This is a genomic window from Exiguobacterium sp. 17-1 (genome assembly GCF_023096305.1).
In the GTDB taxonomy this organism is placed as follows: Bacteria; Bacillota; Bacilli; order Exiguobacteriales; family Exiguobacteriaceae; genus Exiguobacterium_A; species Exiguobacterium_A sibiricum_A.
The window spans coordinates 1-41,907 of record NZ_JALIGJ010000008.1 but is presented as its reverse complement, the minus strand read 5'-3'; the positions used below and the strand labels follow the sequence as shown (position 1 = coordinate 41,907).

Below are 41,907 nucleotides of genomic sequence, written 5' to 3'. Positions count from 1 at the left end.
ATAGCCAAGTGGTCACACCCGTTCCCATGCCGAACACGGAAGTTAAGCACTTGAACGCCGAAAGTAGTTGGGGGCTTCCCCCTGTGAGGATAGGACGTTGCCAGGCAAGTGAAGGACCGATCTGCATCTGCAGGTCGGTCTTTTTGTAGTTTAGATTTAGAAAGGACTGTAGGGTATGGAAGGTCGTATGCCGATTATTGAAGCACTTTGTGCTCATGTAGAAAGAAAAGCTACTTCCTGGCATGTTCCAGGACATAAGAATGGAACGTTATTCGATGGATTACCTTCTTTTTTTGAATGGGATAAAACGGAGTTGCGTGGTCTAGATGATTTTCATCATCCGGAAGAAGCAATTTACGAAGCAAAACTTTTATTGCGCCGAATCTATGAAGCATCAGACAGTCATTTTTTGGTCAACGGATCGACGGTCGGCAATTGGGCGATGTTAGCCGCTGTCTCACAACGGGGAGATCGGATATACGTTCAGCGTAATTCACATAAATCTGTTTTCAATGCGATGGAATGGTTAGGATTATCACCGATTTTACTGGAACCCGAAAGTGATCCAACAACAGGTATTAGCGGAAATGTTTCACGTGAAACATTAGAGGAAGCTTTAGCGACTTTTCCGGGAGGAGCAGCCGTGTTTTTAACATCGCCGACTTACTATGGTGAAACCGCCCGAATCGAAGAGGTGGTTCGAGTCACAAAATCATCTGCTATACCGTTACTGATCGACGAAGCCCATGGCGCTCATTTCGGCGAAGCGTTTGGCGTCCGTTCGGCATTTGAACTGGGAGCAACTGCCGTGGTTCAATCAGCACACAAGACATTACCTGCTCTGACGATGGGCGCCTGGATTCATGAACGCTTTACGGATGACGAACGGAGACGGTTAATCCGGGCTCTTCAGGCATTTCAAACGTCTAGTCCGTCTTATCTTTTGATGGCTTCACTGGACTTTGCCCGTGATTACCGCGAACATTGGACTGTTTCAAGCATGATATCTGTTCGAACTAGTCATGAACTCCTTCATCAGCAAATCAATCAATTAGCAGGCATCACGGCCTTTACTTTTGATGATTGGTCGCGGATGGTTCTTTCCTGTGAAACGTATTCCGGAAGTCAGTTGTTGGATGCATTAGCAGATCAAGGACTTGATGCCGAGTTTGCTCTTGGAGCACATGTAGTTTGTATCTTACCGTTACGAATCATCGAACCATTTGAACGGGATACTTGGGTCAATCAGATCCAAGTAGCAATCGAGATCCTGAAAGCAGAAGGAATTCCAGATAAAAGGTATATGGAACAACCGATTATGGGTAAAATAAAGGTATCGTCCCTGGCTTACCCACTTGATCAATTGGAATACGTCCAGGCAGTCGAGCAGACTTTTGAAAAAGCAGTCGGATTAGTTTCACTTGAAACAATCATTCCCTATCCACCGGGCATACCATTACTGTTAAGGGGAGAACGGATAACTGCAGAACATATTACAAGGATTGAACATTATACAAACACCTCTATTCATCTGCAAGGCGGTGAGTTTCTCCATCAGGGGAAATTGCGTGTGATACAGGAAGGAATTATAGAATGACAGGAACATTTATTACGGTCGAAGGACCAGATGGTGCTGGGAAAACGACCCAGTTGCAATTGCTTGCAGATCGTTTAACGGCTGAAGGATATGATATCGTGATGACACGTGAGCCCGGTGGCACACGAATCGGAAATAAGATTCGATCACTGATCTTAAATCCCGACTTTCAAGAGATGGATGAGATGACGGAAATTCTTCTGTATGCGGCGTCTCGGGCACAACATGTCAATGAATTGATTCGTCCGGCCCTTGCTGCCGGAAAAGTTGTTTTATGCGATCGATTCATCGATGCATCGATTGCTTATCAAGGATATGGACTTGGATATTCACTTGAACAGGTCCGTTCCATCAATCAGCAGGCCACCAACCATTTAACACCGGATCGAACGTATCTGTTTAACCTGTCGGTCTCGGATTCGAAGCAACGGATGATGGACCGAGGGGCACTGGATCGAATCGAGCAACGCGATGACGTATTCCGTCAACGGGTGTATGAAGGGTTCCTGAAGTTAGCAGAACAGGAATCGGAACGAATTCAGCTGGTCGATGCAAATCAATCGATTGAAGCATTACAAACGACATTATGTCAGGACGTTCTGACGTATTTAAAAAAAAGGGAGAGATTATCATGAAAATGGTCATTACGATTGTTCAAGATAAAGATAGCCTACGTTTAGCAGAAGCATTGGTCGAAAACGATTTTCGGGCAACAAAGCTTGCGACGACAGGCGGTTTTCTCAAAGAAGGAAATACGACGTTCATGATTGGTGTCCAAAGCGAACGATTGGATGATTTAATGCGTTTGATTAAAAAGAACTGTTCGAGCCGGGAACAAATGGTCTCACCGATCTCGCCGATGGGCGGTCATGCCGATTCATACATCCCTTACCCAGTCGAAGTACAGGTTGGGGGAGCGACAGTGTTCGTCTTACCAATCGAAGGGTTTCATCAATTCTAATGCAGACATTTCATGAACTAGAACAAACCCAATCGGTCATCGCGACGATTTTGCGTAACTCGTTACAGACGAATCGCATTAACCATGCTTATATCTTTACAGGGGACTATGAGCCGCTTCTTTTAGAGGCGGCTCAGTTGTTCGCCAAAAGTCTGTTTTGTGAACGACGAGATCAAATCGAACCATGTCAAATATGCCGGAGTTGCCGTCGCATGGACAGCGGAAACTTGGTCGACTACTACCAAATCGAACCAGATGGGGCTACCATTAAAAAAGAACAGATTCAGCAGTTGATGCATGATTTATCGTTACGGGGTCTTGAAGGCGACCGTCAAATCTATGTCGTGACACAGTCACATAAAATGACACCCCAGGCAGCAAACAGTCTGTTGAAGTTCTTTGAAGAACCAGGTGCAGGAAAAGTAGCAATTTTAATTACGAATCAGCCACAGTTATTGTTGCCGACGATTCGTTCGCGGGGACAATTACTAAGTTTTCGTCCGGCAGATCGTTTGTTAATCGGACAAGTCTTATCCGAAAAAACGGGACGGGATAACGAATTAACGCAACTTGCTGCCCGGGTCTATCCGAAAATCGAGGATGCAGAACAGGCATTAGTCGAAGACTGGTTTGTAAATGCGCGAGTGTCAGTGGTACAATTGATGGAGGAATTAGCGAATCGTCCGGCGGATTTACCGTTGTTTGTCCAGGAAAAATGGATGAGTCAATTTAAAAATCGGCAAGATGCACGAATTGGTCTGGAACTTGTGACATGTTTCTTTGAAGATGTTCTTCATCTTAAACTGAATCCGTCATGGGAAACGATCACATATGCAAACAGCCGACCATTACTGGAACAAATGGGTGGAAAAAGTCAGACGACGATCACTCGGTGGTTGCAGGCAGTACTCGCAGCCGTTAAGCGGATCGAAGCAAATGTTAATCCTCAATTAACAGTTGAGCGTCTCATGTTTGACTTACAGAAAGGGTAGAGCGATATGCTAGAAGTAGTAGGCGTTCGCTTTAAAGAAGCGGGCAAAATTTATTATTTTGCACCTGGACAAGAGTCATTATCACGAGGACAATCCGTCATCGTTGAGACAGTGCGGGGCATTGAATATGGTGAAGTGGTAATTGCCGATAAACAAATGGACGAAGATGATGTGGTCTTGCCGCTGAAATCGATTCTTCGCGTCGCGGATGATAAAGACGCGATGATCGTCCGTGAAAATAAAATGGCGGCGTTTGATGCGCACGCTGTCTGCGTCGAAAAAATTCGTGAGCACAAGCTCGATATGAAATTAGTCGACGTCGAATATACATTTGATCGAAATAAAGTCATTTTTTACTTCACGGCAGAAGGTCGTGTCGATTTCCGGGAACTCGTCAAAGATTTGGCTGCTGTTTTCCGGACACGCATTGAGTTACGACAAATCGGCGTCCGTGATGAAGCGAAGTTACTGGGAGGAATCGGTCCGTGTGGTCGTGTTCTCTGCTGCTCTTCATTTTTAGGTGAATTTGAACCGGTTTCGATCAAGATGGCGAAAGATCAAAATCTATCCTTGAACCCGACGAAGATTTCTGGTGTCTGTGGTCGTTTAATGTGTTGCTTAAAATATGAAAATGACACATACGAAGAAATGCGACGGGATTTGCCGGATTACGGAAAACGATTGACTGTTCCGGAAGGTGAAGGACGGGTTGTGGGTCTGAACATTCTCGATCAAATCGTCCAAATTGAGTTGAAAGACCGTTCGCGGGTCCTGACATACTCGATGGAGGAACTACTGTCTGTCGGTGCCGTAAAACAAAAACGACCAAAAGAATGACGGGGTGCATACGCGTGGAGAGAGTCGATAAAAAAGAAATCATTACGCGTGTTGATGCGATCGAGCAACAGATTCACTTGCTGACTGAGCATCTGAGCGTTTTGAAGGATCAGCTTGCTTACATGATGGAAGAGAACCAACATCTGTATCTTGAGAATCATCACCTCCGTGAGAAGGTAGAGCGCGATGAGCAACAACCGATTACAGAAGAAGCGCAGGCGGAAGCCGGTACAGGTGCTGGCTATGATAATCTAGGACGACTGTATCAAGAAGGATTCCATATTTGTAACCTGCATTATGGTCAAGTCCGTAAAGACGGAGATTGTCTGTTCTGCTTGTCCATGTTAACGAAACATTGAGAGGCTGACTTCCTAGGAGTCAGTCTTTTTTTCAGAAAGGAAGAACGATATGCCTGAACTATTATCAGATGAGCGACTGGATCATCTGCTTGGAAAAGAAGGACGAATCATTCAAAGTCCCACCGTATTTTCCTACTCTTTGGACGCCGCATTGTTGGCGCAGTTCGCCTGGGTGCCGATCCAACAAGGGAAGTTGGTCGATTTATGTGCCGGTAACGGAGCCATTCCGTTATTTTTGTCTTACCGGACGAAAGGAACGATCACAGGGCTTGAAATTCAACCCCGTCTCGTTGATATGGCCGAGCGTAGTATTCAAATGAATGAAAAACAAGATCAATTGCAAATGATCGAAGGTGACGTCAAGGAAGCCGGGAAACGATTGGGTTATGGTCTGTACGATGCCGTCACATGTAATCCGCCTTACTTCTTGGCAAATGACTCGTCGAACCGAAACATAAGTGAACATTATACGATTGCCCGGCATGAAGTATTATGTACACTTGAGGATTGTATCCGATCGGCCGCAGATCTTTTGAAACAAGGTGGGAAAACAGCATTCGTCCATCGACCGGAGCGCCTTCTCGATATCGTCACCTTGATGCGTCAGTACCGGCTTGAACCGAAGCGGATGCAGCTTATCTACCCGAAAGAAGGGAAAGAGGCCAACATGTTGTTGATTGAGGGGATCAAAGATGCCAAGCCGGGTCTAAAGGTATTGCCTCCCTTCATCGTCTACGAACAAGACGATACGTACACGTTGCAGATGCGGACTCAGTTTGATGTCTGAACATGCCATCTACATCGTCCGTTGCCGGGACGGCAGTCTCTACACGGGATACGCGATTGATGTCGAAAAACGGTTGGCGACACACAATGCCGGACAAGGTGCAAAGTATACCCGTGCCAGACTGCCGGTCGTGCTCGAATATACAGAAACGTTCGCAACAAAGTCGGAAGCCTTAAAACGTGAGTATGCCATTAAACAATTGACGCGTCTTAAAAAAGAACAACTTATTCAAGGAGGGAGGTCATCTCATGAAAGCAACAAGCAGTTTTAAAGGACAAACAACCGGTTTGTACATCGTGCCGACACCGATCGGTAATCTCGAAGACATGACCTATCGGGCTGTCCGCATCTTGCAAGAGTCCGATCTCGTCGCGGCGGAAGATACACGGCAAACGATGAAATTATTTAATCATTTTAAAATCGACACGAAACTTGTCAGCTATCACGAACATAATAAACAAGTCAGCGGGGCACGGCTATTGGCCGACCTGCATGCGGGGAAACAGGTCGCCCTGGTCTCGGATGCCGGGATGCCGGGAATCTCAGATCCAGGCAGTGATTTGATTCGAGAAGCGATTGCCGAGGATATTCCGGTCGTCGTCTTACCGGGAGCAAACGCCGCATTAACGGCGCTCGTCGCCTCGGGTCTTGCGACAGAACGATTTTTATACTATGGTTTTTTACCGCGTAAGAAAAAAGAACGTCGTGAGGCGCTTGAGACCGTCCGTTATGAAAAAGGCAGCCTCATCTTCTATGAAGCACCGCATCGTCTTAAAGAGATGTTAGGCGCCTTACGGGATGTACTCGGAGAGCGTCAACTGACGTTAGCCCGCGAACTGACCAAACGGTATGAAGAGTATATTCGGGGTTCTGTGACAGAAGCTCTCGAATGGGCCGGAGAAGAAGTCCGGGGGGAGTTTGTCGTCATCGTCGAAGGGTCGACCGAGGAGCGACCGGCGGAAGAGGAACAGGAAGCGGATCCGTTGCAACAAATTGAACGGTATATCGAACAAGGTGAAAAACCGAATGCTGCCCTGAAACGAGTTGCCAAAGAGCGGGGACTCGATCGTCAGGAATTGTATTTGCGTTATCATGAATCCTAAAAAAAGAAGCGACTCCGTTTGGAATCGCTTCTTTTTACTTATTCGTTTCCTGCGTAATGACGGTCGAGGAAATCTTTTAACTCAACGAGGACACGTTGTGCGCCGTCTGGAGAGAGAATCAATTTACCGTCTGCTAATTTGAAGTTATCTTCCGATACTTCACCTGTTACTTGGCAAGTCATGTTTGGTTTGTATTTTTTAAGGATGATCTGCTCGTTGTCGACATAAATCTCAAGCGCATCCTTCTCTGCGATTTGAAGTGTCCGACGGAGTTCGATTGGAATAACGACCCGGCCGAGCTCATCTACTTTACGTACAATACCTGTTGATTTCATTTTGTTGTTCCTCCTCTGATGTCTAGGTTCTCTTTTTTTTTGGAAAATCGTCAAAATTCGACATCACTTCTATAGAATGTAGAATACTAAACTTTCCAAAAGTAGTCAACCAATCTGAATAGCTTGAAATCAAAATGTCATTTATTTCTCAAAAAAACCATATCTGAAACGATTTATTAATAGTTTTTCCCTTTTTAAAGGAAAACAAACTATTGAGTGTGTTTTTTTGGTATTCGATGTCTGATGTCAAAAAATGTTTGGATTCGACAAAAAACGAGTTTCGACACAGACGACAGAACAGCGTATAATAATGAAATGAAATACAGAACGGAGGAATATCATGGCAAAAACATTTTATATCACTACACCGATTTACTATCCTAGCGCCAAGCTACATATCGGTCACGCCTATACGACAGTCGCAGGGGACGCGATGGCGCGTTACAAACGCCTTCAGGGATTTGATGTTCGTTACTTAACCGGAACGGATGAACACGGGCAAAAAATTCAAGAAAAAGCGAAGGAAGCCGGCGTTTCCGAGCAGGAGTTCGTCGATGGTGTCGTCGAACAAATCAAAGTCTTATGGGACCGTCTTGATATTTCCTATGATGATTATATCCGGACGACAGAACCACGTCATAAAGAAGTCGTTGAACGCGTTTTCGAGACATTACTCGAAAAAGGTGATATTTATCTCGGCGAATATGAAGGATGGTATTCCGTTCCGGACGAAACGTATTATACGGAATCACAGCTGGTCGACGGTAAAAGTCCGGACAGCGGTCATCCCGTCGAACTCGTCCGGGAAGAGTGTTACTTCTTCCGGATCAGTCAATACGCAGATCGCCTAGTGGAATATTATGAAGCAAACCCATCGTTCATTTTACCAGAATCACGGAAACATGAAATGATCAACAACTTCATCAAACCCGGTTTACAAGACCTTGCCGTCTCACGGACGACATTCGACTGGGGTGTCAAAGTTCCGTCGAATCCGAAACACGTCGTCTACGTGTGGGTTGATGCGTTAACGAACTACATCTCGTCACTTGGATACGGAACAGACGACCAAGGAAACTTTGATAAGTACTGGCCAGCAGATGTACACCTTGTCGGAAAAGAAATCGTTCGTTTCCACACGATCGTCTGGCCGGCCTTGCTGATGGCACTCGACCTGCCGCTTCCGAAGCAAGTGTTCGCACACGGCTGGTTGCTGATGAAAGACGGCAAGATGTCGAAATCAAAAGGAAACGTCGTTGATCCGGTTCCGATGATTGATCGGTACGGACTTGATGCGTTACGTTATTACCTGCTTCGGGAAGTACCGTTCGGTTCAGACGGGATGTTCACACCGGAAGCATTTGTCGAACGGATGAACTTTGATCTGGCGAATGACCTGGGGAACTTACTCAACCGGACGATTGCGATGATCACGAAGTATTTCGACGGCGTCATTCCGACGTATGCCGGAAACGTCACACCGTTTGACGAAACGTTGTCGACACTGGCCAAAGAAACGGTCGAGAAGGTCGAAGCTTCGATGGAACACATGGAGTTCTCGGTTGCTTTATCGCACATCTGGCAATTGATCAGCCGTGCCAATAAATACATCGATGAGACACAACCGTGGGTACTTGCAAAAGATGAAACGAAAACAAAAGAACTCGCTTCATCGATGGTCCACCTGGTTGGTGCGTTACGCCACGTCGCGATCATGTTGCAACCGTTCATGACACGTTCGCCAAAAGAAATCTTCCGTCAACTCGGTCTTGAAGGACAACCGATGGACTGGGCAGCACTTGAACAGTTCGCGGCTGTTGAAGAGGGAACGAAGGTCGGTACGGCAGAACCAATCTTCCCACGCCGTGATATGAAAGAAGAGGTCGAAGCCATCGTTGAGATGATGAAACAAGCTTCTGCTGCACGCGTCGAAGAAGAGACGGAAGTCGAAGAGGTAGATACCGATGTTCGTCCGGAAACGACGATTGATGTGTTTGACCAAATCGAGTTACGTGTCGGAGAAATCGTCACAGCTGAAAAAATCAAAAAAGCAAAAAAATTGCTGAAGCTGACGGTCGACATGGGGAAAGAAACACGACAAATCGTTTCAGGAATCGCTGAATGGTATGAGCCGGAAGATTTAGTCGGCCGGAAAGTCATCGTCGTCGCCAATTTAAAACCTGTCACATTGCGGGGAGAATTGTCGCAAGGGATGGTGCTCGCTGCCGAGAAATCAGGTAAACTTGAATTAGCTACCGTACCATCAACGATGGCGAACGGGGCAAGTGTAAAATAATCCAGATGCCTGTGGACTTGATGTCACAGGCATTTTTTTGAAAGAAGGAGTCGAATAGTATGTTGATTGATACACACACACATTTAAACTCGGATCAGTTTGACGGAGATGTCGATGAGACGATTGAGCGGGCACGTGCAAACGGCGTATCTCCGATGATCGTCGTTGGCTTTGATCATAAAACGATTGACCGGGCAATGGAACTGGTTGAACAGTATGATGATCTGTATGCCGTCATCGGATGGCATCCGGTCGATTCGATTGATTTCGACGACGCTGCCTATGAAAAGGTAGAACGTTTGATGGACCATCCGAAAGTCGTTGCCCTTGGAGAAATCGGACTGGATTACCACTGGGATACTTCTCCGAAGGACGTTCAGGACGCAGCTTTTCGAAAGCAGATTCGTTTGGCGAAACAAAAAAATAAACCGATCGTCATCCATAACCGGGAGGCGACGGAAGATACGCTCCGCATTTTGGAAGAAGAAGACGCAAAAGAAGTCGGCGGGATTTTGCACAGCTACAGCATGAGTGCAGAACTCTTACCGCGCTGTCTGGCCATGAACTTCTACATTTCACTGGGAGGACCGGTGACGTTCAAAAATGCGAAGATGCCTAAACGTGTGGCACAAGAAGTGCCGCTCGATCGGTTATTAGTCGAGACGGACTGTCCGTATCTGACACCAACGCCTTATCGCGGAAAACGGAATGAGCCGGCTTATGTCCGATTCGTTGCGGAAGAAATCGCACAGTTGCGTGGAATGATGTACGCTGATGTCGAACAGGCTACGACTGAGAACGCAAAACGCGTCTTCCGCCTTCCATGATTCGATCGATCACGTATATGACAATCGGCTGTATCCTATTGTTGGTTGCGAGCCTGCTTTATGTAATGATGGACCATCCGCGTGACGTCACGATCATGGTGGATGGTCGGCAAACAAAAATCGAGACGCTTGAGACATCAGTTTTTGGGGTCTTGCAGGAAGCCGGTATTTCGGTTCGATCACAAGATGTCATCGAACCGGCACTGAGTGCTGATCTTCCGAAAAATGATTTGATCGTCATTCAACCGGCTAAAGAAATTACATTAATCATGGGATATGGTGAAGCACGGACGATCCGGACGCAAGCCCGCCGTGTCGACGATCTATTAAAAGAACAGGGAATCAGTCAAATGTTAGAGACGGATGACGTGTATCCTTCAAAAGAAGCCGTGTTGACGAGCGGAATGACGGTCCGGTACCGGGAAGCATTCCCGATCGAGCTGATTGTCGAAGGAAAAGCCCGCGAAGTCTATACGTACCAGACGACGGTGCGGGAGCTGTTGTCGATGCAGGGGGTTAAGCTCCAGACGGAAGACAAGGTCATGCCTGGTCTGGATACAGTCGTCGCAAAGGATATGCTTGTCACGGTCAATACGACGCGACGTGCCGTACTGACGGAACAACAACTGTTACCGTTTGAAGTCGAGACCGTCGAAGACGACACATTGCCGGCGGGCGAACAGTTGGTGACAAAGTCCGGCCGGCCGGGCATCCGTACACAAAAATATCAATTGACCCTTGCAGACGGTTTGAGTAAGGAAAAGAAGTTGATTGCTAATGAAGTCACGAGTGAACCGGTCAAACAAGTAGTCAAGGTCGGAACGAAACCTGTCGAACCGGTTGAGGCGGCGATGACACCGACACCGACATTCGATACGGAAAAAGCGACGGTACCGTTAGCAGAAGTTCCGAAAGCGGCAACCGATTTGGATTTCAGCAAAGCAAAAACCCTGATGGTCGAAGCAACGGCCTATACGAATGATCCGGCTTCCAATGGAAGTCAGCTGTATGATGGACGGGCTTTGACGGCAACCGGTTATGACGTGACGGATACGATCACGTATCAAGGACTGCCGATTATCGCCGTTGATCCGAAAGTCATTCCACTTGGAACCAAGGTATACGTCGAAGGGGTCGGACTGGCGATTGCCCTCGACACAGGTGGTGCCATCAAAGGCAATAAAATCGATGTGCTCGTTGAAGGGGAGTCGACCGCCAAACAGTTTGGCCGGAAGACGATCCAAGTCTGGGTCATCCCGAACGACACGACGGAAGCGGGCACTTGACGCTTCCTTGTTTTTTTTGTGGAAACAGGTACAATTACGGAAGTGTTTGAAAAAGGTGGAGAAGATATGATGCGGAAACGCTTAAAAGAAGTCATCGTCGTTGAAGGACGCGATGATACGACACGCTTACAGGAAGTATTCGATGTCGATACAATTGAAACAAACGGTTCTGCCGTTAACGAGCAGACATTACAACGCATTGCGAAAGCACTTGAACGCCGAGGTGTCATCGTGTTTACCGATCCTGACTTCCCGGGTGACCGGATCCGGGCACGGATCAATGAACGGGTACCGGGATGTAAACAGGCCTACCTGCCACGGGCAGACGCAAAAGATAAACGTGGGAAAATCGGTGTCGAACATGCGTCACCGGAAGCGATTGAACGTGCACTCGGTGCAGTATATGAGACGGAAGAGCAGCATGATGCGGAAGTGACACGGGATATGATTCTCGCCGCCGATCTGATCGGGGGACCAGCAGCCTCGAAACGTCGGAAACGGTTGGGACAGGTGCTCGCCATTGGTGAACCGAATGCCAAACAACTCGTCAAACGTGTCGCGTCGATCCGAATTACGAAACAGGAATGGGAAGACGCTTTGAAACAGATAGAGGAGGAACAGGGTTGAAAGACATCGCTACATTGCACCGGACGAAGGAAATCTTGGCCAAACACGGATTTTCATTTAAAAAGTCCTTGGGACAAAACTTTTTAATCGATTTAAATGTACTCGGAAACATCGTTGGTGCCGCTAATTTGACACCGGAAAGCGGTGTGCTTGAGATTGGTCCCGGTATCGGCTCATTAACGGAACAATCAGCAAAACAGGCGAAAAAAGTCGTAGCTCTCGAAATCGATCAGCGACTTTTACCGATTCTTGAAGATTCACTTGCTCCGTACCCTCACGTGAAAGTCATTCATGGGGATGCGCTCGAACTGGATCTCGAAACCATCGTCGACGAAGAGTTTACGCAGCAAGGAATCACGGATCTCGCTGTCGTCGCGAACCTTCCCTACTATGTGACGACACCGATCATCATGCGAATTCTCGAAGCCCGGACCCCGTTCCGGACCCTTATCATGATGATTCAAAAAGAAGTGGCGGAACGAATCGGGGCAAAACCGGGAACGAAGGCGTACGGTTCATTGTCGATCGCCATTCAATACTACGCGGAGGCAGAAGTTTGTTTCACGGTACCGAAACACGTCTTCATTCCGGCACCGAACGTCGATTCGGCTGTGATCCGTTTAAACATTCGTAAGGAGCCGGCCGTCAAGACACTGGACGAGAAACTCTTCTTCGAAGTGACGCGTGCCAGTTTCGCACAACGCCGGAAAACGATTTTGAATAACTTGTCCAGCCATTTCGGTAAAGCAGAAAAAGAGGCGGTCGAAGCAGCCTTACATGAAGCAGGCATTGATCCACGCCGTCGGGGTGAGACGCTCAGCCTGCAGGAATTTGCACAGCTCGCCGATGCACTTTTGCCAATTAAAAAACGTTGACGGTAGACAAAAGAACGGATATAATATTTGCCCTTTCTAATATTTAATTCATATGCTATAATAAATATTAGTGAGGTGAAGCGTATGCCAAAGACGTTGAACGAAATCAGACATGTTTTCGAAACACATGTAGGTGAAAGACTGACGCTAAAAGCAAGCGGCGGTCGTAAAAAGGTCGTAACCCGAATCGGAACGCTCGTTGAGACGTATCCATCGGTGTTTGTAGTCAAGCTAGACGCAGAGCGCCACAATGTCGAGCGAGTTTCTTATAGCTACGCCGACGTGTTAACCGACTCCGTACAAATCGAATTCGCGAATTCGTAAACTTACCTTCCGAAGTGGACAGAAATGTTCGCTTCTTTTTTTGTGCAAAGGTTGATACAATTCGTACAGGAAACGTACTAGAGGAGGAACGGCACGATGACGATTATTGTAAAAGCTCCAGCAAAAATCAATTTAGTATTGGATGCGACGGCGAAACGTCCGGATGGGTATCACGATGTACATATGGTGATGACAACGGTGGATTTGGCAGATCGTCTCGAATTGACGGAACTAGCGTCCGGTGAGATTCGGATGAATGCCCAACATGCTTACGTACCAAATGATGAACGCAACTTAGCGTATAAAGCAGCAGCAGTCTTAAAGGAACGATTCGACGTCAAGAGCGGGGTTGAAATCTACTTAGAGAAACAAATTCCAGTCGCAGCAGGATTAGCGGGCGGCTCGAGTGACGCGGCAGCGACGCTGCGTGGGCTAAACGAATTATGGAAGCTCGACTTGACACTGGAACAGTTGGCGGAGATCGGGGCAGAAGTCGGATCGGATGTCCCGTTTTGTGTCATGGGAGGAACCGCGATTGCAACGGGACGCGGGGAGAAGCTTGAGAAATTAGTATCCCCTCCGCCTTGTTGGGTCGTACTGGCGAAACCGACGATTGGTGTCTCGACGGCAGATGTTTACGGAGCGCTTGATTTAGAAACAGCGGAACGTCCAGATGTCGAAGCGATGATTGATGCGGTCAAGAACCAAGATTTCACGGCAATTTGTGATGCCCTTGGCAATGTCCTTGAATCGGTGACGTTACCGATGCATCCGGAAGTCGAACAAATCAAAGCCTTCATGACGAGTTGCGGGGCAGAAGGTGTCTTGATGAGCGGTAGCGGACCGACTGTCTTCGCCTTGACGGAACATGAAAACCGGGCTCAACGTCTCTATAACGGATTACGAGGATTTTGTAATGAAGTCTACGTCGTTCGTCTTTTAGGGGAAAACCATTGATAGTTTCCGTATGAAAATGATATATTCACTATTGAATATTCGGAATTACGGAGAGGTGGAACGATTTAGATGAAAATTCGGAGAAGCGGTCGGTTGGTAGACATGACACGTTACCTGCTAGACCATCCGCATCATCTGGTCTCATTGACGATCTTCGCAGAACGGTATAGCTCTGCGAAATCTTCGATCAGTGAAGATTTAGATATTGTCAGCGAAATGTTGGAGCATGAAGGAACCGGTCGATTGGTAACCGTTCCGGGAGCCGCGGGAGGCGTCATGTTCATCCCGACATGGAGTAGCGCAAAGGCATTGCCATTTATCGATGAGTTATGTGAACGCGTCGCACGACCGGATCGTCTGTTACCGGGGGGCTACTTGTATTTGACGGACTTGCTCGGAGATCCGCGGATGGTGAAACAGATGGGACAAGTGTTTGCTTCTGTCTTCAGCCAGAAAAAAGTCGACGTCGTCATGACGATTGCGACAAAAGGAATCCCGCTTGCTTATGCCGTCGCTGAACAGTTGGGTGTACCGTTCGTCATCGTTCGCTCGGACAGCCGAGTGACGGAAGGTTCGACCGTCAGCATCAACTATGTCTCCGGCTCATCCAAAGCAATTCGGACGATGGCCCTTGCGAGACGCAGTTTACCACGCGGTGCCAACGTCTTGCTGATTGATGATTTCATGAAGGCTGGTGGAACGATCCGGGGGATGATGAGTCTGCTGAGTGAGTTTGAAGCGAACGTGGCAGGTGTCGGTGTGTTGATTGAAGCAGAAGGTGCCGAGAAGAAGATGGTTAATGAGTACGTCAGTCTGATGAAGCTTTCGGATGTTGATGTTGATCTGGGGCAGATTCAAGTGAAACGGGGAAATGTCGACCAGTATTTCACAGACGGAGAAAATACCTAAATTTGACACCCGTTTTTTTTGTAACTATACTGTAATTATCAAACTTTTGGAAATTATGCGTGAAATGATTGGCAAAAGCTAAACCTTTGAATGTTTTAAGCCGTAAGTAGAAGTAGACAACGAAGAGTTGTGACAACGGTTATTAAAAGGGGTGCGGACAAAATGAATGTCACCGACGTCAAGATTCGTCGCGTCGTAGCAGAGGGTCGAATGAAAGCACTGGCCTCGATTACGCTCGACCACGAATTTGTGGTACATGATTTACGCGTGATTGAAGGAAACAGCGGTCTTTTCGTCGCGATGCCAAGCAAGCGGACACAGGAAGGCATCTTTCGTGATGTCGCCCATCCAATCAATGCATTAATGCGAAAAAAAGTCGAAGATTCAGTATTAGAAGCATACGCAGTTCGTGAAGAAAACGGTGAGGCGTCAGAAGTTGAACTGACGGCGCTCGAAGTAACCGATCCTTCCTAACTCGATTGGCAGGTCTCCATCAATGGGAGAACCTGTCTTTTTTTGCGTGTTTGTTGATTTCGAGTCTGTCCTGTCATTGATTCGTTGCGCCATTTTCGTTATAGTGGGAACGAGTGGACTATTTCAGAACGAAATCAACACTAATTTACATGGAGGAGCGACAAGGATGAATCATTTCGCGGTAATTCTAGCAGCGGGTAAAGGCACTCGGATGAAATCAAAGCTATATAAAGTACTTCACCCAGTAGCTGGGAAACCTATGGTACAACATGTCGTTGATCAATTAACGACACTCGGTGTCACGCGTCAAGTCGTCATCGTCGGTCATGGTGCAGAGTCTGTTAAAGAAGTGCTCGGCACATCGGTGGAATATGCACTTCAAAGTGAGCAGCTTGGCACGGGTCATGCTGTTCAAATGGCAGAACCTGTTCTTGGACAGGAAAAAGGCTCGACACTCGTCGTCTGTGGAGACACACCCCTTTTGACAAGTGAAACGTTACAATCGCTCTTGCAACACCATGCAGAAGCGGGTGCGAAAGTGACTGTTTTGACAGCGCATGCTGATGATGCAACGGGTTATGGACGAATTGTTCGTGGTGAAGATGGAAACGTCGCGAAAATCGTCGAGCACAAAGACGCGAACGCAGAAGAACTGCTCATTAAAGAAATCAATACCGGAACGTACGTATTTGATAATGAGATGTTATTCGCGGCTTTAAAAGAAGTTAAAAATGATAATGTCCAAGGTGAGTACTATTTACCGGATGTCATCGAAATCGCAAAAGCAGACGGTGAAACGATTGCAGCCTATGCAGCGTCGACGTTTGAAGAAACGATTGGTGTTAATGACCGGGTAGCGCTTGCGCAAGCGGAAACATCAATGCGTAAGCGGACGAATGAACATTGGATGCGTCAAGGCGTTACGTTCATCGATCCAGCCTCTACGTATATCGGACCAGATGTCGTAATCGGTTCAGATACGGTCTTGTACCCAGGGACACAATTGCTTGGTAAAACAACGATTGGTTCGGAATGTATCATCGGACCGAATTCGGATATCCGTGACAGTGAAGTCGCTGATCAGGCCGTTGTTCGTCAATCAGTTGTAACAGACAGCCAAATTGGATCAGCTGCACAAGTCGGTCCATTTGCGCATTTACGTCAACAAGCGGTTCTCGGTGCCAACACACGAATCGGTAACTTCGTCGAAGTGAAGAAATCAACTTTTGGTGAAGGCAGCAAATCTGCCCACTTAAGTTACGTGGGTGACGCAACAATCGGCACAAACGTTAACTTAGGCTGCGGCTCGATCACAGTGAACTATGATGGAACAAATAAATTCCAAACTGTCATTGAAGATGATGCGTTCATCGGTTGTAACGTCAATTTGATCGCGCCGGTCACGGTCGGTAAAAATGCACTTGTCGCAGCGGGATCAACCGTTACGGATGATGTTCCGGAAAACGGTCTCGCGATCGCACGGGAACGTCAAACTACCAAACCAGATTACCGTTAATTTTATTCGTTCATTATTTGTCGCTCTACTCGTCTAAACCCAAACAAATGGAGGCCACCTAACCATGTCTACTGTCTTAGAACATGAAATTCGTATTTTCGCACTTAACTCGAACAAACCACTGGCAGAGGAAATCGCTAAAGTCATCGGAATTCCTGTCAGCGAAAGTTCAGTCAAACATTTCAGTGACGGCGAAATTTCAATGAACATCGAAGAAAGCGTCCGTGGGGATGATATCTACATCATTCAATCGACTAGCCAACCGGTCAACGAAAACTTGATGGAACTTCTCATCATGATCGACGCTTTAAAACGCGCTTCTGCACGGACGATTAATGTCGTTATTCCGTACTACGGATATGCACGTCAAGATCGCAAAGCCCGTTCACGCGAGCCGATCACAGCGAAGCTTGTGGCGAACCTGCTTGAAGTAGCCGGTGCGACACGCGTCGTGACGATGGATCTTCATGCCGCTCAAATCCAAGGATTCTTCGATATTCCAGTAGATCAATTAATGGGTGTTCCCTTGCTTGCTTCGTACTTCGAGAAGAAGAACATCGACCCGAACGAACTCGTCATCGTTTCTCCAGACCATGGCGGTGTGACGCGGGCACGTAAATTAGCAGAACAATTAAAAGCGCCAATCGCAATCATCGATAAGCGCCGTCCGAAACCGAACGTCGCAGAAGTCATGAACATCGTCGGCCAAGTTGATGGTAAGATTGCCATCATCATCGACGACATCATTGATACAGCGGGTACAATCACGCTTGCTGCCAACGCCTTGATTGAAAACGGAGCGAAGCAAGTGTACGCTTGCTGTACGCACCCGGTTCTCTCAGGTCCGGCGATGGAGCGAATTGAAAACTCGGCAATCGAAGAACTCGTCGTCTTGAACACGATTGATTTGACGAAACGTGAATGTGCAAGCAAAATCAAGCAAATCTCAGTTGCACGTTTGCTGGCAGAAGCCATCATCCGTGTCCACGAACAAAAATCAATCAGCCCGCTCTTCAGCTGATTACAAACAGATATGAACGCCAAGGTCCGGTTTTTAGAAATCGGACCCTTGTGCGTTCCATTTTTCGTCAGCGGGATGCGAATCGGAAAAGTAGAAAAGTAGAGGAGGTGACGATATGAAATGTATCGTCGGTTTAGGAAATCCAGGTACGAAATATACGAATACACGTCATAATATCGGTTTTTTGGCCATCGATGCCCTCGCCAAGGAGCATGGCATAAAATTAACGGAGTCGAAGTTTAAAGCCGTCTTCGGAACGGGAATGATTAAAGGGGAACGGGTGGTTCTTGTTAAACCATTGACGTATATGAATTTATCGGGAGAAGCTGTCCGTCCGTTGCTCGATTTCTACAAAATCGCGGTCGAGGATGTCCTCGTCATTTATGATGACCTTGATTTGCCGCTTGAGAAGATGCGCCTGCGTTCAAAAGGAAGTGCCGGTGGTCATAACGGAGTCAAATCGTTGATTCAACATTTAGGTACACAGGACATCAAACGATTGAAACTCGGAGTAGGTCGTCCGCCAGCACCGATTCAAGTCATCGACTGGGTCTTGATGCCATTCGCCAAATCAGAACAGACGACGTTGCAACATGTGTTGTCTGATTCCGTCGATATCGCAACCGATTTCATCGATACGCCGTTTTTAGCATTGATGAATCGTTATAACTGAACAAAACGCTTTGGGTGACCAAAGCGTTTTTGCTGTCGTCCTAGGAGGGAAAGAAAGTATGAAACAACTACAAAATCTGTTACTCGGCATTCCGGAGATTAAAACCGTCCGGGAACGGTTCCGCGACGGGGTAAATGCTCAACTGATCACGGGACTGATGAACAGCGGAAAAGCATTATTCATCGCCGGTATTTACCAAGAGACAAAAAAACGATTCGTCATCGTGACCCACAACATGTTCCAGGCTCAAAAATTATATGATGATTTAATTGAACTTGTACCCGAGCAGGACGTGATGTTGTATCCGGTCGACGAAACGCTTGCAGCGGAGCTGTCATACGGTGCAAGTCCGGAGTTGCGCGCGACCCGGATTGAAACGCGTCATCGTCTGCTGACGACGGACGACGGAATTCTCATCATTCCGCTTGTCGGGCTGAGACGTTATGTCCCAACGGCATCGGACTTTTTAGGGCATACGAAACGAATCAAACCGGGGGATGTCCTGTCGATTCCCGACTTTATTCAAGAATTGGTCGATGCCGGCTATGAACGGACGGCAACGGTGACGACACCTGGAGAATTCGCTGTTCGCGGAAGCATCATTGATTTATACCCGTTGACCGTCGAACGTCCTTATCGGCTCGATTTATTTGATGAGGAAGTCGATTCCATCTATACGTTTGATGCGGAGACCCAACGTTCGCTTGGTGTCATCGCCGAAGCATTAGTGCCTCCGGCAACGGAACATTTTGCAACACGCGACGGATTGAAGTCGGCCGGTGAACAATTGCGCCGTCTGTACGAAGCGACGAAGGAACGGGTCCAAAGTACGGAAGTGTTGGCTGCACTGGAAGAAGGAATTGCTTACGACGTCGAAGTCCTCGAAAGCGGTGATCGTCCGAAGCAACTTGCAAAATATGCACCACTTCTATATGAAACGACGTTACTCGACGATATCAAGGATGCTGTTTTGATTGTTGATGAGGTGGCACGGATTGAAGAAGCAGCCGAGGTCCAGGATACGGAAGAAGCCGAATGGATGGCCTCTTTGATTGAGCGTGGTCAAAGCATCAGCGACTATACGTTATCGGTTCCGATGTTGCAGGTGTTCAAGCAACGACAATTGCTGTATTTATCATTACTTCCGACACGGCGCAGCGGTGTTCCGGAAAGTGCAGCGATTCATTTCAGCATCAAGCCGATTGCACCTTTCCATGGACAGATGGAACGATTGAAACAGGAAGTCGACCGGTACGGCCGGGCCGATATGTGGATGGTCTTCCTGGCAAGTAACAGGGAACGGGCGGAACGGATGCGGCAGACGTTATCGGATTACGGAGTCGAAGCTTCCTTGCACACGACGGAAGATGAGATTCGCCGCGGGCACCCGTCGATTTTAATCGGTGGTATTCACGGCGGGTTCGAGATGACAAATGCCCGTCTCGTCGTCATCACGGAAGAAGAGGTCTTTAAACAGCCGGCACGACGCCGGAAGCAAACGACGAAACTGACAAATGCCGAACGGATCAAAAGTTATCAGGAATTGAAGACCGGCGATTATGTCGTCCATATCCATCATGGAATCGGTCGTTATCATGGCATCAAAACGATTGATGTCGCTGGCAATCACCAAGATTACCTGCATTTGATTTATGCCGGCGAAGATTCGTTGTATGTCCCGGTCGACCAGATTGACTTGATTCAGAAGTATGTCGGGGCAGAAGGAAAAGAGCCGAAGATTTATAAATTGGGCGGGATGGAATGGAAGAAGGTCAAGGCGAAAGTTCAAAAATCCGTCGAGGATATCGCGGATGAACTGATTAAGCTCTACGCGGCGCGGGAAGCAGCCGTCGGCTTTGCGTTCCCGGAAGATGATGACAGTACACAGGCCTTTGAAGCGTCCTTCCCTTATGAAGAAACCGTCGACCAACTCCGGTCGATCGAAGAGATTAAAAAAGACATGGAACGACCACGCCCGATGGATCGTCTGTTGTGTGGGGATGTCGGTTACGGGAAAACGGAAGTTGCCATTCGGGCAGCCTTTAAAGCTGTCATGGCAGGAAAACAGGTCGCCTTACTCGTTCCGACGACGGTGCTTGCCCAACAGCATTATGAAACGATGCTCGAACGATTCAGCGAGTGGCCGATCAACGTCTCCGTCATGAGTCGTTTCCGCTCGGCGGCAGAACTGAAAGCGACGAAAAAAGGATTGAAGGAAGGGACGATCGATGTCGTCGTCGGTACCCATCGTGTCCTGTCGAAAGATGTCCAGTTCGCGGACGTCGGATTATTGATCATCGATGAAGAACAACGTTTTGGCGTCAAACACAAGGAACGACTGAAACAGTTGAAGACAAACGTCGATGTTCTGACATTGACTGCGACACCGATTCCCCGGACGCTGCATATGTCGATGATCGGAATTCGTGATTTATCCGTGCTCGAGACACCCCCGGAAAACCGTTACCCGGTTCAGACGTATGTCATGGAGTATGACGGAATCGTCATGCGTGAAGCACTGGAGCGTGAACTTGGACGGGGCGGACAAGCCTTCTTCCTGTATAACCGCGTCGAAGGAATCGAACGGAAAGCGGAGGAAATCCGGGCACTCGTACCGGAAGCACGTGTCGTTACTGCCCATGGTCGTATGACAGAAACAGAACTTGAGAGTCAATTAATCGCCTTCTTCGAAGGGGATGCGGACGTCTTGGTCAGTACGACGATCATTGAGACGGGTATCGATATTCCGAACGTCAATACCTTGATTGTCAACGATGCAGATCAGATGGGTCTTTCCCAGTTGTATCAATTACGCGGTCGCGTTGGTCGATCGAGCCGTGTCGCGTATTCCTACTTCACATACCGTCCGCAAAAAAGATTGACGGAAGTCGCGGAAAGTCGTCTGCAAGCAATCAAGGAATTCACTGAGCTTGGGAGCGGATTTAAGATTGCGATGCGTGATTTATCGATTCGCGGAGCCGGGAACTTGCTCGGGTCCCAACAATCCGGTTTCATCGACTCTGTCGGGTTCGATCTGTATTCACAAATGCTTTCGGAAGCAGTCGAAGAACGGAAGGAACGGATGAAAGGAAGAAAAAAAGTTCAGAAATTCGTTCCGGATTTCACATTCAGTTTGGATGCCTATATTCCAAGTCACTATATGGCAGATTCGGAACTCAAAATCGAGTTCTACAAACGTTTGAAATATGTCGATACACCAAAAAGTCTGGAATCGCTGGAAACAGAGATGCTGGAGCGCTTCGGGGAATTCCCGACTGAAGTGGCACGGTTGATTCAATTAACTCGAATGAGAATCTTTGCCGAACGGGCACGGGTGGAACGGGTCAAACAAACGGATCCGAAAATTGAAATCGTTCTGTCTGAACAGACGACACAAACGCTGGATGTAGCGGATTTTGTCAAATGGACCGTTCCGATCGGACGTGGTCTAGGCATGGGGCAGGAAGAAGGTAAACTTGTTCTGACGCTCAACCGCGGGAAACAAAACTTACAACAGATGACAGAGCAGGCTGAACGGTTACTGGCTGAGATTGACCGCCGGATCGTACAATGAGCCAACGAAGGACGATTGCGCAAGGGGCAGCTTTGCTTGCTATTTCGAGCTATGTCTCAAAACTGTTGAGTTTCTTTTACCGGATTCCGTATCAAAATATGGCGGGAGACTTTGGGTTATATGTCTATCAAACCGTCTATCCGGTATTTGCGATTGCGGCGGCGCTTGGCATTTACGCCTTACCGGTCGTCGTTGCGAAGTTAACGTTGCATCATCCGGAAGAGAAACGCGAAGTGTTGTGGTCGATTTTCTTTGTCCTGCTCGCGATGTCGATTATACTCGGAACGATTGGTTGGTGGGTCGCTCCTGAAGTCGCACTCTTATTCGGCGATGAACAACTCGTCCAACCGCTTCGTGCCGTCACTTTTACGTTTTACCTGTTGCCGGTCATTGCTGTTTTACGCGGGATGTTTCAAGCAGATCTTGAGATGGGTCCGACGGCTTTCTCACAAATCACGGAAAACGCCGTTCGGGTCTGTTTATTGTTGATCGTGACGTATTACGGTGTTCAGGTAGGTGCGAATCCCTATCAAGTCGGAGCAAACGCCCATATGACGGCACTCGGCGGAAGCATTGCGTCGCTTGCCTTGTTGTTACGTTTTGCGAAAGATAAAATCGGTCGTCCCGTCATCTCGAAACGACACATTCGCCGTGTCGGACGGGTCCTGTTGACGAGTGGTCTAGCAGTCAGTATCGCGTCTTTAGCCTTGTTGCTGATGCAATTGATCGATGGATTGACGTTTGTCAATTTACTCGGGAATTCGATGGAGACGAAAGTCGAAAAAGGAATTTTTGATCGAGGATACCCTCTGTTACAGTTTGCGATCTTGTTCGCGACGTCCATCAGTTTAGCCAGCGTTCCGACGTTGCTGATGGAATACCGGAAGCGAAATGATGCGGCGACAAAACTGCATCTCGAGACACTTTTACGATCCGGACTATTGATAGCGGCAGCAGCAACCGTCGGATTAGTGGGTGTCATGCGTCCATTGAACATTGCCTTGTATCAGGATGACAACGGAACAGCAGCACTCAGTTGGTTGGCAGCAACGGCGTTCACTGCCTCCTTATCGATGATCATCGTATCGTGTCTTCAATCTGTTGATGCGGAAAAATATGCGTTTGTCGGTGTCGTCGCAGGCCTGTTGATCAAGCTTGGTCTCAACATCTACTTGATTCCCTTATATGGCATGATTGGTGCCGGAATGGCGACTTTTGGTGGTTTTGCGGTCATGGCGGCAGCTCAGTTACTGTTACTCAATCGGAAGTTTGGCCGGGTGACGGCAGGACGCCCTTTTTATGTCCGTCTCTTGAAGGCAGTCATCCCGATGGCTCTGTTTTTATACATCGTCGAACAACTTTTCCGCCTGTCAGGCTGGGAAAACCGTATTGGAGCGACGCTTGAGGTCGCTTTACTCGTCCTGGGCGGAGCCTGCGTCTTTTGTCTCTTTGCCTTACGGATGAGTGTCTTGACGGAGCGGGAATGGGCATTGTTACCGTTTGGGGAAAAACTATATCGAATGCATCAGCATAGGAGGATTATATGAAACATCAGATTACAGTCGTCGGCTTAGGAGTCGGAGAACTGGAACAATTACCGTACGGCATCTATAAACGCTTGAAGGAAACGAAACAACCGATTTATCTGCGAACCGCGGATCATCCTGTCGTTTCAGAATTGATGGCAGAGGGAATGGAATTTACATCGTTTGATTTTATTTATGAAAAACATGATCAGTTTGAAGGCGTTTATCGTGAGATTGTTGCAACGTTGCTTGAACAATCCGAGAAGGAGCCAATCATCTATGCCGTTCCGGGTCATCCGCTCGTCGCGGAGAGTACGGTCCAACAGCTACTTGCCCAGACAGACCACCTCGATATCATCGGTGGTCAAAGCTTCCTTGATCCGATGTTTGCTGCAGTTGGCGTCGATCCGATTGAAGGGTTTCAGTTATTGGATGCGACAGCGTTTGATATCGATGAAGCGCAAATCCGTCAGCATCTGTTGATCGGACAAGTCTATGATCAATTGGTTGCAGGTGATTTAAAGGTCATGTTGATGGAGCGTTATCCCGATGAACATGACGTGACACTTGTGACGGCAGCAGGAACGAGTCGCCAAAACGTTATGACGGTTCCGCTTTATGAACTGGATCACATCACGACACTCAGTAACTTGACGACGGTTTATGTACCGCCGGTCACGGATCAAACGATCTTGAATCGTGATTTTACGACACTCAAGCAAATCATCGCCCGCTTGCGTGGAGAAGGCGGCTGTCCGTGGGATCAAGAACAGACGCACGAATCGCTCAAAAAACATTTAATCGAAGAATCCTACGAATTACTGGAAGCAATCGACCTTCAGGACGATAACTTAATGATAGAAGAATTAGGAGATGTCTTGTTGCAAGTCATGCTACACGCTCAAATCGGTCTGGATGAAGGGTATTTCGATGTACGTGATGTCATTGGGAGTGTCAGCGACAAGATGATTCGCAGACATCCGCATGTCTTTGGAGATGTCCAAGTCAACTCGGCTGCGGACGTCGTCACGAACTGGCAGGAAATTAAAGCGCAGGAAAAATCGGAACGGACTTATCTGTTGGACGGCGTCACCAAGGGGGCACCTGCCTTATTGCGTGCAGAACAGATTCAAAAAAAGGTCGCCCGGGTCGGATTCGAATGGGAGACGGTTGCCGGTGCACTCGATAAAGTCCAGGAAGAGATTCAAGAATTAAAAGAGGCTCCGGCAGAGGAGCAGTTGGGTGAATTCGGTGATATCCTGTTTTCGCTCGCACTCGTCGGCAAATACATGGAGTTATCCGCAGAGGATGCTTTACAGCAAACGAATGACAAGTTCATTCGTCGTTTCACACGCATGGAGCAATTGGCGGCCCGGCCGTTAACAGAGTTGTCTCTAGCGGAACAAGATGCATTATGGAATCAATCAAAGCAGGAGGAACAGTCATGAGACTCGATAAATTTTTAAAAGTATCTCGTTTAATCAAACGCCGGACACTGGCGAAAGAGGTTGCCGACCAAGGTCGGATCACGATCAACGGGCTTGTCGCAAAAGCAAGCAGCACGGTTGCGGTCGGAGACGAGATGACAATCCGGTTCGGAAATAAGATTGTCACCGTTCAAATCGACAGCATTAAAGAACACGCGAAAAAAGAGGAAGCATCGGATATGTATCAAATCATTCGTGAAGAAAAAGTGAATTCCGAAGAATCGATGTAATTTGGTTGAAAAAGGAAGTATACTAGAGAGTGTCAGAGATGACCACTCGGATAAGGAGGGATGATATGCCAGCACCGTTGGAATCAGGGCGTGATACACCGCCCAAGATCAAACCGCTTAATGACCGGAAAAAACAGTTGAGTCAAAATGCAATCGAAAACCGTTTACGTCTGAAGAGGCGCTTCTTAGTCTGTATGTCGATCTTTCTTATTGTCCTGTCCCTGATGGGGTGGTCATATATCGAAAAAAAACAACTGATCGCTGAACAGAAGCAGTCGTTTCAGGTTGCGAACCAAGAACAGGCGAAAGCAGAGAAAGAAACTGTTCGTCTGAAAGAAGAGATTGAACGATTGAATGATAAGAAGTATGTTGCGAACTTAGCGAGAAGTGAACTGTTATACTCGAAAAAAGGCGAAACGATTTTCTATTTTTCACCGGAAGATTAAACGAAGGTTCTCGATTGATTGAAAAAATGTAGAATCACTCGTATAATAAGAAAGAATCAACTAAAAAGGAGCAATACAATTTATGTCGATTGAAGTAGGCAGCAAAGTACAAGGGAAAGTTACAGGCATCACCAATTTCGGCGCGTTCGTAGAATTACCGACGGGTAAGACAGGTCTTGTTCACATCAGTGAAGTAGCCGATTCTTACGTCAAAGATATCAATGATGTCTTGACAGTCGGACAAGAAATCACGGTTAAAGTGCTGAGTGTAGAGAACGACGGCAAGATTGGTCTTTCGATTAAGAAAGCGGTCGATCGTCCAGAAGGCGAACGTCCTCGTCCTCCAGCTCGTCAATTTGATCGCGGACCACGTCCAGCAGGTCAAGACCGTGGACCACGTTCGTTCGATAACAAAGGACCACGTGGCGGAAGCGGCGGCGGTGGAAACCGCGGTGGCTTTAACAAAGGTGGCCGTGGTGCACCAGCTCCACGTAAAGAGCAAACGTTCGATACGTTGATGACTAGTTTCCTCAAAGATAGTGAAGATCGTCTTGCGACATTGAAACGACAAACCGATTCAAAACGTGGCGGACGCGGTGCTAAACGTCAATAACTTGCTGACCTGTTCTTTATAAGAATAGAGATGGAATGACGCTGTTCATTCCATCTTTTATTTTTTTGAAATTATTTTTATAAAAAGCGTTGACAATTATTTGACTCCACCGTATTATAGAAAATGTGCTTAAGACGCACGCATTCAAAATATGGCGGTGTAGCTCAGCTGGCTAGAGCGTACGGTTCATACCCGTGAGGTCGTGGGTTCGACTCCCTCCGCCGCTACCATATTTTTTGGCCCGTTGGTCAAGCGGTTAAGACACCGCCCTTTCACGGCGGTATCACGGGTTCGATTCCCGTACGGGTCATTCTGTAAAAAGCTATCTCTATTTATATAGAGGTAGCTTTTTTCGTTTAATTCATTTATGGATCAAGGGGGACCAGGCATGGGATTCGAGATTAATCTTCCGAAAGAACCGTTATTGGTTGCTGTTTCCGGCGGCTGTGATTCAATGGTACTGGCACATCTTTTGTATGAAGCGAATCATGATCTAATGATTGTTCATGTTCATCATGGTTTGCGCAAAGAATCGGATAAAGAAGCAGAAGCAGTCCGGGCTTGGGCGAATGCCAGACAAGTGGCGATTCGGATGATACGCCTCGAGTGGGATAATCAAACACCGAGCCAGGCGGCTTGCCGGACGAGACGCTATGCCTTTTTTCAAGAGGTCATGGCTGAGACTGGACGGCGGCATCTTGTACTCGCACACCACCGGGACGATCAATTGGAGACGCTGTTGATTCAATTGATCCGAGGGGAGGCGGGTGTCGACGGCATTCCCCGAATCCGTTCCTTTGCGACGGGACAGATTTATCGTCCGTTATTGACGTACTCGAAACAACAACTGTATGACTACGCAAGAGCCCATCATGTGACATGGTATGAGGATGAGACGAATGCCGGCACAAAATATCTACGGAATCAGATGCGGCACCGGATCCTGCCGTTGCTTGCGGAACTTCGTCCGGGTTATGAAGAAGCAACGGTTCAGGCGGCGATGTCCCGTCATGAACAAAAACAGGAACATTTCACGTACGTCATGTCCTTTGTTAAAAAACAGATGACGGACCGCGGGCTTCCTCTTGAAGCGATTCAAACACTACCGTCAGACTTCAAGCGGCTTGTCCTGCGTGCCTTATTGCCGGAACGTGACTTTACTTCCGAGGAATACAATCAATTTTTGACATTGTTACGAGTAGATATGCCGTCCAGTGAAGTGTATTATGGAAACTGGAGGATACAACGTACATATGGCTATGTGACATGTGTCCGTTGTCCGGAAAAGAACCTGCTCCCGGAAGTATTGGAGGTGGGAATGGATTTGGGCACTTATCATTATGGTGAACAAACGATTACGTTCTCACGCTCGACGACCGGTATTCCACTTTCGGCTATTCGTTTTCCACTAACGATTCGACGACCTTTACCAGGTGATCGGATTCGGTTAGCGGTCGGTACGAAAAAAGTGAGTCGGATTTTTGTGGATGCTAAGGTTCCACGGGTGTTACGGACGGAAATTCCGGTTGTCGTGGATGCGGCAGGACAAGTTCTGGCGGTCATCGGACATCGAATTGCAATATTCGGGTCATTTGAACTCCTCGCAGAATCGTGTTTAATGATAGAATGGTAATGTAGTGTTTAAAATGGAGGAGGAATACCTAGCATGACCTTAATGAATGATATGGAAAAAGTACTGATTTCAGAAGAAGAGATCCAACATAAAGTCGGTGAACTCGCGGGTGAACTGACAGCGGATTACGGAGATCGTTTCCCGCTCCTCGTTTGTGTCCTGAAAGGCGCAATGCCGTTCATGTCAGATCTCGTCAAAAAGATGGACATGCATCTTGAAATGGACTTCATGGATGTCTCGACGTATCACGGCGGTACAACATCGACGGGTGAAGTGAAGATTGAGAAGGATTTAAACACATCCGTAGAAGGACGTGACATCCTGATTGTCGAAGATATCATCGACAGCGGATTAACGTTAGGCTACCTCGTGGACCTCTTTAAATACCGGAAAGCGAAGTCGGTAAAAATCGTAACATTGCTTGATAAGCCAAGTGGTCGTAAAAACGATTTACATGCGGATTACAGCGGTTTTGTTATTCCACATGAGTTCGTTGTTGGTTATGGTCTTGACTATGAAGAAAAATATCGTAACCTTCCTTATGTTGGTGTCTTGAAACCAGCAGTCTACGGCGGCTAATTATTTTTAATCTTGACTGTCACATGATAAGATGAAACCAATTACAAAGCGCGCTTTGCCGCGTTAGGATTCGTATCGATTGAAGAAAGCCAATCAGTTGATGCGGAGAGGAGGCCTACGATGAACCGAGCAGTGAAGAATACCCTTGTGTTTGGGGTCATTTTTCTAGCTTTGATCTTGTTTCTGCAATACTTGCAGAGTCCAGTGAACAAAAGCAAAGAAATCAATTACACACAGTTTGTCGAGTCTGTTGAAAAAGGTGATGTGAAGACGGCGACGTTCCAGTACGAGGGACAGACGTACAATGTCACAGGTGAATTACGTGAAAAAGATACGACATATGAAACGGTCGTACCAGCTGTTGATACAGAACTGACGGATTTGTATACGCAATTGCGTAGTCAAAACGTCAAGATGGACTTCAAAGCAGCAGAAACAAACGGTGGTTGGATTGCACTGTTGACGACAATCGTGCCATTCATCATCATTTTCATCCTGTTCTTCTTCTTGATTAATCAAGCACAAGGTGGCGGCGGCGGCGGCCGTGTCATGAACTTCGGTAAATCGAAGGCGCGCCTGTATGATACAGAAAAGAAAAAGATTACGTTTGACGACGTTGCAGGAGCAGATGAGGAGAAACAAGAACTCGTCGAAGTCGTTGAATTCTTGAAAGATCCACGTAAGTTTGCACGTCTCGGCGCCCGTATTCCAAAAGGTGTCCTCCTTGTAGGTCCTCCAGGTACAGGTAAAACGTTGTTAGCACGTGCGGCAGCTGGCGAAGCCGGCGTCCCGTTCTTCTCGATTTCAGGTTCTGACTTCGTTGAGATGTTTGTTGGGGTCGGGGCATCCCGTGTCCGTGACTTATTTGAAAACGCGAAGAAAAACGCACCATGTATCATCTTTATCGATGAAATCGATGCCGTCGGTCGCCAACGTGGCGCCGGTCTCGGTGGTGGACATGATGAGCGCGAACAAACATTGAATCAACTTCTTGTTGAGATGGATGGATTCAGTGAAAATGAAGGAATCATCATGATCGCAGCAACTAACCGTGCGGACATCCTGGACCCAGCTTTACTCCGTCCGGGTCGTTTTGACCGTCAAATCACGGTTGAGCGTCCAGATGTCGTTGGACGTGAAGCGGTTCTTAAAGTACACGCACGCAACAAGCCACTCGATACAACAGTTGATTTGAAAGCCATCGCGCAACGTACACCAGGTTTCTCTGGTGCAGATCTTGAAAACCTGTTGAACGAAGCGGCACTTATCGCAGCTCGTACAGACCGTGATAAGATTTCAATCGTTGATTTGGAAGAAGCGATCGACCGCGTCATCGCAGGTCCTGCGAAGAAGAGTCGGATCATTTCACCGAAAGAGAAAAAAATCGTGGCATGGCACGAAGCAGGTCATACCATCATCGGTGTCACACTCGATGACGCGGATGAAGTGCATAAGGTAACGATCGTTCCTCGTGGTAATGCAGGCGGTTACGTCATCATGCTTCCAAAAGAAGATCGTTACTTCATGACAAAACCTGAACTTGAAGACAAAATCACCGGATTACTTGGTGGTCGTGTTGCGGAAGATGTCGTCTTTGGTGAAGCTTCCACTGGCGCAAGCAATGACTTCCAACGTGCGACAGGACTTGCCCGTAAGATGGTCATGGAGTTCGGGATGAGTGAAAAACTCGGACCGCTTCAGTTTGGTTCCGGTCAAGGTGGAAATGTCTTCTTAGGACGTGACTTCCAAAACGAACAGAACTATTCAGATGCGATTGCCCATGAAATCGATATGGAAATTCAAGCGATCATCAACCGTTGTTACCAAAAGGCGAAGACGATCTTGACGGAGAAACGCGATCAGCTTGATTTGATTGCGACGACGTTACTTGAAGTCGAAACACTGGATCAAAAACAAATTCACCATCTCTTAGAGACAGGCGAATATAAAAAACATGAGCCTGCGGCTATTACAGAACCAAAAGCAGACGAGAAAACGCCGGAATCGACGACACCTGTCATCGATCAACCGATAGAATCTCCGACGCAACGCGGCTCTGTCATCGACGAAGGACAAAATGTCGATACGGAAAAACCAGATCAACCACGTCGGGATGATCAAATCTGATTTTCTATCTTCCCGGTCTAATCGACCGGGGTGACGATAGGAATAAGACGGATGATTCGTTCGAGCAAGAGGTCAGCATTCCCAACCGGGGTGCTGACCTCTTTTTTTGGTGGAGGCGCCAATCCGCAGCACGCACTTCGATAGGTGATGCCTAAACTGCATGGTATAATCACAACGTATATATCAGTTATCGTCAGAGAAAAGTGGGGAATCAGATGATTTTAGTAATCGATGTAGGAAATACGAATATCGTACTTGGGGTATATGATGAACAAACACTTGTTCAACATTGGCGGATTGCGACGGACCGTACCCGGACGACCGATGAATATGGGATGTTGGTAAAAGCCCTGTTTCGTGATGCAGAGTTAAACGTGGAAGACATTGAGGGAATCGTGTTATCATCTGTCGTACCCCCTGTCGTGTTTCCGCTCGAAAACATGTGCGTCCGTTATTTCAACCGGCGCCCATTCGTAATCGGACCCGGAATCAAGACAGGACTTGACCTGAAAGTCGACAATCCAAGAGAAGTTGGAGCCGACCGGATCGTCAATGCCGTCGCAGCGACGGTCAAATATGATGGTCCTTTGATCATCGTTGATTTTGGAACGGCAACGACCTATTGTTATATCGACGCACAAAAACGCTACTACGGTGGAATCATTTCACCGGGTGTCATGGTGTCGACAGAAGCACTTTATAATAAGGCGGCTAAATTACCGCGGATTGAAATTGCCAAACCGCAATCAACGATTGGCCGCAATACGGTACATGCGATGCAGTCCGGAACATACTTCGGCTACGTCGCGCAAGTCGATGGACTCGTCCATCGGATGAAAGAAGAAATGGGAGAGGCAACTGTCATCGCGACAGGTGGACTCGCCCGACTAATCAGTGAGGAATCTGCAACGATTAAAATCGTCGATCCATTTTTGACGCTTGACGGGTTGCGGATTATCTACGAACGAAATAAGTGAGGGAAAAAATAATGAAACGTGAAGAATTATTGGCACAATTAAAAGAGGATTATTTGGTAAGAGCATTAGGGTTCAACGGGGAAGTCCGTGCCTTTGCGATCCGTTCAACCAAAACGGTATACGAAGCACAACTCCGTCATCAGACGACACCTGTCGTTACGGCAGCACTCGGCCGGACATTGACGATCGGCGCCATGATGGGAACGATGCAAAAAGGTGACACCCGCGTCACATTAAAAGTCGAAGGTGATGGTCCAATCGGAAAAATCATCGTCGATGCCGATGCAAAAGGACAAGTCCGGGGATATGTCAGCCACCCGCGTGTCGAGATGGATACGTACGTTAACAGTGACGGTTTGACGAAATTAAAAGTCGGCGATGCTGTTGGTCGCGGAAACATTTCCGTCATCAAAGATTTAGGTCTCCGTGATTTCGTCGGTGGCCAGTCTCCGATTCAGACAGGTGAAATCAGTGAAGACTTTACGTATTACTTCGCTGTGTCTGAACAAAGTCCGTCTGTCGTTGGAGCGGGTGTCCTCGTCTATCCAGAAGATGAGTCAGTCATCGCAGCGGGCGGCCTGATCGTTCAATTGATGCCAGGTGCATCGGAAGAGACGATTGCGGCACTGGAACAACGGGTCGCGGCGTTGAAACCAATCTCGATTCTAGTCGGTGAAGAAAAAACACCGGAAGAGATGCTCAGTCTGGTTCTCGGTGAATCATTCGAAGTGCTCGATACGATTCCGGTTGCTTTCAACTGTACGTGCGAGCGTGAAAAACTAGCCACAGCAATCGTCGCACTGGGACCTGATGAGATCCAGGCGATGATTGACGAAGATGGCGGCGCGGAAGCTGTCTGTCACTTCTGTTCGGAACATTACCAATACGATGTGGAAGAATTACAATCACTTCGCGAAAAATCACTCGAAAGAGCATAAGAGGGTCTGAAAATGGGAACTGTAAACTCTAAGTACTTGTGGATGTTGATTTTCATTTTGTTACTGACGAACTTTTTGACAGGGGCTTACGCGTTCATGGGTGAATTGCCGAAAGTCGATTCACCGAAAATTGTCCAAGACAGCATTGGCGGACCACTCGAAGAAGTCGTCGCCAAAGTCGGAGACGAGGAAATCACACGGGCTGATGTCTATCAGGTCATGAAAAAAGATCATGAACGGGAGACGATTGACCGTTTGATTGCGGAAGCAGTTGAAAAACAGTCGGAAAATGGATCGAAGCCGACCGTGGAGCGCTTTGATTGACAATTTTCATCCAGTCCATGGATAATTGATCTATCGGATTACTTGGAATTAAAGCTTTTCATTATGAGGAGGAATGGTCATGCGCATTGCGAATTCAGTATTAGATTTAGTCGGCCGCACGCCGATCGTTAAATTAAATCATTTAACAGGACCGGAAGATGCGGACGTGTACTTGAAATTGGAATATATGAATCCGGGGTCAAGCGTCAAAGACCGAATCGCCTTAGCGATGATCGAATCAGCAGAGTCAGCGGGTCACTTAAAAGCAGGCGATACTATCATTGAACCAACAAGTGGCAACACGGGAATTGGATTAGCGATGGTCGCTGCTGCCAAAGGATACCGTTCGATTCTCGTCATGCCGGAAACGATGAGCATGGAACGCCGAACTCTTCTTCGTGCGTACGGTGCGGAGTTGATTTTAACACCCGGTCCAGAAGGAATGAAGGGTGCGATTGCTCGAGCAACGGCAGAGGCAGAAGAACACGGCTATTTCATGCCACAACAGTTCAACAATGAATCGAACCCTGTTGTTCATGAAAAGACGACCGGACCGGAAATCGTCGAAGCGTTCGAAGGATTGACGCTCGATGCCTTCATCGCTGGAATCGGAACAGGCGGTACGATTACAGGAGCCGGGAAAGTTTTACGCAAGGCATTCCCGGGCATCGAAATCATTGCTGTTGAACCGACGGATTCTCCTGTTCTTTCAGGCGGAAAACCGGGACCTCATAAATTACAGGGAATCGGAGCCGGATTTGTTCCGTCGATTCTTGATACGCAGATTTATGACAGTGTCGAGCAGGTGACGACGGAAGAAGCGTTTGATCATGCCCGTCGTGCAGCGAAGTCGAACGGGGTACTTGGCGGAATTTCTTCCGGTGCTGCGATTGCGGCTGCCTTGAAAACAGCGAAGCGTCTAGGCAAAGGAAAAACGGTTCTCGCGATCATCCCGTCGAACGGAGAACGTTACCTCAGCACGCCACTGTATCAAGTGGAAGAAGAGGCGGACAGTTCAAAACTATAATCTTAACAGACTAAGAGGTCCATTCCGGTTGTTCGGAATGGACCTCTTTTTCCTCGTCGGAAAGAATAGGACTTGCGTTTGAGTCGTCCGTCTGACTGATTTTTTGCGTATAATGAAAACAGAATAGCTCGGAAGTGGAGGAACAAGCGTGCGACAGACAGTATACGAAGCATTTACATGGACGAAGGAACAATTTTATAACCGGTACGTCGAATTGACGGCAAACCAGACCGGACACGTCTGGCTTGAAAGCGGACGAATCGGAGCTTATACGATGGCGGGGATCCGACCGGTGGGACACATTCGGACAAAAAATGGTCTCACGACGGTAACGGTGTCCGGGGAACGAACAGAGACGACAGATGCTCCATTTACGATCTTGGAGGACATCCGTTCACGTTACGCTTCGGCTCGACCGACGGGAATGCCACCGTTTTTTGGAGGACTGGCGGGATACGTCAGTTATGATGCTGTCCGTTATTTAGAACGCCTGCCGCATCAGGCGGCGGACGACCTGGAGACGGCTGATCTTTCCCTCTATTGGTATGATGAGGTGGCCGTCTTTGATCATGAGAAAAGTCAATTATTTGTTGCCGTCACCCGTGAGACAGAAGCGGAAGCCCGTCTGGCATTAGTCGAAGAAGTCGCCTCGTGGCGGCAAATGAGTCCGGCACCGGTGTTTCAGGTTCCAGACGTCAAGCGACCTCAGCGGGACCGTTCCTTTAAACGGCGTGATTTCATTCACGCGGCTGATCGGATCAAGCAATATATCGAGGCGGGCGATGTCTTTCAGGTGAATCTCGCTGTCCGGCAGCAAGAACCGCTTCAGACGACACCAGCGCACATTTATGACGTGTTGCGAACTGTCAACCCATCTCCCTACATGGGCTATTTTGCAGATCAGGAGTTGGTTCTCGTGTCGGCGTCACCTGAGTTGCTCGTTGAAAAAATCGATTCAGCCTTAGCAACCCGTCCGATTGCAGGAACCCGTCCGCGCGGTAAAAGTGAGGAAGAGGATTTTGCCTTGGCGAAAACGTTGCTCGATAACGAAAAAGAACGGGCGGAGCACGTGATGCTTGTTGATCTCGAACGAAATGATTTAGGACGGGTCAGCCGCTATGGTTCAGTTCATGTCGATGAGTTGATGGTGATTGAGAAATATTCACACGTTCAGCATATCGTCTCGAACGTCCGTGGTGAGATTGCGGAAGGTGAGACCGGAAGCAGTGTCCTTGCCGCCATGTTCCCGGGAGGCACGATTACCGGTGCGCCTAAAATCCGGACGATGGAAATCATTGAAGAGCTTGAACCGGTCCGCCGGGGAATTTATACCGGCTCACTCGGTTTTATCAGCTGGGCGGATGATGCGATTTTCAACATCTTGATTCGGACGCTTGTCGCAAAAGACGGGATGGCGTATATTCAGGCGGGAGCCGGAATCGTGACAGATTCCGACTCGGAAAGCGAATATGAAGAATCACTCAGTAAGGCGAAGGCGCTTTGGGTCGCCAAAGAATTAGCGGAGGGAACGACATGATTGTATTGATCGATAATTATGATTCATTTACGTATAACTTAGTACAGTACTTTGGAGAGCTTGGACAAGAGATCCGTGTTTTTCGAAATGACGCAATTACGATTGAAGAAATTGAAGCACTCGCTCCGGATCATTTGGTTATTTCCCCAGGACCATGCACTCCGAACGAAGCCGGAATCAGTTTGGAAGCCATCCGCTACTTTGCCGGTCGTCTGCCGATCCTCGGTGTCTGCCTTGGGCATCAGGCAATCGGTCAAGTGTTTGGTGGAAAGGTGGTCCGGGCAAAGACATTGATGCACGGGAAAGTGTCTTTGCTTACCCATGACGGTTCCGGCATGTTTGCCGGAATTGAACAGGAGACACCGGTGACGCGCTATCATTCGCTTGTCGTCGAACGGGAAAGTTTCCCGGACGCCTTGACGATGACGGCAGAAGTAGATGGGGAAATCATGGCCCTTCGTCATAAGGAGTTGCCGATCGTCGGCGTCCAGTTCCATCCGGAAGCGATTTTGACACGTGACGGGAAACAGATGTTAAAAAACTTTTTGGAGTTGACACACTATGTATCTTTGGCATGATGGACAGATAAAACAAGAAGAAGACGTACGCATCTCGCCGCTCGATCATGGGTATTTGTACGGGATGGGGGTCTTCGAGACATTTCGGACGTACGCGGGTCATCCGTTTCTCTTTGATGATCACATCGAGCGTCTCCAGATGAGTTGCGCGGCAATCGGTATCAAATTACCTTACGTACGTGATGACTTATTGGCGGCTGTTGAAGCGTTGTGTCGTGTGCACGGAACGGGAGATCTGTACTTTCGCTTAAACGTCTCTGCCGGTGCCCGTGAAATCGGTCTTTCGATTGAACCGTATGAGCAGCCGACCGTTCTGTTGTATGCGAAATCGATCGGTTCCAGACAGATGGCGGAACGGGCGCTTGAAACCGTTCGTTTGCCCCGGAGTACACCGGAAACAAGTTATCGGTTGAAATCACATCACTATATGAACAATTTGGTCGCCAAACGTCAGTTGTTTAATCAAGAGGCAGAAGGTCTCTTTTTGACAAAAGACGGTTTCATCTGTGAAGGCATCACGTCCAATATCTTTTGGCGTTACGGAGAAAGATGGTATACGCCACCACTTGAGACAGGTGCCCTCAATGGTATCACCCGTCAATTCCTGATGGAAGAGTTGCCTGTCGAGGAACGACTGGCGTTGTTGCCGCAATTGACGGAAGCGGATGAAATCCTTTATACGAATTCGGTTCAAGAAGCGGTCGCGGTCTCTTCCTTGGATGGTCGAACATTCCCGGGTCTCGAAGGACACGGATATCAAGCAGTCCGGAGATTGTTTGATGATGCCGTCCAGTCGAAGTGGTCAAGGAGGGAAAAAGGATGACGAAAATCATGGGGATTCTCAACGTGACACCGGATTCCTTTTCTGATGGTGGAAACTATGTGGATGTCGAACAAGCAGTCCGGCATGCGAAACAACTCGTCGCGGATGGAGCGGACGCGATTGATGTCGGCGGTGAATCGACGAGACCGGGCGCTTCATTTGTCTCGGCTGAAGACGAAATCGACCGTGTTGTCCCGGTCATTCGACGCTTGAAACGTGAACTGGATATATTGGTGTCGATTGATACGTATAAACCGGAAGTCGCCGAAGCCGCTGTTCGTGCCGGGGCAGACATCATCAACGACGTTTGGGGATCGAAGTGGGGGGACGGCTCGATGGTCGAGGTGGCAGCCCGGCATGACGTCCCGATCATTTTAATGCACAACCGCTCAGAACCTCATGGACTAGATATGCTGGCTGAAGTACGGGCCGATTTGGAAGATTCGATTCGATTGGCGAAACAAGCCGGAGTGTCAGAAAACCACATCTGGTTGGATCCCGGGATCGGCTTCATGAAGACGCATCAAGAAAACCTATTTTTAATGCGTCATCTGTCGATTACGACGGACTTTGGTTATCCGGTCCTGCTTGGAACATCCCGGAAGTCAATGATTGGTCTGACGCTTGGCTTGCCAGCGGATCAGCGTGTCGAAGGGACGATTGCGACAGTCTGCTACGGTATTCAACAAGGGTGTGAATGGATGCGGGTGCATGATGTGCAGGCAGTTAAACGGGCAGCCGTCATGATGGATACGATGTTGGCTGCGGAATTACCGGGAGGAGAATGAAAATGGATCGGATACAGGTGACCGGTATGCGTTTTTACGGATACCATGGTGTGTTTGCAGAAGAAACGAAGTTGGGTCAACGCTTTAACGTTGATCTGACGATTGGTCTTGATTTATCGAGTGCCGGTAAGACGGATGATTTACGCGAAAGTGTCAATTATGCGGAGTTGTACGAAGTCACGAAGCAGGTCGTCGAGGGGAAGCCGTTGCAACTCGTCGAAGCGCTCGCAGACCGGATTGCAGAGCAGGTGCTGTTACTCGATTCCCGAATTCTTGAGACGACGATCAAGGTCATTAAACCGGATCCGCCGATTGCGGGACATTATGAACATGTTGCCGTTGAAATCCACCGGAAGCGGGGCGATTATGCATGAATCGTGCCTACGTCGCACTGGGATCGAATATCGGTGATAAAGCGGGACATTTGGCAGCTGCGATTGACGCTCTGCGTCATCTTCCGACGACACAGGCAATCCGTCCTTCATCCGTTTATGAGACGGCTCCTGTCGGCTATACTGATCAAGATCTGTTTTATAATATGGTGATTGAACTGGAGACAGATTTACCGGCGGAACAACTGTTGGACGTTCTCCAACAGATTGAACAGCAGGAAGGAAGAAAACGTCTGTTTAAAAATGGGCCGCGGACACTAGATCTCGATATCCTTTTATATAACAGTGAGATGATTCATATGAATGGACTGACAGTACCGCATCCACGTATGCAGGATCGGGCATTCGTATTGGCTCCGCTGGACGAACTCGTATCCTCTTATATTGTTCCCGGTTTAAATCGGACGGTTGCTGAACTCTATCAGGATTTACCGGAAACAGAACGAACAGATGTCAGACGGATTGAGTCGGGATCGATTGAAGGAAGAAGGGAAAAAAAGAATGACAGGATTTAAAATTGGAGAAGTCGAATTGAATAACCGTGTCATTTTAGCACCGATGGCGGGTGTCTGTAATCCTGCGTTTCGTTTGATCGCAAAAGAATTCGGGGCAGGTCTCGTTTGTGCAGAAATGGTCAGTGATAAAGGAATTCTTTATGAAAATGAACGAACGATGCAGATGTTATATGTGGATGATCGGGAAAAGCCGCTCAGTTTGCAGATTTACGGAGGATCGAAGGAAACGTTGGTCAAAGCGGCTCAATATGTCGATGCCAATACAAATGCGGACATCATTGATATCAATATGGGATGTCCTGTACCAAAAGTGACGAAGTGTGACGCGGGTGCCAAATGGTTGCTTGATCCGGATAAAGTCTACGAGATGGTTCATGCCGTATCGCAAGCGGTTGATAAACCTGTCACGGTCAAGATGCGGACGGGATGGGACAGCCATCATATTTATTGTGTCGACAACGTCCGGGCTGCGGAAGCCGGAGGAGCGAAAGCTGTCGCCATCCATGGTCGGACCCGTTCGCAGAAGTATGAAGGTGTCGCGGATTGGAAGATCATCGGTGAAGCGAAACGGGCCGTTAATATCCCAATCATCGGAAATGGTGATGTTCAAACCCCGCAAGATGCGAAACGGATGATTGACGAAATCGGGGTGGACGGTGTCATGATCGGGCGGGCGGCGCTTGGCAATCCGTGGATGTTGTATCAGACGATTCAATATCTGGAGTCGGGCACATTGTCGATCGAGCCGACGCCACGCGAGAAAATTGATATTTGTCTGCTGCATGCCGAACGTCTTGTCGCACTTAAAGGAGAGGCACTTGCGGTGCGGGAAATGAGAACCCATGTCGCGTGGTACTTAAAAGGATTAAGTGGGAATGGGCATGTTCGAAAAGCATTATTTGATACGGATACTCATGTTGGACTGCAAAAGTTGTTGCATGAGTATGTCGAAACATTGGAAATGAATGCAGTACATGTGTGACAGGTAAAGTATAGTCGGGATTACCCGTTTTATGGTACGCTAATGCCATTGAAGATGAGCGAATCGGTTTTGCTAAGAGCTGTCGGTCATACCGGCAGCTTTTTCATCGAAGAAGTAAAAACCGTCGTGAACCATTATAAAAGGAGTGAAGACAGTGAGTCAGGACATGGAAATGAACGATCAAATGCAGGTGCGCCTCGGTAAGATGAACGCAATGCGTGAACAAGGACTCGATCCGTTCGGTGCCCGTTTCGAACGCACGACAGATACGACGAGTATTCGTGCCGCTTACGGCGAACATGAAAAAGAAGAATTGGCAGAACTGAAGCCGGACGTCTCGATCGCGGGTCGCGTTATGACGACACGCCGTAAAGGGAAAGTCGGTTTTACAAACGTACAAGACGTGAATGGCCAAATTCAATTGTATGTACGTAAGGACGATGTTGGCGAAGAAGCGTATGAAATCTACAAAACGTGTGACTTAGGTGACATCGTTGGAATCAGTGGTTACGTGTTCAAAACGAATGTCGGTGAACTATCTGTTCACGTCACATCGTTTACGTTACTGACAAAAGCATTACGTCCGCTTCCGGATAAATATCACGGACTCAAAGACGTCGAACAACGGTACCGTCAGCGTTACCTCGATTTGATTACGAATACGGAATCGCGTGAGACATTCATCGCACGCAGTAAAGTCATTCGTGGGATTCGTCAGTATCTCGACAGCCTCGGATACTTGGAAGTCGAAACACCAATGTTGCATACGATTGCAGGTGGTGCATCAGCCCGTCCGTTCATTACGCATCACAATGCGCTTGATATGACACTATACATGCGGATTGCAATTGAGTTGCATCTTAAGCGTTTGATTGTCGGCGGACTCGAAAAAGTCTACGAAATCGGTCGCGTCTTCCGGAATGAAGGAATCTCGACACGCCATAACCCTGAATTTACGATGATTGAACTATATGAAGCTTACGCGGATTACAACGATATCATGAATCTGACGGAAAACTTGATTGCCCACGTCGCACAAGAAGTACTTGGTACAACACAAGTGACCTACGGTGAAGATGTAATCGACTTGTCTGTCGGTTGGAAACGTGCGCACATGGCGGATCTTGTCAAAGAAGCAACAGGTGTTGATTTCTTTGAAGAGATTTCGAAAGAGCGTGCACATGAACTGGCGCATGAACACGGTGTCGAAGTCCAAGCCCATATGACGACAGGACACATCCTTAATGAATTCTTCGAACAGAAAATTGAAGAGTCATTGGTTCAGCCGACATTCGTCTATGGCCATCCGGTTGAAATTTCACCGCTCGCGAAGAAAAATCCGGAAGATCCTCGTTTTACGGATCGATTCGAATTGTTCATCGTTCGTCGGGAACACGCCAATGCCTTTACGGAATTGAATGATCCAATCGATCAACGTGAACGTTTTGAAGCACAGCTTGTTGAAAAAGAAGCCGGGAACGATGAAGCGCATGAAATGGATAATGACTTCATCGAAGCCCTTGAATACGGTATGCCACCAACAGGAGGACTCGGTATCGGGATTGATCGCCTTGTCATGTTATTGACAAACGCGCCTTCAATTCGTGATGTCTTGCTCTTCCCGACAATGCGTCATCAACAAAACTAATGAACGTTGGACTCTCCGCTTCTTTATAGAAGGAAGTGGAGAGTTTTCTTCTTTATTAACAAGGAATGTTTTGAGAGGGAAGTGAGATTATTCTTAGTTAGAAACGGGAACAATAAATTTTTAAATGTTTTTCTAATAAAACACTTGTACAAATAAAAACTCCATGGTATATTACTTCTTGTGCCGCAAATGGTTGTGACACACCGAAAAAAAATCAAAAAAAGTTATTGACAATCGTGTTGGTAACTTGGTAAGATATTAAAGTCGCTGAAAACGACACGACGAACTTTGAAAACTGAACGATGAGGCAAAAAACGTATCTTCGGATACAAACAATGAATGAAGCGCAAGCTTCGTCAACGTGACTTCGGTCACACAACGAGCAAGTCAAACACTTTATGGAGAGT

General features: G+C 47.7%; 43 protein-coding genes, 2 tRNA genes and 1 rRNA gene. 45 read left to right on the top strand and 1 reads right to left on the bottom strand.

What is annotated here, in order from left to right:
* The 10 genes from rrf to rsmI form a co-directional block, all read left to right on the top strand.
* Window positions 1-106, top strand: a 5S ribosomal RNA gene (gene rrf / locus MUN34_RS15615); the annotation flags it as partial.
* Window positions 107-175: 69 nt separating this feature from the next.
* Window positions 176-1,597 (top strand): aminotransferase class I/II-fold pyridoxal phosphate-dependent enzyme, encoded by a 1,422-nt coding sequence (locus MUN34_RS15610; RefSeq protein WP_247858249.1) that lies wholly within the window; start codon window positions 176-178, stop codon window positions 1,595-1,597.
* The gene (tmk, locus tag MUN34_RS15605) at window positions 1,594-2,232 is read left to right on the top strand and encodes a dTMP kinase (protein WP_247858248.1); all 639 of its coding nucleotides are present in this window, start codon (window positions 1,594-1,596) and stop codon (window positions 2,230-2,232) included. Before MUN34_RS15610 ends, tmk begins: the two co-directional genes overlap by 4 nt.
* Window positions 2,229-2,558, top strand: coding sequence for a cyclic-di-AMP receptor (locus tag MUN34_RS15600; RefSeq protein ID WP_014969082.1), 330 nt, complete (start codon window positions 2,229-2,231; stop codon window positions 2,556-2,558). Before tmk ends, MUN34_RS15600 begins: the two co-directional genes overlap by 4 nt.
* On the top strand, window positions 2,558-3,550 hold the full coding sequence (locus MUN34_RS15595; protein ID WP_026827010.1) for a DNA polymerase: 993 nt from the start codon (window positions 2,558-2,560) through the stop codon (window positions 3,548-3,550). Before MUN34_RS15600 ends, MUN34_RS15595 begins: the two co-directional genes overlap by 1 nt.
* A gap of 6 nt (window positions 3,551-3,556) precedes the next feature.
* Complete coding sequence (locus tag MUN34_RS15590; protein WP_026827009.1) at window positions 3,557-4,387, top strand: PSP1 domain-containing protein; 831 nt, start codon at window positions 3,557-3,559, stop codon at window positions 4,385-4,387.
* On the top strand, window positions 4,384-4,746 hold the full coding sequence (yabA, locus tag MUN34_RS15585) for a DNA replication initiation control protein YabA (protein ID WP_026827008.1): 363 nt from the start codon (window positions 4,384-4,386) through the stop codon (window positions 4,744-4,746). The genes MUN34_RS15590 and yabA overlap by 4 nt, the downstream gene beginning before the upstream one ends.
* A gap of 49 nt (window positions 4,747-4,795) precedes the next feature.
* Window positions 4,796-5,533, top strand: a complete 738-nt coding sequence (locus MUN34_RS15580) for a tRNA1(Val) (adenine(37)-N6)-methyltransferase (RefSeq protein WP_026827007.1) — start codon at window positions 4,796-4,798, stop codon at window positions 5,531-5,533.
* Window positions 5,526-5,804 (top strand): GIY-YIG nuclease family protein, encoded by a 279-nt coding sequence (locus tag MUN34_RS15575; RefSeq protein WP_026827006.1) that lies wholly within the window; start codon window positions 5,526-5,528, stop codon window positions 5,802-5,804. Before MUN34_RS15580 ends, MUN34_RS15575 begins: the two co-directional genes overlap by 8 nt.
* A complete protein-coding gene (rsmI, locus tag MUN34_RS15570) occupies window positions 5,782-6,636 on the top strand; it encodes a 16S rRNA (cytidine(1402)-2'-O)-methyltransferase (protein WP_026827005.1) in 855 nt (284 codons plus the stop codon). The genes MUN34_RS15575 and rsmI overlap by 23 nt, the downstream gene beginning before the upstream one ends.
* Window positions 6,637-6,674: 38 nt before the next feature.
* On the opposite strand, the gene MUN34_RS15565 is transcribed toward rsmI, so the two are convergent.
* Window positions 6,675-6,971: an AbrB/MazE/SpoVT family DNA-binding domain-containing protein gene (locus MUN34_RS15565; RefSeq protein ID WP_012368944.1), complete on the bottom strand. Its 297-nt coding sequence runs from the start codon at window positions 6,969-6,971 to the stop codon at window positions 6,675-6,677.
* Between the two features lie 340 nt (window positions 6,972-7,311).
* Between MUN34_RS15565 and metG the strand changes: the two genes are divergently transcribed.
* The 35 genes from metG to lysS all read left to right on the top strand — a co-directional run bounded on the left by metG (window position 7,312) and on the right by lysS (window position 41,500).
* Window positions 7,312-9,267, top strand: coding sequence for a methionine--tRNA ligase (metG, locus tag MUN34_RS15560; protein WP_026827004.1), 1,956 nt, complete (start codon window positions 7,312-7,314; stop codon window positions 9,265-9,267).
* Window positions 9,268-9,326: 59 nt separating this feature from the next.
* Window positions 9,327-10,094 carry a TatD family hydrolase gene (locus MUN34_RS15555; RefSeq protein WP_026827003.1) on the top strand — a complete coding sequence of 256 codons (768 nt, stop codon included), beginning with the start codon at window positions 9,327-9,329 and terminating at the stop codon, window positions 10,092-10,094.
* Window positions 10,091-11,380: a 3D domain-containing protein gene (locus tag MUN34_RS15945; protein ID WP_282104426.1), complete on the top strand. Its 1,290-nt coding sequence runs from the start codon at window positions 10,091-10,093 to the stop codon at window positions 11,378-11,380. The genes MUN34_RS15555 and MUN34_RS15945 overlap by 4 nt, the downstream gene beginning before the upstream one ends.
* A 66-nt stretch (window positions 11,381-11,446) precedes the next feature.
* A complete protein-coding gene (gene rnmV / locus MUN34_RS15540) occupies window positions 11,447-12,007 on the top strand; it encodes a ribonuclease M5 (protein WP_247858246.1) in 561 nt (186 codons plus the stop codon).
* On the top strand, window positions 12,004-12,882 hold the full coding sequence (rsmA, locus tag MUN34_RS15535) for a 16S rRNA (adenine(1518)-N(6)/adenine(1519)-N(6))-dimethyltransferase RsmA (protein WP_026827000.1): 879 nt from the start codon (window positions 12,004-12,006) through the stop codon (window positions 12,880-12,882). Before rnmV ends, rsmA begins: the two co-directional genes overlap by 4 nt.
* 84 nt (window positions 12,883-12,966) lie before the next feature.
* Window positions 12,967-13,206, top strand: a complete 240-nt coding sequence (locus MUN34_RS15530; RefSeq protein WP_012368950.1) for a Veg family protein — start codon at window positions 12,967-12,969, stop codon at window positions 13,204-13,206.
* A 96-nt stretch (window positions 13,207-13,302) separates the two neighbouring features.
* The gene (gene ispE, locus MUN34_RS15525) at window positions 13,303-14,163 is read left to right on the top strand and encodes a 4-(cytidine 5'-diphospho)-2-C-methyl-D-erythritol kinase (RefSeq protein ID WP_026826999.1); all 861 of its coding nucleotides are present in this window, start codon (window positions 13,303-13,305) and stop codon (window positions 14,161-14,163) included.
* 69 nt (window positions 14,164-14,232) lie between these two features.
* Window positions 14,233-15,072 (top strand): pur operon repressor, encoded by an 840-nt coding sequence (gene purR, locus MUN34_RS15520; protein ID WP_026826998.1) that lies wholly within the window; start codon window positions 14,233-14,235, stop codon window positions 15,070-15,072.
* Between the two features lie 162 nt (window positions 15,073-15,234).
* Complete coding sequence (gene spoVG / locus MUN34_RS15515; RefSeq protein ID WP_026826997.1) at window positions 15,235-15,546, top strand: septation regulator SpoVG; 312 nt, start codon at window positions 15,235-15,237, stop codon at window positions 15,544-15,546.
* Window positions 15,547-15,712: 166 nt separating this feature from the next.
* On the top strand, window positions 15,713-17,062 hold the full coding sequence (gene glmU, locus MUN34_RS15510) for a bifunctional UDP-N-acetylglucosamine diphosphorylase/glucosamine-1-phosphate N-acetyltransferase GlmU (RefSeq protein WP_247858245.1): 1,350 nt from the start codon (window positions 15,713-15,715) through the stop codon (window positions 17,060-17,062).
* A gap of 64 nt (window positions 17,063-17,126) precedes the next feature.
* Window positions 17,127-18,083 (top strand): ribose-phosphate diphosphokinase, encoded by a 957-nt coding sequence (locus tag MUN34_RS15505; protein WP_014969100.1) that lies wholly within the window; start codon window positions 17,127-17,129, stop codon window positions 18,081-18,083.
* A gap of 115 nt (window positions 18,084-18,198) precedes the next feature.
* On the top strand, window positions 18,199-18,756 hold the full coding sequence (gene pth / locus MUN34_RS15500; protein WP_026826995.1) for an aminoacyl-tRNA hydrolase: 558 nt from the start codon (window positions 18,199-18,201) through the stop codon (window positions 18,754-18,756).
* A gap of 58 nt (window positions 18,757-18,814) precedes the next feature.
* On the top strand, window positions 18,815-22,330 hold the full coding sequence (gene mfd, locus MUN34_RS15495) for a transcription-repair coupling factor (RefSeq protein ID WP_247858243.1): 3,516 nt from the start codon (window positions 18,815-18,817) through the stop codon (window positions 22,328-22,330).
* On the top strand, window positions 22,327-23,877 hold the full coding sequence (locus tag MUN34_RS15490; protein ID WP_026826993.1) for a polysaccharide biosynthesis protein: 1,551 nt from the start codon (window positions 22,327-22,329) through the stop codon (window positions 23,875-23,877). The genes mfd and MUN34_RS15490 overlap by 4 nt, the downstream gene beginning before the upstream one ends.
* The gene (yabN, locus tag MUN34_RS15485) at window positions 23,874-25,304 is read left to right on the top strand and encodes a bifunctional methyltransferase/pyrophosphohydrolase YabN (protein ID WP_247858241.1); all 1,431 of its coding nucleotides are present in this window, start codon (window positions 23,874-23,876) and stop codon (window positions 25,302-25,304) included. Before MUN34_RS15490 ends, yabN begins: the two co-directional genes overlap by 4 nt.
* Complete coding sequence (locus MUN34_RS15480) at window positions 25,301-25,573, top strand: RNA-binding S4 domain-containing protein (protein WP_026826991.1); 273 nt, start codon at window positions 25,301-25,303, stop codon at window positions 25,571-25,573. Before yabN ends, MUN34_RS15480 begins: the two co-directional genes overlap by 4 nt.
* A 65-nt stretch (window positions 25,574-25,638) precedes the next feature.
* Entirely contained in the window at window positions 25,639-26,019 is a 381-nt protein-coding gene (locus MUN34_RS15475) for an FtsB family cell division protein (RefSeq protein ID WP_012368961.1), read from the top strand.
* Window positions 26,020-26,101: 82 nt separating this feature from the next.
* On the top strand, window positions 26,102-26,632 hold the full coding sequence (locus MUN34_RS15470) for a S1 domain-containing RNA-binding protein (protein ID WP_012368962.1): 531 nt from the start codon (window positions 26,102-26,104) through the stop codon (window positions 26,630-26,632).
* Window positions 26,633-26,785: 153 nt separating this feature from the next.
* Window positions 26,786-26,862, top strand: a tRNA-Met gene (locus tag MUN34_RS15465).
* 8 nt (window positions 26,863-26,870) lie between these two features.
* A tRNA-Glu gene (locus MUN34_RS15460) sits at window positions 26,871-26,942 on the top strand.
* A gap of 78 nt (window positions 26,943-27,020) precedes the next feature.
* The gene (gene tilS, locus MUN34_RS15455; protein WP_247858239.1) at window positions 27,021-28,265 is read left to right on the top strand and encodes a tRNA lysidine(34) synthetase TilS; all 1,245 of its coding nucleotides are present in this window, start codon (window positions 27,021-27,023) and stop codon (window positions 28,263-28,265) included.
* A 33-nt stretch (window positions 28,266-28,298) separates the two neighbouring features.
* The gene (hpt, locus tag MUN34_RS15450; RefSeq protein WP_012368964.1) at window positions 28,299-28,844 is read left to right on the top strand and encodes a hypoxanthine phosphoribosyltransferase; all 546 of its coding nucleotides are present in this window, start codon (window positions 28,299-28,301) and stop codon (window positions 28,842-28,844) included.
* Window positions 28,845-28,964: 120 nt separating this feature from the next.
* Complete coding sequence (ftsH, locus tag MUN34_RS15445) at window positions 28,965-30,971, top strand: ATP-dependent zinc metalloprotease FtsH (RefSeq protein WP_247858238.1); 2,007 nt, start codon at window positions 28,965-28,967, stop codon at window positions 30,969-30,971.
* 215 nt (window positions 30,972-31,186) lie between these two features.
* Window positions 31,187-31,948: a type III pantothenate kinase gene (locus MUN34_RS15440; protein WP_026826988.1), complete on the top strand. Its 762-nt coding sequence runs from the start codon at window positions 31,187-31,189 to the stop codon at window positions 31,946-31,948.
* An 11-nt stretch (window positions 31,949-31,959) separates the two neighbouring features.
* Window positions 31,960-32,886, top strand: a complete 927-nt coding sequence (gene hslO / locus MUN34_RS15435) for an Hsp33 family molecular chaperone HslO (RefSeq protein ID WP_026826987.1) — start codon at window positions 31,960-31,962, stop codon at window positions 32,884-32,886.
* Between the two features lie 12 nt (window positions 32,887-32,898).
* Entirely contained in the window at window positions 32,899-33,210 is a 312-nt protein-coding gene (locus MUN34_RS15430) for a SurA N-terminal domain-containing protein (RefSeq protein WP_247858237.1), read from the top strand.
* A gap of 79 nt (window positions 33,211-33,289) precedes the next feature.
* Window positions 33,290-34,237, top strand: coding sequence for a cysteine synthase A (gene cysK / locus MUN34_RS15425; protein ID WP_247858236.1), 948 nt, complete (start codon window positions 33,290-33,292; stop codon window positions 34,235-34,237).
* A 148-nt stretch (window positions 34,238-34,385) separates the two neighbouring features.
* Complete coding sequence (locus MUN34_RS15420) at window positions 34,386-35,774, top strand: anthranilate synthase component I family protein (protein ID WP_247858234.1); 1,389 nt, start codon at window positions 34,386-34,388, stop codon at window positions 35,772-35,774.
* Window positions 35,771-36,352: an anthranilate synthase component II gene (locus MUN34_RS15415; RefSeq protein ID WP_247858233.1), complete on the top strand. Its 582-nt coding sequence runs from the start codon at window positions 35,771-35,773 to the stop codon at window positions 36,350-36,352. The genes MUN34_RS15420 and MUN34_RS15415 overlap by 4 nt, the downstream gene beginning before the upstream one ends.
* Window positions 36,336-37,175 carry an aminotransferase class IV gene (locus MUN34_RS15410; protein WP_247858232.1) on the top strand — a complete coding sequence of 280 codons (840 nt, stop codon included), beginning with the start codon at window positions 36,336-36,338 and terminating at the stop codon, window positions 37,173-37,175. Before MUN34_RS15415 ends, MUN34_RS15410 begins: the two co-directional genes overlap by 17 nt.
* Window positions 37,172-37,963 (top strand): dihydropteroate synthase, encoded by a 792-nt coding sequence (gene folP, locus MUN34_RS15405; RefSeq protein WP_247858231.1) that lies wholly within the window; start codon window positions 37,172-37,174, stop codon window positions 37,961-37,963. Before MUN34_RS15410 ends, folP begins: the two co-directional genes overlap by 4 nt.
* Window positions 37,964-37,965: 2 nt before the next feature.
* Entirely contained in the window at window positions 37,966-38,337 is a 372-nt protein-coding gene (gene folB / locus MUN34_RS15400) for a dihydroneopterin aldolase (RefSeq protein ID WP_026826980.1), read from the top strand.
* On the top strand, window positions 38,334-38,870 hold the full coding sequence (gene folK, locus MUN34_RS15395) for a 2-amino-4-hydroxy-6-hydroxymethyldihydropteridine diphosphokinase (protein ID WP_247858230.1): 537 nt from the start codon (window positions 38,334-38,336) through the stop codon (window positions 38,868-38,870). Before folB ends, folK begins: the two co-directional genes overlap by 4 nt.
* Window positions 38,857-39,852 carry a tRNA dihydrouridine synthase DusB gene (gene dusB, locus MUN34_RS15390; protein WP_247858228.1) on the top strand — a complete coding sequence of 332 codons (996 nt, stop codon included), beginning with the start codon at window positions 38,857-38,859 and terminating at the stop codon, window positions 39,850-39,852. The genes folK and dusB overlap by 14 nt, the downstream gene beginning before the upstream one ends.
* A 166-nt stretch (window positions 39,853-40,018) precedes the next feature.
* Window positions 40,019-41,500, top strand: coding sequence for a lysine--tRNA ligase (gene lysS, locus MUN34_RS15385; RefSeq protein WP_147269823.1), 1,482 nt, complete (start codon window positions 40,019-40,021; stop codon window positions 41,498-41,500).
* Window positions 41,501-41,907 lie beyond the last annotated feature (407 nt).

Coding starts and splice junctions, on each gene's coding strand:
- ftsH (WP_247858238.1), top strand. CDS start 28,965: ATGAACCGAGCAGTGAAGAATACCCTTGTGTTTGGGGTCATTTTTCTA.
- rnmV (WP_247858246.1), top strand. CDS start 11,447: ATGATGCGGAAACGCTTAAAAGAAGTCATCGTCGTTGAAGGACGCGAT.
- mfd (WP_247858243.1), top strand. CDS start 18,815: ATGAAACAACTACAAAATCTGTTACTCGGCATTCCGGAGATTAAAACC.
- yabN (WP_247858241.1), top strand. CDS start 23,874: ATGAAACATCAGATTACAGTCGTCGGCTTAGGAGTCGGAGAACTGGAA.
- MUN34_RS15415 (WP_247858233.1), top strand. CDS start 35,771: ATGATTGTATTGATCGATAATTATGATTCATTTACGTATAACTTAGTA.
- glmU (WP_247858245.1), top strand. CDS start 15,713: ATGAATCATTTCGCGGTAATTCTAGCAGCGGGTAAAGGCACTCGGATG.
- MUN34_RS15470 (WP_012368962.1), top strand. CDS start 26,102: ATGTCGATTGAAGTAGGCAGCAAAGTACAAGGGAAAGTTACAGGCATC.
- MUN34_RS15555 (WP_026827003.1), top strand. CDS start 9,327: ATGTTGATTGATACACACACACATTTAAACTCGGATCAGTTTGACGGA.
- folK (WP_247858230.1), top strand. CDS start 38,334: ATGAATCGTGCCTACGTCGCACTGGGATCGAATATCGGTGATAAAGCG.
- purR (WP_026826998.1), top strand. CDS start 14,233: ATGAAAATTCGGAGAAGCGGTCGGTTGGTAGACATGACACGTTACCTG.
- folP (WP_247858231.1), top strand. CDS start 37,172: ATGACGAAAATCATGGGGATTCTCAACGTGACACCGGATTCCTTTTCT.
- folB (WP_026826980.1), top strand. CDS start 37,966: ATGGATCGGATACAGGTGACCGGTATGCGTTTTTACGGATACCATGGT.
- metG (WP_026827004.1), top strand. CDS start 7,312: ATGGCAAAAACATTTTATATCACTACACCGATTTACTATCCTAGCGCC.
- MUN34_RS15945 (WP_282104426.1), top strand. CDS start 10,091: ATGATTCGATCGATCACGTATATGACAATCGGCTGTATCCTATTGTTG.
- rsmI (WP_026827005.1), top strand. CDS start 5,782: ATGAAAGCAACAAGCAGTTTTAAAGGACAAACAACCGGTTTGTACATC.
- yabA (WP_026827008.1), top strand. CDS start 4,384: ATGACGGGGTGCATACGCGTGGAGAGAGTCGATAAAAAAGAAATCATT.
- MUN34_RS15600 (WP_014969082.1), top strand. CDS start 2,229: ATGAAAATGGTCATTACGATTGTTCAAGATAAAGATAGCCTACGTTTA.
- MUN34_RS15530 (WP_012368950.1), top strand. CDS start 12,967: ATGCCAAAGACGTTGAACGAAATCAGACATGTTTTCGAAACACATGTA.
- MUN34_RS15575 (WP_026827006.1), top strand. CDS start 5,526: ATGTCTGAACATGCCATCTACATCGTCCGTTGCCGGGACGGCAGTCTC.
- lysS (WP_147269823.1), top strand. CDS start 40,019: ATGGAAATGAACGATCAAATGCAGGTGCGCCTCGGTAAGATGAACGCA.
- MUN34_RS15475 (WP_012368961.1), top strand. CDS start 25,639: ATGCCAGCACCGTTGGAATCAGGGCGTGATACACCGCCCAAGATCAAA.
- spoVG (WP_026826997.1), top strand. CDS start 15,235: ATGAATGTCACCGACGTCAAGATTCGTCGCGTCGTAGCAGAGGGTCGA.
- MUN34_RS15410 (WP_247858232.1), top strand. CDS start 36,336: ATGTATCTTTGGCATGATGGACAGATAAAACAAGAAGAAGACGTACGC.
- MUN34_RS15480 (WP_026826991.1), top strand. CDS start 25,301: ATGAGACTCGATAAATTTTTAAAAGTATCTCGTTTAATCAAACGCCGG.
- hslO (WP_026826987.1), top strand. CDS start 31,960: ATGAAACGTGAAGAATTATTGGCACAATTAAAAGAGGATTATTTGGTA.
- MUN34_RS15595 (WP_026827010.1), top strand. CDS start 2,558: ATGCAGACATTTCATGAACTAGAACAAACCCAATCGGTCATCGCGACG.
- MUN34_RS15505 (WP_014969100.1), top strand. CDS start 17,127: ATGTCTACTGTCTTAGAACATGAAATTCGTATTTTCGCACTTAACTCG.
- tmk (WP_247858248.1), top strand. CDS start 1,594: ATGACAGGAACATTTATTACGGTCGAAGGACCAGATGGTGCTGGGAAA.
- cysK (WP_247858236.1), top strand. CDS start 33,290: ATGCGCATTGCGAATTCAGTATTAGATTTAGTCGGCCGCACGCCGATC.
- hpt (WP_012368964.1), top strand. CDS start 28,299: ATGACCTTAATGAATGATATGGAAAAAGTACTGATTTCAGAAGAAGAG.
- pth (WP_026826995.1), top strand. CDS start 18,199: ATGAAATGTATCGTCGGTTTAGGAAATCCAGGTACGAAATATACGAAT.
- dusB (WP_247858228.1), top strand. CDS start 38,857: ATGACAGGATTTAAAATTGGAGAAGTCGAATTGAATAACCGTGTCATT.
- MUN34_RS15590 (WP_026827009.1), top strand. CDS start 3,557: ATGCTAGAAGTAGTAGGCGTTCGCTTTAAAGAAGCGGGCAAAATTTAT.
- MUN34_RS15440 (WP_026826988.1), top strand. CDS start 31,187: ATGATTTTAGTAATCGATGTAGGAAATACGAATATCGTACTTGGGGTA.
- MUN34_RS15430 (WP_247858237.1), top strand. CDS start 32,899: ATGGGAACTGTAAACTCTAAGTACTTGTGGATGTTGATTTTCATTTTG.
- MUN34_RS15565 (WP_012368944.1), bottom strand. CDS start 6,971: ATGAAATCAACAGGTATTGTACGTAAAGTAGATGAGCTCGGCCGGGTC.
- ispE (WP_026826999.1), top strand. CDS start 13,303: ATGACGATTATTGTAAAAGCTCCAGCAAAAATCAATTTAGTATTGGAT.
- MUN34_RS15580 (WP_026827007.1), top strand. CDS start 4,796: ATGCCTGAACTATTATCAGATGAGCGACTGGATCATCTGCTTGGAAAA.
- MUN34_RS15490 (WP_026826993.1), top strand. CDS start 22,327: ATGAGCCAACGAAGGACGATTGCGCAAGGGGCAGCTTTGCTTGCTATT.
- MUN34_RS15610 (WP_247858249.1), top strand. CDS start 176: ATGGAAGGTCGTATGCCGATTATTGAAGCACTTTGTGCTCATGTAGAA.
- tilS (WP_247858239.1), top strand. CDS start 27,021: ATGGGATTCGAGATTAATCTTCCGAAAGAACCGTTATTGGTTGCTGTT.